We start from the raw sequence: 56,041 nt of genomic DNA, 5'->3' as shown, positions 1-56,041 counted from the left end.
GCCATTCCGGTCGGCGCCTACTTCAAGGGCGGCCTGACCCCGCACAACTTCCTGATCTCCACCTACGATCGCGCGGCGCCACAAGGCACCGGCGCGGCCAAGGTCGGTGGCAACTACGCCGCCAGCCTGATGCCAGGTTCGGAAGCCAAGAAGAAGCACTTCGCCGACTGCATCTACCTGGACCCTTTGACCCACTCGAAGATCGAGGAAGTCGGTTCGGCCAACTTCTTCGGCATCACCTTTGATAACAAATTCGTCACGCCGAAGTCGCCGTCGGTACTGCCGGGCATCACCCGCCTGTCGCTGATCGAACTGGCCAAGACCCGCCTGGGCCTGGAAGTGATCGAAGGCGACGTGCTGATCGACAAGCTGTCGGACTTCAAGGAAGCCGGCGCCTGCGGTACCGCCGCGGTGATCACGCCGATCGGCGGCATCGAGTACCAGGACAAGCTGCACGTGTTCTACAGCGAAAAAGAAGTCGGCCCGATCACCCAGAAGCTCTACAAAGAGCTGACCGGGGTACAGACCGGCGACGTCGAAGCGCCAGCCGGCTGGATCGTCAAGGTCTGACCTGACGCCCCCCGGCAGCAAAAAGCCCGCCTTTCACTTGCGTGATCGGCGGGCTTTTTCATGGTGGCCACACGGCTCTGAAAACCTGTGCCCCTAGCCGAGAGCCGCCACTTCCGGCGGCAGCAGAATGGCGCTCGCCTTGTCCTTGCCGTGATATTTGTCGATCAGGGAAAACAGGATGGCCGCTGTGCGGATATCCACGATCCCGCTGACATTCTCCTGGTTGAAGCGCATCTGGAAGGCTTCCACCACCCTTTCCGGTTGTTGGTCCAGATAGCCATAACCATAGGTTTGCAGCGCCTTCGTGACCTGGACCATGCTCGGCGGCGACACGCTGAAGCGAGTCAGGTAGTCGTCGAGGGTGCGCTCGTCGGGCCAGGCGCCAATGCCGGCTTCGGCAAGCCGTTTCCAGGGAAAGAACGGCCCCGGATCGATCTTGCGCCCGGGGGCGATATCCGAGTGCCCGACGATGTCCGTCGGCTGTATGTCGTACTTCCTGACCAGGTCCCGGGTCAGGCTGATCAGCAGTTCTATCTGGCGCTCGTTGTAGGGCTCGCCCAGCAACTGACCGGTGTCCTTGTCCCAGCCCGCGTTGACGATCTCGATCCCGAGCGAGGTGTCATTCAGGTTGCTGCGGTTCTTCCACTGGCTCACTCCCGCATGCCAGGACCGGTCGTGGTCATCGACCAACTGGTCGGCCACCGGCAGGCCCTTGTAGGTCTTCGGCCGGTCGGGAATCAGGTAGTTGGCGCTGACGTGTTCCGATCGCGTCAGCGTTTCGAAGGACTGCGCCTGATCGAGCGCGGTGTAGTGCAGGACCAGGAAACGGATCCGATGGTTCTTCGCCACCGCCCTTTCGCCTTTCGAAAGGACGTAACCGTCTTTCTCCGTAAGCCTTGCCTCGGAGGTGTCTTGGTGGCTGCTGGTACAACCGGTCATCGCCAGCAAGAGGCTTAAGACCGTGGTGTATTTCTTCATGACTTGCCCTTGAACGTTGCTTTCCTTTCCCCGCCTGGCTTGCTGCGTTGCAGGCCTGTGGAGCGGCGCATGCTAGGGACCGGGAGGAAAGACTGTCTTTAGGAAAAGTCCGAAAGTCGCTGAGAAAGTCCGACGACAGAGAGCACAGATGATGGGCCACGCAGGGCTACTGCGCCCCAAGGGGTGGGCATGCCGGGGCCGGCATGCCCGATAGTGCGGGAAAGGTCGCGGCTACTGGTGCTGGACCTGGAACATCGAGTTCACCTGGACCCGCGCCAGCATGTGTTCGGCGCCACCGCCGCGACGCATGCCGCGCACCGGGCAGGCGTCGAGGTAGTCGAGGCCGACCGCCAGCTTCAGGTGCCGTTCGGGCCGCGCCAGGCGGTTGGTCACGTCGAAGCTGTACCAGCCACCGTCGATCCAGGCCTCCGCCCAGGCATGGCTGGCCAGGTGGTTTTCGTCTTCGGTGCACAGGTAGCCGGAGACATAACGCGCGGGAATCCCCAGGCCGCGGGCGCAGGCCAGGAACGCATGGGTGTGGTCCTGGCAGACCCCGACCCGGCCGGCGAAAGCCTCGGCCGCGGTGGTGTCCACCGTGGTCGCGCCCGGGCTGTAGACCATGTGCGCAGCCAGGGCATGCATCAGCTCGATCAGCGCCGCGCGGTCGCGCCGGGTGCCGCAGTGCTGCGCGGCAAAGGCGCCGAGGGCCGCGTCGGCCTTGGTCAACGGGCTGCTGCGCAGGAACGGCAGCGGCGACTGGCTGTCGTGTTCCACCTCCCGGGCCTGGTCGATTTCCACCTGGCCATAGGCGCTCAGGACCAGGGCGCCATGGGGTTCGTCCATGGTCAGCACATGCAGGATATTGCCGTAGGGATCGAGCTGGCTGCGCACCAGGCGCGGCAGTTCCAGGTGCCACTCGAGGATGTGCTGGCGCTCGCTGTTCTGCGGGGTCAGGCGCAGGAACTGGATGCTGGTGCAGACTTCGTCGGCGTAGCTGTAGGTGGTGTCGTGGCGTATGGAAAGTTTCATACAACCTCCAGATAGGATTCGTGGACGGTCTGCCCCAGGTGACGGATCTGCGCGATGAAATCGCTCAGCCACAGGTGCAGGCCCGACGCGAGGATCTCGTCGATCCCGGTGTAGCGCAGGCGTGCATTCAGCTCGGCGGCCAGGCGCTGGGCCGGACGGCCGTTGTTGCCCGGCAGGCTGGCGAGGATCTGGTCCAGCTCCTCGACGCAGGCGTGCAGCGAGCGTGGTACGTCGGCGCGCAACAGCAGCATCTCGGACACCTGCTCGGCCCCCGGCGCGTTGCGGTAGATCTCGTTGAACGCCTCGAACGAGGACAGGGCGCGGAGCAAGGCGCTCCACTGGTAGTAGCCGCGGGCCGAGTTGTCGCTGACCTCCTCCGACTCCTCGCCGAACATTTCGTAGCGCGCGTCCAGCAGGCGCAGGGTGTTGTCGGCCCGCTCGATAAAGGTGCCCAGGCGAATGAAGCAATAGGCGTCGTTGCGCATGATGGTGCCCGAGGTCGCGCCACGGAACAGGTGCGAACGCTCCTTGACCCACTCGCAGAAATGGCTGATGCCGTAGCGTCCCAGGCCGCTCTTGGCGATGTTGCGCATCTCCAGCCAGGTGGCGTTGATGTTTTCCCACATGTCGGCGGTGATGCGCCCGCGCACCGCGTGGGCGTTGGTCCGCGCCGCCCGCAGGCAGCAATAGATGCTGCCGGGGTTGGTCTCGTCGAGAGCGAAGAAATGCAGCATGCGTTCGGTATTCAGCTCGCCATAACGCTGGTTGTAGTCGTCCAGGGTACCGGCGGCCAGCAGCGACATCGCCAGCTCGGCATGGCCGTCGCTACGCCCCGCCTGGGGCATCAGCGACAGCGAGTAACTGACTTCGAGCATGCGCGCCAGGTTCTCGGCGCGCTCCAGGTAACGGGACATCCAGTAGAGGTCTGCAGCGGTTCTTGAAAGCATCGGTCAATCCTCCACGACCCAGGTGTCTTTGGTGCCGCCGCCCTGCGACGAGTTCACCACCAGCGAGCCTTCGCGCAAGGCCACGCGCGTCAGACCGCCCGGCACCAGGCGGGTTTCGCTGCCCGACAGGACGAACGGACGCAGGTCGATATGCCGCGGGGCGATGCCGTTCTCGACAAAGGTCGGGCACGTCGACAGGCACAGGGTGGGTTGGGCGATATAGGCCTCGGGGCGGGCCTTGAGCCGGGCGCGGAAGTCTTCGATCTCCGCCGCGGTGGCCGCCGGCCCCACCAGCATGCCGTAGCCGCCGGAGCCCTGGGTTTCCTTGACCACCAGGTCCGGCAGGTTGGCCAGTACGTGGGACAGTTCCTCGGGTTTGCGACATTGCCAGGTCGGCACGTTCTTCAGGATCGGTTCCTCGCTCAGGTAGAAGCGGATCATCTCGTCGACATAGGGGTAGATCGACTTGTCGTCCGCCACCCCGGTGCCCACCGCGTTGGCCAGCACCACGTTGCCGGAACGGTAGGCGGCGATCAGCCCGGGCACGCCGAGCATGGAATCGGGGTTGAACGACAAGGGGTCGAGGAAGGCGTCGTCGAGGCGCCGGTAGATCACGTCCACCGCCTGGGCACCGGAGGTGGTGCGCATGAATACGCGGTCGTCGCGCACGAACAGGTCGGCGCCTTCCACCAGTTCCACGCCCATCTCCCGGGCCAGGAACGCATGCTCGAAATAGGCGCTGTTGAAGCGCCCCGGGGTCAGTACCACCACCGTCGGGTTGTCCAGCGGGCTGGAGCTTTTCAGGGTATCGAGCAACAGGTTCGGGTAGTGGTCGATGGGCGCCACGCGCTGCGCGGCGAAGAGTTCGGGGAACAGGCGCATCATCATCTTGCGGTCTTCGAGCATGTAGCTCACGCCGCTGGGGGTGCGCAGGTTGTCTTCCAGCACGTAGTAGCTGCCGTCGCCGTCGCGCACCAGATCGACGCCGGAGATGTGCGAATAGATATTGCGGTGCAAATCCAGGCCGCGCATCGCCACCTGGTAACCCTCGTTGGCCAGCACCTGCTCGGCCGGGATGATGCCCTCCTTGAGAATGCGTTGCCCGTGGTAGATATCGGCCAGGAACAGGTTCAGGGCCTGGACCCGCTGGATGCAGCCGCGCTCGACGTTCCGCCATTCGCTGGCCTTGATGCTGCGCGGGATGATGTCGAAGGGAATCAGCCGTTCAGTGCCTTGCTCGTCACCGTACAACGTGAAGGTGATGCCAGCGCGGTGGAACAGCAGGTCGGCTTCGCGCCGACGCTGGTCCAGCAGCTCCACGGGGGTGTCCGCCAGCCAGCGGGCGAACTCCTGGTAATGTGGGCGGCAGCCACCACTCGCATCATACATTTCGTTAAAAAAAGCACGGGACATACCCCAACTCCTCGCCGTGGTTTAAACGGCTTTTTTATTTAAACTCTCTGTTTCAATAAATCGGGCCTTACGCTGTGCGATAGAAACTGTTCTGTTGAGCACCTCATTGTGCGGCTTGAATATTCCGCTCGATGCTGGCGGAAATACCCCAACTTATTGACGCCAGTTGTCTGGCGAAACTTCCCGTATGGATTTTCGGCAATGGAGCGCCCGCGATGACGTCCATTGGTTGTGGAACTCGTCACCTCCTTTTTCGTTTTAATGTGAACTTTCAATCTGAAAGTTTTCCGAAACTTCGACAGCACCCTTCACTGGAATCCGAAGGCTGTTTATCTGCTGTAGCAATCGCTGTGCCCAAACCCCGCCTCCTTGCGAATAAAGTCCCCAAGGGTGAAAAAACACCCGCTTGACGGCATTTTTCACTCAACCACGGGGCCCCACCCCCGGTTGACGCTGAAACGTTTTATCCGGAAAGCCGCCTGAACGGCTTTGCACAACACTGGCGCGAACGAAAAAAGTGCAGAAACTGTCGAGGAAGGTTTTTTTGCCCTGACACGGGGATTTTTGGCAAAGCAGCTGTTATCGCTTTGCACAAAGCAAGAGTTGACGCGGCCTGCCGAGAGAAAGAACAGCGCACCATTAGCGGTCCGGAAAACGCACCAACGGCGAACGAAACACCCAATAGCGCCAACTATTGGCGCAATTTCAGCTTTTCGCCAGCGCTAGTTTGTAAAAGTGTCGGACAGGATTGAACCGGGCATTTCCGACTGTGCACGGTTCGCGCCCGAAGGAATAACGTTCGCCGACGTTATCCGCCAAAGTCTTCATTCCACTTTTTATTGATTCAGTGCAATCAGCCAGGATTTATCGCCACCCTACCCCCACCACCGAACCTGTAGGAGCGCAGCTTGCTCGCGATGCAGGCACCACGGTGAATCAGGCACGCCGCCATCGCGAGCAAGCTCGCTCCTACAGGGGTTCGCGGATAAATAGCTACTCGCACACAGCGTAAAATGTGTAGGAGCCAGCTTGCTGGCGATCCAGGCGCCGCGGTGGGTCAGGTACTACAAGGTTTCCAGGTGTCCGACGATGATCCGCACCGCCTCCGCCGGCGACAACAGCGAACTGTCCAGCGTCAAGCGCTCGCCGCTCCAGGCCTGGTAATCGTGATCGAGCACCGACTGCCAGCTGGGTGAGCGCAACCCGGGCACATCCGCCTCACGGTTTTCCACCCGGCGCCGGTGCTCGGCGAGGTCCGTGCAGACCACCTCGATGTTGAGCAACGGGCTCTGCTCGGCCTTGGCGATGCCCTGCCAGGCCTGGCGGCTCTCGGCGACCGGATTGACGCAATCGGCCACCACCCGGTTGCCCAGGGCCAGGTTGCTGCGGGCCAGGGCATTGGCGATGTCGTACCCGGCCTTGCCGACTTCCGCCAGCCCGCCGTTGCGCAGTGCCTGCTCGATGTTGTCGATGCGCAGGTAGGTGGCCCGCAGATGGCTGGCCAGGGCCCGGGCGATGGTGGTCTTGCCGCTGCCGGGCAGGCCACTGAAGACGATGAGCATAGGCAGAACTCCAGGCAAAGCGATGCATTCGGAGGCTGACGACAACGCCAGCCATGGGTTTGTGGACCGGCCTATGAAGCCTGGGTAACGGCCGGCCGCCCCGGTTTGGCAGTGTTCCCGACACGCCGGGCCGGGCTGTCCGGTTCTTCGAGCTGGACGTCGAACCGACTGGCGATCTCCTTGCGCCCCAGGGCGGTCAAGCCCAGCGCCCGGCTGTCCAGGTCCTGGGTCAGCCATTTGCGCCGGATCGCCTCCTGCAACAACGCCGCCCCCAGCGCCCCGCCCAGGTGCGGGCGGCGCATGCTCCAGTCCAGGCACGGGCAGGCAAAGCGCCGGCGCAGGCTGGCCAGAGCTTGCACATCGATGCCCAGCCCAACAAAAAACCCTTCGCCGGCCGGGCTCAGAACGTACTCCTGGGCGCCCTCCTGCGGCGCCTGCAACCAGCCGGCCTCGAGCAGGCGGTCATGCAGCTGCACCGCCAGGGTGCCGGCCATATGGTCGTAGCAGGTGCGGGCGAACTGCAGGCGGTCCGGAGTGCGTGGGCTGAACGCGGGTGTGGCGTTGCGGCCGATCACCATCAGCGCTTCCAGGGCCTGGGCCACGCGCTTGTCGGCGAGGCTGTAGTAACGATGGCGGCCCTGCACATGCAGGCGCACCAGGGCCAGTTCCTTGAGCTTGCCCAGGTGCGCGCTGGCGGTGGAGGCGCTGACATCGGCGATCGCCGCCAGCTCGGTGCTGGTGCGCGCGTGGCCGTCCATCAGCGCGCAGAGCATTTTCGTCCGCGCCGGCTCGGCAATGGCCGCGGCGACCTGGGATACGGCGTTGTCGTGCTGCTGTGCATTCATATTTCGCTCCCGAACGAATCGTGCCCCTCGCAGGTTGCCGATAGTAGCAACACTTCTCCCCCGCGAATAAGGCCGCCCATCATGGACCCGATCACCGCCGTCACCCACGTCGATCCCTACCCTTACTACGCCAGCCTGCGGGCCCGGGGCGGGCTGGCCTTCGACCCCGGACTGGGGATGTGGCTGGCCAGCAGCGCCGCAGCGGTGGCCGCGGTGCTGGCCCATCCCGAGTGTCGGGTACGTCCTGCGCACGAGCCAGTGCCGCGGGCGATAGTCGACGGCGCCGCCGGTCAAGTATTCGGCCACCTGATGCGGATGAACGACGGTGAGCGCCAGCGTTGCCCCCGGGCCGCCATCGAGCCGGGCCTGCAACAGGTGCATGCCGAGGAAGTCAGCCAGCGGGTCGCCGCCCTGCTGCTGGGCCTGCCAAGCGATACCGCGGCCAGGCTGCATGACTGCCAGTTCCACCTGCCGGTGGCGGTGGTCGCCGGGCTGCTGGGCTTTGCCGCGCATCAGTTGCCTGCAATTGCCGGGCTGACCCGGGACTTTGTCGCCTGCCTGTCGCCAGCCAGCGACCGGGCACAACGGGATACCGCCCACCGGGCAGCCGGACAGCTGACTCGACGCTTTGAGGTTCTGCTCGATCAGCCGCCCGTCAGCCCGCTATTGCAACGGATCGTCGCAGGCTTCGACGCTCAAGATCGCGACAGCCTGATCGCCAACCTGATCGGCCTGTTGTCCCAGACCTTCGAAGCCAGCGCCGGGCTGATCGGCAATACCCTCTGCGCCCTGCTGGGCGATCGCCGGTTGCTCGCGGACCTGCGGGCGGCCCCTGAGCGGGTCGCCGACCTGTTGGCCGAAGTGCAGCGCCACGATCCGCCGGTGCAGAACACCCGGCGCTTCGTCGCCGCCCCTTGCAGCGTCGCCGGGGTGACGCTGGAGCCCGGCGCAGTGGTGCTGTTGCTGCTGGCCTCGGCCAATCGCGACCCGCAGTTGAACCCGCAGCCGGATCGCCTGCTGCTCGAACGCGAGGCGCGGCGCAGTTTCAGCTTTGGCAGCGGTCGCCACCAATGCCCCGGCCAAGAGTTGGCCCTGGCCATCGCCAGCGCGGTGGTCGGTGCGCTGCTGCGGCAATCGACCCTCGACCAGCCCATAACCTGGACTTACAAACCCTCGCTCAACGGGCGCATCCCCTTGTTCACTAGCCTGCCGGAGTCGCACTGATGATCGCCGTGATATTCGAAGCCCTGCCCCGCCCGGAACATCGCCAGCGTTACCTGGACATCGCCGCCGCGCTAAAACCGCTGCTGCTGGAGATCGACGGCTTCATTTCCATCGAACGTTTCCAGAGCCTGAGCGAGCCGGACAAGCTGCTGTCCCTGTCGTTCTGGCGCGACGAGCAAGCGGTGGAAGCCTGGCGCACCCTGGAACGCCATCGCACGGCCCAGGCCCTGGGGCGGACCGAGGTGTTCGCCGACTACCGGCTGCGGGTCGCCGAGGTGGCGCGCGACTACGGGCTGACCCGGCGCGAGCAGGCGCCGGCGGACAACCGCCGGGCCCATGCCGGGTAACACTGCTGGGCGCCTATTCGAACAATGAATGGTGCTCAGAGGGTCATCGGGCTTCTGCTAGGGTCTGTACGAAAAGTCGGCGAGCGAAGGTCAGGCAAGGCAAAAACAGGCGAGGAAGCGGAGTGTAGGGGCCTACATGAGCATTCCGAGCCTGTTTTTAACGCAGCATGGCCGAGCGCAGCCACTTTTCGTACAGAGCCCAGGGTCAGGCCTGGACCTCGGAGGACAAGCTCATGAGCCAGATCACCCAACATGCCCTGAAGCTCAATGGCATCGAATTGCACCTGCATGCCGCCGGCCCGCTGGACGGCCCGCCGGTGTGGCTGCTGCATGGGTTTCCCGAGTGCTGGTATTCGTGGCGCCGGCAGGTCGCGCCGCTGACGGCCGCCGGCTACCGGGTGCTGATCCCGCAGATGCGCGGCTACGGCGACAGCAGCGCCCCCGAGGAGGTGGCGGCCTATGACGTGCTGACCCTGTGCGCCGATATCCAGCAGGCGATGGATGCCCTGGGCCAGGAGCAGGCCTGCATCGTCGGTCACGACTGGGGCGCGGTGGTGGCCTGGCACCTGGCGCTGCTGGAGCCGCAGCGGGTCAAGGCCCTGGTGACCCTGTCGGTGCCGTTCGCCGGCCGCCCGAAACGCCCGGCCGTGGAGATCATGCGCGAGCTGTTCGCCGAGCGTTTCAACTACATCCTGTACTTCCAGGAACCCGGCATCGCCGAGCGGGAACTGGACGCCGACATCGACCGCAGCCTGCTGCATTTCATGCACGACTGCGAACACCTGCTGGATGAAAAAAGCCCGTCGGCCCAGCTGTTCGAGGGCATGCCTGCGCGTCACGCACCGCCCGCCTGGTGCACGCCGGAGGATTTTGCGGTGTACCGGCGCACCTTTGCAGGGCGAGGTTTTCGCGGCGCCTTGAACTGGTACCGCAACTTCGAGCGCAACTGGCAACGGACCGAACACCTGGGCGAATGCCAGGTGAGCCAACCCACCCTGTTCATGATCGGCGACCGCGACCCGGTGGGCCAGCTGGAAGCCCGCACGATGGAGCGCATGCCCGGCAAGGTGCCGCGCCTGGAACAGCATCGACTGGCGGATTGCGGGCACTGGATCCAGAGTGAAAAGGCCGCAGAGGTCAATCTGCGGCTGCTGGACTTTCTTGGGAGAAACTACCCCTGCCCGCCTACGGTGCAGACAGGGGCCTAGCGTTACAGGCTGCGATATTCGAGGGTGAGGTGCGACAGTTCGTGGACCGGCGCCAGGCGCTGGCGGATGGTTTCGGCGCTGACACCAGCGGCCGCCACCACACTGACAATCGCCGCCCGCGCCTGCGGGCCGACCTGCCACACATGCAGGTCGGTGATACGCGCATCGCCGGCGGCTTCCACCGACTGGCGAATCTCGCCGGCCAGTTGTTCGTCCGTGGTGTCGAGCAGCACCGCCGCGCTGGACTTCATCAGGCTATACGCCCAACGGGCGATCACCACCGCGCCAACGATGCCCATCACCGGGTCGAGCCAGACCCACCCCAGGTAACGCCCCGCCAGCAACGCGGCGATGGCCAGGACCGAGGTCAGGGCATCGGCCAGCACATGGACGTAGGCCGAGCGCAGGTTGTTGTCGTGGTGATGGCCGTGCCCGTGTGAATGCTCGTGCGGATGCTCATGAGCCTGCTGATGAACGTGGCCGTGATGGGCGTGACCGCCGGAAAGCAGCAAGGCACTGACGATGTTCACCAGCAGCCCGGCCACGGCGATCACGGTCGCCTCGGTGAAGGCCACCTGGGTCGGCTGCAACAGCCGCAGCAACGACTCGCCGGCAATGCCGATGGCCACCAGGCCGAGGATCAGCGCCGAGGCGAACCCCGCCAGGTCGCCGACCTTGCCGGTGCCGAAACTGAAGCGTGCATTGTCGGCATTGCGCCGGGCGAAACCGTAGGCCGCCGCCGCGATGCCCAGGGCCCCGGCGTGGGTCGCCATATGGAAACCATCGGCGAGCAAGGCCATGGAACCGGTGAGATAACCGGCGGCGATTTCACCAATCATCATGACGAAGGTCAGCACCACCACCCACAGCGTGCGACGGGCGTTTTCATCGTGGGCGGCACCGAGGAAGTGGTGGTCGTGGGTCAAGCCTGCCGCGGGCAAGGTCGGGCGCATGGTGTGGCCTCCGGTCAGGAATAACGGCGAATGGCTGCGAGCAGTTCGTTCACGCCCTTGGCCCGTTCGGCATCGCTGAGTTCAGGATGGGCCACATGCTCCAGGGCATGGGCCTCGATGATTTCCCCCATCAGGCCGTTGATCGCGCCCCGGGTGGCCGCCACCAGGTGCAGGGTCTTGGCGCACTCCGCGCCGGACTCCAGGGCCCGCTCCACGGCCTGCATCTGGCCCTGGATGCGCCGGACCCGTTTGAGCAGATCGTCTTTCTGTGCGTGCGTGTGCGACATACCCATACCCCCTATACCTATATGACGCTTATCCTGGCCAATGCCACGGGCCCACGCAAGGGCTTGATGACACCGGTCGTCCGCCACTGCATGTCGATCACCCACGGCCCAGCCCCGCCAGGCGAAGCACGGAGACACGATTTCAAGGAGGGATTTACCGAAGAGGACCGTGAAGGCAGCCAGATCAGACAGCGCCTCGACCTGGCCAGTACGCGGGATCAATCGTCGCGGGTCAGGACTTCCAGCAGCTCGATCTCGAACACCAGATTGGCGTTCGGCGGGATCTTGCCCATCGACCGCTCGCCATAACCCAGGTGCGCCGGCACCAGCAGCTTGCGCTTGCCGCCGACCTGCATGCCCATCAGGCCCTGGTCCCAGCCACCATTTTTCAGATTGTCCCTACAGACCTCCATAACCGAATCCACTAGCGTCCCTAAGCCAACTGCAAATGCTCTTCGCTCCCCTCTGACGGGGGCTTTCTTTATGGACAATGTGGACGCGAACACGGATGAGTGGCTACGTACCGAACGCCCCGAAGGGCTATCGCAACAAGGGTGTGGAACCCGTCGATCTTGGCGCCCAACGCTGGGCGCAATACCCGGACCTGCCACCGAAGACACAAGACAAGCCTGCCACCATGGGTTGTGTCTTTGCCAAAAGTTGCAACCTGCCTGACGGTGTGATCGATCACAAGAACCCGGCCGGATTTGTGCCTGTTGAGAAGCTGGCTGATTACGGGCTATGGGCTGTATTAGCTACCGGGACTGCAATCACAGCGCAAGGCGCCTCTCTTCAATTGGTGGGCGGGTCTGCCGCTGGCAGCGCCATTGCCAAACGTCTTGGCGGATCACTTTTACTCACACTGCTAGAAAGTGCCGGAACCGTCGCGGCTGGCGCTGTTGGGGGCACAATTGCCCTGTTGATACCAAACACCAACATTTCACCTGACAGTGCTTTCTATAAGAAGGAGCAATACGCCACGCTTGATGCTGGCCGCACTCGTGTGCGAGTCAATGTAAAGACCTTGCCGGACGGCTCCGTTAGCGCTTATGGGTTCTACACAGGCGGTAAAACGGACTGGGAAAATGTTCCAGTCATCGAAGCTAAGAAGGACGGCGAAAACTACGTCGCAGACATCGGTAACGGGATTGGACTCACTTGGACGCCAGCGGCGAGCCCTGACAGTGCCCTAGGTATTCCTGCTCTGGAAGGTGCCCCGCAACTACCACCTGTGTGGGTTTACCCTCCCACTGAGCAGGCCGATAAGATACTGCTCAACCCAGTGCATCCGCCCGACTACCAAGACGCGATTATCTGGTTTCCCAGCACCGATGTTCAGCCGATTTATATTTCGCTGAGCGTTCCGGGAGACCATAGCTATTATCCACCACCTAAAAACCTGACAGCTTTTCCTGACGCGGTAAGAGCGGATTCTAAAACCAGGGTTCAGGGCGGGGGGGCAATGCGTAAACGCTGGAAGGATCGTAAAGGCCGTATTTATGAGTGGGACAGCCAGCATGGCGCGGTCGAAATATACGATAAACAAGGGAAGCATCTTGGCGAATTCGCCCCTGAAACGGGTGAGCAGACCAAGCCTGCCAAACCCGGTCGAACAGTAGAAAGATAGAGGTACTTATGTACTTGTGTATTACCGGCTTTTTGCTCAACAGCACAGAAGATGACTCGCTCAAATATGAGCTTGATGTAGACAGCATCTATAACAAGCAAATTGTAGAAACTCTCGGCCATACCAGCCTTAACGCCATGGCGGAAGGCGAATGGCTGCTAACCAATGAGCAAATAACAGCACTATCAGAAATCATAGGGCAAACACTCCCAACTGATTTGAAACTGTACATTGGCGTTGAAACATAGGGACATATTTTCTAGCCCCACCCGCGCGCCAGAGAATCGATACACGTTTACAAGAGCGTGAGTTTTCAGACCAGAAAGCGTAACGCGCCCAGGTCAGGCAGAGCCCCGGCCTGGGCGATGGGCGAAATCAATCGTCGCGGGTCAGGACTTCCAGCAGCTCGATCTCGAACACCAGATTGGAGCTCGGCGGGATCTTGCCCATCGACCGCTCGCCATAACCCAGGTGCGCCGGCACCAAGAGCTTGCGCTTACCGCCGACCTGCATGCCCATCAGGCCCTGGTCCCAGCCTTTAATTACCCGTCCGGTGCCAATCACGCACTGGAACGGCTTGCCGCGCTCCCAGGACGAATCGAAGGGCGTGCCGTCTTCCAGGAAACCGCGGTACTGGGTGGTGATCAAAGCGCCCTTGACCACCGCCTTGCCCTCGCCCACTTCGATATCGATCACCTGCAACGAATCGCTCATCCACTCACTCTCTATTGACGGCAGCCGGCAGTGGCTACCGAAGGTGCGGAAAATAGCAAATTTTCGCCCTCGCGACCTGTAAGGCATGCTCCTGGAGGGGGCTGAGGCAGAGCACATTATCGATGCCTCCTGGCCCAGCCACCATCTTTCAGATTGTCCCTACAGACCCTCCATAGCCAAATCCGATAGCGTCCCTAAGCCAACTGCGAATGCTCTTCGCTCCCCCTCCGACGGGGGCTTCTTTATGGACAATGTGGACGCAAACGCGGATGGGTGGCTACGCACCGAACGCCCCGAAGGGCTATCGCAACAAGGGGGTAGAGCCCGTCGATCTGGGCGCCCAACGCTGGGCGCAATACCCGGACCTGCCACCGAAGGCAGAAGCCAAGCCCCAGACAGCTGGGTGCACTTTTACCAAACCCTGCAAGCTCCCTGATGGGGTCATCAACTACGCCAGCTCCGCCATTCCCACCGATGCCATCAGCGAATACGGGCAGCTCGTTTTGCTGGGCGGACGCGAAGCGGATGCAACAGGGAAAATCCCTCTCCAGCAAATCAGTGGTCACGCGTTACCTGCTGCACTTGGAACACTTCTATTAGGTGGAGTGGCTGCTACTGCTGGTACTGCTACAGGGGTTGGCACTGGAGCCGGTGCTGGAATCAGCACGGGTACTGCGGCAACAGGCGCGAGTGCGGGTACCACGTTTTTTACCACGGGTGTTATTGCAGGTGGATTGGCGGGCATAGCCGCATTGCTCTGGCCATCGAGCTTGGGCGACAGCAGCCTGTACACACCCGAACAGCTCAAAGCGCTCAAGGAAGGCCGCACACGTGTCCGGTTGCACATAGAACAGCAGGCTGACGGCACGCTGAAAGGCTATGGATACAACACTGAGAAGCGCAGCGACTGGGAAATGATCCCTGTTACCCGGTTCGAGGCTGGCGAAATCTCATGTGTTGAATGCAAATCTTCTGAAATCGCACCATTGACCAAAAACCAGAAAAAGGCTTTCCCGGAAATTGAGAAAACCGGTGCGACCGTTGTAGGCAAAGGTAAACCCGGCTTCCCCGGAGGCACCACTATTCCACCCACCAGAGTCGAAATCATCCGACCTGACCCGGCCCTCTGAGGGAACAGACATGTCCATCGTAGACACGAAAGTCGTAGATATTATTGCAGTGCCAGAGTGGGAACCCGATAACGTGATTCTGGTTATCACGGACCACCTTGAATGGGGTGATAAAACCCAACAAGGTGAACACCTATTATTGCTGCAAGAGAAGATCAACACTTACATCGCGTTCATCGAAAGCGGTGAAATCCTAGAGAGCTATCCACCATCCAAAGACAAAGCCCCCATCATTCGTATCAACGGTCTGTACGAACTACCAGAACAAGGCGAACTCTTCATTGACCGCGTTACCGAGGTGCTGAAAGACGTTGGTATCGGGCTAGAGTTCATCCTTAAAGCGGATGAAAAAATACGCAACATGTGAACAAGGGCCACGCCCAAATGAAAGACAGCGGCACCAATGTCGATCGGTTGAAAGAGTGCCAATGGGATCTGGCAAAGCCCTGATCCCCCACTCCCCCCTCAAGACCGCTTGAACAAACTCCAGACAAACGCCACCACCCCACCCACAGTCGCCACTACCGCCAGCCAGCCCACCACCGACAACCCCTGCCAGGCCGGGCCGGCCGCGGCGATCTGCGGGCCGAAGGCGATCAGCAGCGCGCTGATCAGCAGGGCCAGGGACAAACGGGTGGAGGCCAGGCGCAGGGATTTTTCCAGGCGCTCGATGCCCGGCATGTCGAGGCGCAGGTCGACCACGCCATGTTTCAGGCGGTTGATCAGCAGGCGGGTCAGTTGCGGCAGTTCGACGGCGACGCCGCGGCCCAGTTCCAGGCCGTCGAGGCCCAGGCGGCGGGCGAGTTTCCAGCTGAACTGCTGCTTGAGCATCTTGCTGATGGCCGGGCGCGCGGTGGCTATCAGGTCCAGTTGCGGGTCGAGCCGGGTGAGTACGCCATCGGCAGTGATCAGCGCCTTGAACAGCACCAGCAGGTCGGCCGGCAACAACAGTTGGTATTCGCGCATCAGGCCGAGGAAGTCCTCGATCATCGCACTCATGTTCAGCGCCTTGCCGCCGTGTCGGCCCATGAACTCCCGGGCGGCCTGTTCGATGGCGGACAGGTCGCGCACCTGCTCGCCGCTCCAGTCGATCAGCACCGCCACCAGCGCTTCGGTACTGCCTTCGGTCATGGCCCGCATGAAGCTCATGACCTCCAGGCGCCGGCGTTCGTCGAGGCGCCCGACCATGCCGAAGTCGATGAAGCCGACCCGATTGTCGTCCATGGCCCGCAGGTTGCCGGGGTGCGGGTCGCCGTGGAACAGGCCGTCCTCCAGCAGCATCTTGATGAACGCCTGGGCCCCGCGCTGCGCCAGCAGGCTCGGGTCCAGGCCCTGCTCGATCAGGGCCTGGCGTTCCAGCGGCGTGTGACTGGGCAGAAATTCCTGGACCAGCAGGCGCTCGCTGCTGTGCAGCCAGTGGATACGCGCAATGGCGATCTGCGGATGCTCGGCGAAATTCGCCGCCACTGCGTCGCAGTGCTGCCCCTCCTGGGTGAAGTCCAGTTCTTCGAGCATCGCCCGGGCCAGTTGCCGGACCATCTGCCGTGGCTGGTAATGGGCCAGGGTGGCGTTCTCTTCCACCAGCATCGCCACGCCTTCCAGCAATTGCAGGTCGGCGCTCATCTTGCGCCGCAGGCCGGGGCGCTGGACCTTGACCACCACCGCCTCGCCACTGAGCAGGCGCGCGCGATAAACCTGGGCGATGGAGGCCGCGGCCAGGGGCTCGCTGTCGAACTCGGCGAACACCTGGTCCAGCTCGCAGCCCAGGTCGTCGCGCACCTGATCTTCCAGCTCGCTCCAGGGCAAGGTCGCGGCACTGCTGTGCAACGCCTCCAGCTCGCTGATCCAGTGCGGCGGCAGGATGTCGCTGCGGCTGGCGAGGATCTGCCCGAGCTTGATAAAGGTCGGCCCGAGCTTTTCCAGGGCCAGGCGCACCCGCTGCGGCGTCGAGTCCTGCGGCAGCGCTTCACCAGCGGCTGGCGACTCGCCCAGCAGGCGCCCCAGGCCCAGGCGCAGCAAAACGTCCTGGGCACCGAAGGCCGCCAGCACGGCGACAATCTGGTGCACCCGCTTATGGTGTTTGAGTGCCGTCCAGGTGGGTTCGAGCATGGTCGGGATGATCCTTCACAAGGTGACGCCCGCGGCGTGGCTGGCGGGCCCAGGGTTGGGTGGCGCGCCTGCCGCGGACTCCGGGATCGACGACACGCCATGCAAGGTCCGACCACAGCAGCCGGCAATCATTCACAACGCGCTGGCGCCGATTGCGCCTGCGCGTGCGAGGCGCTGCCGAAGAGCGCAGGCCGACGGTTACCCATGGCTGCGCCCGCCATGAATTCGGTTACCATGGCGCCCCCCCTGAAATCCGCACGCCGATAAGGACATCCGTATGGCTGTTTCAACTATTGTGATTCTGCTCGTTCTGGCCCTGCTGGTGATCTACGTCATCACCGTCTACAACGGCCTGGTGGCCCGCTGGAACCGCTTCAAGAACGCCTTCGCGCAGATCGAAGTCCAGCTCAAGCGCCGTTACGACCTGATCCCCAACCTGGTGGAAACCGCCAAGGCCTACCTCAAGCACGAGCGCGACACCCTCGAAGCCGTGACCGCGGCGCGCAATGCCGCGCTGGCGGGTCTCAAGGCCGTCGCGGCCGAGCCCGGCAACCCGCAGCACATGGCGCAACTGGGCCAGGCCGAAGGCGTACTGTCCAGCGCCATGGGCCGGCTGAACCTGAGCATGGAGGCCTACCCGGACCTCAAGGCGTCGCAGAACATGCAACAGCTGAGCGAAGAGCTGACCAGTACCGAAAACAAAGTGTCCTTTGCCCGCCAGGCCTTCAACGACACGGTGATGGATTACAACAGCTACAAACAGAGTTTCCCGCCGGTGATCCTGGCCGGCCTGTTCGGCCATGGCGCCGATGCCAGCCTGCTGCAATTCGCCGACAGCGCCCTGATCCAGGAAGCCCCCAAGGTCGCGTTCTAACCTTCTGTCACCCTGGATGGTCCGATGAACTTTTTTGAACACCAGGCCCGGGCCAAACGGCGTACCGGCACCCTGGTGCTGCTGATGATCCTGGCCGTGCTGTGTCTGGTGGCCGTCACCAGCCTGGCGCTGAATCTGCTCTGGCTGCAATTTCTCAAGGAGATGAAGCAGTCGCCGAGCTTCGACTGGCACCTGACGGCGATGATCGCCGCGGTGGTGTTCCTGGTGGTGATCGGCAGCAGCATGGGCAAGCACGCCGAACTCAAGGCCGGCGGCAAGGTGGTCGCCAAGCGCCTGGGCGGCCGGCTGATCAACCTGCACCCGGACGGCCTGGAAGAACAACGGCTGCTCAATGTGGTCGAGGAAATGGCCCTGGCCTCGGGCACGCCGGTGCCACAGGTGTACGTGCTGCCCGATGCCGGGATCAATGCGTTCGCCGCCGGCTTCACGCCACAGGAGGCGGTGATCGGGGTCACCCGCGGCGCCATGATGGTGCTCAACCGCGAGGAACTGCAGGCGGTGATCGCCCACGAGTTCAGCCACATCTACAACGGCGACATGCGCCTCAACACCCGGCTGGTGGCGATTGTCCACGGTATCCTGGTCATCGGCCTGACCGGCGAGGCGATGGCCGAAGGGGTCAACCAGTCTGGCCGGCTGGCGCAAAACCGGGTCGGCGGGCTGGCGATGTGGAGTGGCCTGGCGCTGATTCTGCTGGGCTCGGTCGGGACTTTTTTCGGCAACCTGATCAAGGGCGCCATCAGCCGCGAGCGCGAGTTTCTCGCCGATGCCTCGGCGGTGCAGTTCACCCGTAATCCGGCCGGCCTGGTCGGCGCGCTGAAAAAAATCGGCGGTTACGCCGCCAGTTCGAAACTCGACAGCGCCTTCAGCGCTGAATACAGCCACCTGTATTTCAGTGAAGGGGCCACCCTCTCCGTCTATGGCCAGTCCGCGACCCATCCGCCCCTCTCGGCGCGGATCCGGCGCCTGGAACCCGGCTGGGACGGCCGCTTGCCCACCATTGAAGCCATCGAACTGCCGGCCGAACCCGCCCGCTCCGGCCTGGACAGCTCCGGGGTGTTCAGCCGCCAGTCGCAAGCGACCAGCGCCCTGGTGTTCGACCTGAATGCGATCAAGCAGTCGATTGCCAGCATCGGCAGCCCGAACGCGCAACATCTGCAGGCCGCCCAGGCAACGCTGGTCAGCCTCGACCCGGCGCTCCAGCGCAGCGCTCACAGCACCACCGGCGCCCAGGCGCTGGTCTATGGCCTGCTGCTGTCCGCCAACGACTCGATGCGCCACCGGCAACTCGCGCAGCTGGACGCCAACAGCCCCACCGAGGTCTTCGGTTGCCTGCAAGCCCTGCAACAACAACTGGCGGCCCTCGACCCGAACCTGCGCCTGCCGCTGCTGGACCTGTCGATACCGGCCCTGCAGCAGCTGGACAAGAAAGCCTGCAAGCTGTTCATGGACAACCTGCGGCAACTGATCGACTCCGACGATCAGGTCGAGCTGCTGGAGTGGACGCTGCTGCGCATCGTGCAACGCAATGTCGAAGGCCTGCCGGCGCCCGAGTACAAATGGGGGCTGTTCCAGCGCAGCGAAGAACTGGCGGTCCTGCTCGGCGCCCTGGCCAGTGCCGGGCAAAAGACCGCGCAGCAGGCCCAGCTGGCCCTGGCCCATGCCTGGAGCGGCCTGCCCTTCGCCCAGCCGCAACCGGCGGAGGTCGACCTCGAACACCTGGATGCCGCCCTGGTGCGCCTGCGCCAGTTGATGCCCGAGGAACGGCCGACGCTGCTGCAGGCCATGGCCCGCTGCGTCTGCTACGACGGCCTGGTCACCGTGGCCGAAGCCGAGCTGATGCGCGCCGTGGCCGATGTGCTGGATTGCCCGATGCCGCCGCTGCTGCCCCCGGCAGTCACCGAGCCCGCGCCTTCCCAGGCATCGGCCAGCGCCCCCCAGGCCGCCACGCTCTGAGCCACGACCCCTGCCCAGCGGCTGACGCCAGCCCGGGCAGGTGTCGCCATCCTTACCAGAGCGCGACCTCGTAGGTGAAATAGAGGCGATTGCTGTCGCGCCCCCGGGCGAAGTCGGAGCGGTACACATAGTTGCGCAGCTTCACCCCCAGCCCCTTGAAGTGGCCTTGCTGCACCACATAGGCCAGTTCGGCATCGCGTTCCCATTCCTTGATCGCCGAGTTTGACCGGCCATCGCTGCCGCTCAGGTAGCGGGTGGAAAACGCCAGCCCCGGCACCCCGAGGGCGGCGAAGTTATAGCCGTAGCCGAGCATCCAGGTTTTCTCGTCCTCCTCGATGAACTTGCCAATGCCCACGTTGCTGAACGAGTACACCGTGGCGCCGCTGATATAAGGCAAGCCGGCATCACCGCTGAGCACCTGATAGCCGCCACTCAGGGTATGGCCGGCCACGGCATAGGACAGCAGGCCGCTGAGCATATCGTTGTCGATGTTGCCGCCGTAGGCCGAACCGCTGTCGCTGCTGTGGAAGTAACGCAGGTCACTGGTCAGCACACCGGCGCCCAGCTTCAGGTCGTGCTGGAGACCGGCAAAGTGCTGCCGGTAGAAGTGCTCGAGCTCGCCGTAGAAGTAACTCAGGCGCAGGTTCTTGCCGAGCTTGTAGTCGGCCCCGGCATAGGTGAAGTCCCCGGATTTGTCGCCGGCATAACCGTCCGCAACGATCGGCATGCTGTCGCTGGAATCGCGCAGTTTGAAGCGATCCAGCCGGCCGGCGGTGAGCGTCAGGTTGTCGATGTCGCTGCTGGTGATCTGTGTGCCCTGGTAGGTCTGCGGCAACAGTCGCGCGTCGTTGTAGATCAGCACCGGGTTCCTCGGTAGCAAGGTGCCGTGCTTGAGCGTGGTCCCAGCCAGCCTGGCCTTGACCGTGACACCGGCACTGGCGAACGCGTCGGCGGCGCGACCGTCGTCATGCACCGGCAGCAAGCCGGTACCGCTGCGGCCCCGCCCCGAGTCGAGTTTGACCCCGACCAGGGCCAGCCCGTCGATACCCAGGCCGAGGGTGCCGGGGGTGAAACCCGACTGGAAATCCAGCAGCAGGCCCTGGGCCCACTCCGTGCGCTCGCTCTTGGCCGTGCGTGCCGCCCGGGCGCTCAGGCCATGCTCGTCACGGAAGTTCTCATTGAAGTAGACATTGCGCAGTTGCAGCTTGAGCGTGCTGTCGTCGCTGAAGCCTGCCGCGCCGACAGTCGTCAGCGGCAACAGGGCGACCAGAGGAAACCACGCCCCAGGGATGATCGAACGGGTCATATCGGACTACTCATTGTTGTTATTCGAGTTGTTGTTTTTTTAAGGTGCCGTTATTCAAGGTGCAGGTGTCGCGCGCCATGGACCCGGCGCGCCAGGGAACACCCGATGGTTCAGGGGGATGACTCAGGAGAACAGGCTCAGGAAAACAGGGTCAGCGCGCCGGTCAGCAGGGCCAGGGCGGTAATCACCAGGGAGGTCAGGACCGCCCATTTGACGGTGGCTTTCTGGAAGTCGCCGATGTCGCGGTCGACCATCCCCACCAGCAGCAGGGTCGAGGCCACCAGCGGGCTCATCAGGTGCACCGGCTGGCCGAGGATCGAGGCCCGGGCGATCTCCAGCGGATCGATGCCATAGGCTGCCGCGGCATTGGCGAGGATCGGCACCACGCCGAAGTAGTAGGCATCGTTGGACAGCACGAAGGTCAGCGGCATGCTGGTGATGGCCACCACCAGCGGGAACAAATGCCCCCACGACGGCGGAATCCAGTCCACCAGGGTCTGCGCCAGGGCATCGACCATCTTGGTACCGGAGAAGATCCCGGCAAAAATGCCGGCGGCGAACACCAGCAGCACCACCGTCATGGCATTGCCCGAATGGGCGAGGATCCGCTCTTTCTGCATCTCCAGTTGCGGGTAGTTGATCATCAGCGCCAGCACGAAGCCGATCAGGAACAGGATCGCCGAATGCATCAGGCCCATCACCAGCGCCACCATCACCGCCACCACCAGCAACAGGTTGACGTAGGCCAGCTTCGGTCGCTTGCAGGGCGTGTCTTCGACAATGGCCTTGATGTAGCAGTTGCCGCCGCCGCTCTGCAGCTGGGTGTTACCGATGCGCTTGCGCTCGGCGCGGCCCAGCAGGAAAGCGCTGAACACCACCCAGGCCGCACCGCCGATCATGGTCGGCAGCAACGGCACGAAGTACTCGCCGGCATCCAGCCCCAGGGCGGCGATGGCCCGGGTGGCCGGACCGCCCCAGGGGGTCATGCCGCTCATGATGCTCAGGGACAGCATGGCGATGGTGGCGAGGATCATCGGGTTCATGCCGATGCGCTTGTACAGCGGCAGCATCGCCGCACAGGTGATCATGTAGGTGGTGGTGCCGTCGCCGTCCAGGGCCACCAGCAGCGACAGCAACGCGGTGCCGACGGCGATCTTCACCGGGTCGCCGTTGACCCGCTTGAGGATCTTGCGGATCAACGGGTCGAACAGGCCCGCGTCGATCATCAGGCCGAAGAACAGAATCGCGAACAGCAGCAGCGCCGCGGAGGGGGCGACCATTTTCAGGCCGTCGAGCATCATTTTTCCGGTGCTGCCGGCAAACCCGCCGATCACCGCGAAGACAATCGGCACCAGGGTCAGGGCAACGATCGGGGACAAGCGTTTGGTCATGATCAGGAAGGTGAACACGACCACCATGGCCAGGCCGAGTAATGCAAGCATGAGGGATTCTCTTGTTGTTATGGACAAGCATGGCCGACGCCCAGGCGCACGGCCCCCTACCCGCCAGGCGGGGCCTGGCGAGGGTTGCAACCGGGGTCAGAAACGGAAGGTGGAGGGAGCCGCAAGCGGCTAGAGGTGTTTGCCGGCCTGCACCGGCTCCCAGGCTGGGTCACTGGCCTGGGCGTTGGGCGTCGCCTTGCCATCCAGGGTCTGTAGCAGCACCTGGCGATCGCAGGCGTTTTCCGACAGCGAGATCACCACCGTGGCCACGGCATTGCTGGCCAGGCTGGTGAGCGCCCGGGCCTCGGACATGAAGCGGTCGATGCCGATCAACAGCGCCAGGCCCGCCAAGGGGATGTCGTGGATCACCGTCAGGGTCGAGGCCAGGGCGACGAAGCCGCTGCCAGTCACCCCCGCCGCGCCCTTGGACGACAGCAGCATGATCGCCAGCATCGTCATCACCTGCCCCAGGCTCAAGTCGATGTTGCAGGCCTGGGCAATGAAAATCGCCGCCAGCGACAGGTAGATGGCCGTGCCATCGAGGTTGAACGAATAGCCGGTGGGCAGCACCAGGCCCACCACGCCTTTCTTGCAACCCAGGGCCTGGAGCTTTTCCAGCATGCGCGGCATCACCGGCTCGGTGGATGAGGTGCCCAGCACCACCAGGAACTCTTCACGCAGGTAGCGCAACAGCTTCCACAGGCTGAACCCATGGGCACGACAAATACCCCCCAGCACCACGAAGACGAAGAATCCGCAGGCGATGTAGAGGGTCATGATCAGCTTGGCCAGGGCGCCCAGGGAGGTGATGCCGTACTGGCCGACCGTGAAGGCCAGCGCGCCGAACGCCCCGATCGGGGCAAAGCGCATCAGGTAGGAAAAGATCTTGAACACCATGTGCGAGGCGGCTTCCAGCACATCCAGCACGGGCTTGCCGCGCTCGCCCAGGGACGACAGGGCAAAACCGCAGAGCACCGCGATGAACAGCACCGGCAGCACTTCGCCCTTGTTGAAGGCGCCGATAAAGGTCTCGGGAATGATGTGCATGAAGAACTCCACCACCCCCAGCTTCGCCGCCGATTCGGTGTACTGCGACAAGCCCTGGGTACTCAGGTGAGTGGGGTCGATGTTCATGCCCGCGCCGGGCTTGAACAGGTAGACCGCCACCAGGCCGATGATCAGGCTGACCACCGTCAGCGCCAGGAACAACAGCAGGGTCTTGCTCAGGAGGCGACCCAGGGAACGCTTGTCGTTCATCCCGGCGATCCCGGTGACGATGGTGCAGAACACCACCGGCGCGATCATCATCTTGACCAGCTTGATGAAGGCATCGCCCAGGGGCTTGAGGGCAATGGCCTGCTGGGCCCAGAAGTGCCCGACCACCACGCCCAGCAGCACGGCACAGATGATCTGGAAGTAGAGCGATTTAACGACTTTCATGGCATCACCCATTTTTAGAATTGTTCTGATGCGAACGACTGTCACTGCAGTGCAGGACTATCCGGCCAGGCGTTGTGACGCCGGGGCGTAGACGAAACCGGAGAACAGCCTTCGCGCGGTGCGTACCACCGAGGCGCGAATGGTCTCTCCCTGGTTGCCGGTGTAGGACAATACGACATCGATCGCGCCACTGGGATGTTCCAGGCGCACTTGCTGCAAACGCGCGGGCCCCATGTCGCCCAGCAGTTGCGCGGCGACACTGCCCGCGCTGACACAGGCGGTGGCCAGGCCGATGGACCCGGTGATAGCCAGCGCGCGATGGCAGCTGTGGGGCATGAAATAGCGCACCTGCAAGGTTCCGCCCGCCTTGGCCGGGGAAATTAACACCGGCTTGGGAATCACCTTGTCGCTGACATCGCCCAGTCCCATGGCCAGGCCGGCCTGCAAGCGCAAGGCCTCCAGCCGCCGCAGGAAGTCCTTGTCGGCGTCCAGCTCGGCCGGGGTTTCATCCCCGCGCTTGCCCAATTGACCGGCCTCGACGATCAGCAGCGGCATGGCCATGTCGATGCAGGTCACCGGTACGCCATCGATCAGGTCCCGGGGGTTCCCGGTGGGGAAGAGTTTGCCGGTCTTGCTGCCGGCGGCGTCGAGGAACGTCAGTTGCACGGGGGCGGCGGTGCCGGGCACGCCATCGATGGCGGTATCGCCTTCGTAGCTGACCTTGCCCGCCGGCGTCTGCACCAGGGAATGGATGAAGGTGCCGGTATTGAGATTGCGGATCCGCACCCGGGTCTGCTCGCCCGTGGCCTTGACCAGGCCTTGCTCGACGGCGAAGGGGCCGACCGCGCACAGCATGTTGCCGCAGTTGGGCGCCGTATCGACCCGGCGCTGGGACACCATCACCTGCACGAACAGGTAGTCGACATCGGCCTCGGGATGCAGCGACGGGCTGACGATCGCGACCTTGCTGGTCTGCGGGCTGCCACCGCCAATGCCGTCGATCTCCAGTTCATGTCCCGAGCCCATCAAGTCGAGCAGCAGCTCATCGCGCTGTTCGATGGACACCGGCAGATCCCAGGCGAGAAACACCGGCCCCTTGGAGGTACCGCCGCGCATGAGCACACAAGGAATTCGTTGCATGGACACAGACTCTTGTTAATCAATCGGGTTAATTGATGTTCTGGGCACAAGAGTGTCAGGGAATAAATCATGTTTCCAATGCAAAGATCGTAGCGATTATTGCGTTTCGCACATGAAAAATTTAAGGTGGACAGCGCCTGCCTTCCCGCCCTCGCCTGAGACGAAAAACATGGAATATGAGCTCCAGGACATAAGATCCTTCGTGAAAATCGCCGAACTCGGGAGTTTCCACGAGGCGGCCGATGCCCTGCACTTGTCCCAGCCGGCCCTGAGCCGCCGGATCAAGAAGCTGGAGGAAGGCCTGGGCACCGCCCTGCTCGACCGCACCACGCGCAAGGTCAGCCTGACCAGCGTCGGCCGGGACTTCCTGCCCAAGGCCCGGCGCCTGCTGGATGACTTCGACGACTCGATCCTCAATATCCGCGAACTGGCGGAACGGCAGATCGGCCAGGTGACCCTGGCCTGCATTCCCACCGCGGCCTTCTACTTCCTGCCGTCGGTGATCCGTCTCTACAACGAGCGCTATCCGAAAATCCGCATCCGCCTGCTCGACCTCAGCGCCAATGAAGGGCTGGAAGCCGTGCTGCGCGGCGAAGCGGACTTCGGCATCAACATGATGAGCGGGCAGCACCCGGACATCGAGTTCGTGCCCCTGGTCAACGAACCTTTCGTACTGGCGTGCCGGCGTGACCATGAACTGGCGAAAAAGGCCTCGGTCACCTGGTCGGAACTCAGCGATTACCGACTGATCGGCGTCGGCCGCCTGAGCGGCAACCGGATGCTGCTGGACCACGCCCTGTCCGGCCTGAGCTGGCGTCCCCAGTGGTTCTACGAGGTGCAGCACCTGTCCACCTCACTGGGCATGGTCGAGGCCGGGCTCGGGGTGTCGGCCATGCCCAGCCTGGCCATGCCCGCGGCCGACCATCCGACCCTGGTGAGCATTCCGCTGAGCGAACCGGTGGTCAACCGCACCCTGGGCCTGGTCTACCGCCGCGGCGCGTCGCTGTCGCCGGCGGCGGAAAAGTTCGTGTCGATCCTGCTCGAGCAATGGCCGCATTGACGGTCGATGGTGCAGGCACGCCAGTCTCGAAGAGCACGAATGCCTGCAACCTGCGCCTGACAACCTGCGGCGTATCGGCCATTAACGGCTGACTGCGCCGGCCCCAGACTTTATGCTGCACAGCCATCCCCCCATGGAACCTGCGGGCCAAACGGTTGCCTGAGGCGCAGCCGTTGTTTTCCGCGCACCACCCAATACCCGTTTTCCCAGGAGTAAGCCCATGCCCCATGAAGGCAACCTGTTGCAAGCCGCTGTCGTGTTCCTGTTCGCGGCGGTGCTGACCGTTCCCCTGGCCAAGCGCCTGCAACTGGGGGCCGTGCTTGGCTACCTGCTGGCCGGGGTGATCATCGGCCCAGCGGTGCTGGGGCTGGTGGGCAACCCGCAGAGCATCAGCCATGTGTCGGAGCTGGGCGTGGTGTTGCTGCTGTTCATCATCGGCCTGGAGCTATCGCCCCGGCGCTTGTGGGTGATGCGCAAAGCGGTGTTCGGCGTCGGTTTGGCCCAGGTGCTGCTGACCGGGGTGGTAATCGGCTGCGTCGCCCTGTTCCTGTTTGGCCAGCCGCTCAACAGCGCGATCGTGCTGGGCCTGGGCCTGGCGTTGTCGTCCACCGCCTTCGGCCTGCAAAGCCTGGCCGAACGCAAGGAGCTGACCAGCCCCCACGGGCGCCTGGCCTTCGCCATCCTGCTGTTCCAGGACATCGCGGCGATTCCGTTGATCGCCATGGTTCCGGTATTGGCCGGGGTCGACCACAACACCAGCAGCGCCGAAGACCTGCGCCATGGCCTGCAAGTGCTGGGCAGCATCGCCGTGGTGGTGATCGGCGGCCGCTACCTGTTGCGTCCGGTGTTCCGGGTGGTGGCGCGCACCGGCCTGCCGGAAGTGTCCACCGCCACCGCCTTGCTGGTGGTGATCGGCACCGCCTGGCTGATGGACATGGTTGGCGTGTCCATGGCCCTCGGCGCCTTTCTCGCCGGCCTGCTGCTGGCGGACTCGGAATATCGCCACGAACTGGAAGCGCAGATCGAACCCTTCAAGGGCCTGCTGCTGGGGCTGTTTTTCATCAGCGTCGGCATGGGCGCCAATATCGGCCTGCTGTTCAGCGCGCCGATCGCGGTGCTGGGCCTGACCCTGTTGCTGATCGCCATCAAGCTGCCGCTGCTGTTCGTGGTCGGGCGCCTGGCCGGTGGCCTGGGGCGCTTGAGCGCGGTGCGCCTGGGCGTGGTGCTGGCGGCCGGCGGCGAATTCGCTTTCGTGGTGTTCAAGATCGGCCGCGACCAGGGCCTGTTCGAGGCGCGCCTGTATGACCTGCTGGTGCTGACCATCACCCTGTCCATGGCCGTGACCCCGCTGCTGCTCCTGGCCTGCGCGCGCTTCTTGCAGCCCAAGGCCAAGCCCGTGGAGATGCCCGCCGAATACCGTGAGATCGAAACCGACGCGCCACGGGTGGTGATTGCCGGCATGGGCCGGATGGGCCAGATCGTCGCGCGGATCCTGCGGGCGCAGAACATCCCCTTCGTGGCCCTCGACACCTCGGTCGACACCATCGAGCTGACCCGCAGCTTCGGCGGCATGCCGGTGTTCTACGGCGACCCGATGCGCGCGGAGATCCTCAAGGCGGCCAAGGTCGGCGAGGCGGAGTACTTCGTGATCGCCACCGACGACCCGCAGACCAACATCAACACCGCGGCGGTGGTGCGCAAGCTCTACCCGCACATCAAGATCATCGCCCGCGCCCGTAACCGCCAGCACGTGCACAAGCTGGTGGACCTGGGGGCCGAGGCGGTGCGGGAAACCTACTATTCCAGCCTGGAAATGAGCCGCAAGGCGCTGATCGGCCTGGGCCTGACCCACGCCCAGGCCGACTCGCGGATCAAGCGCTTCACCGCCCACGACGAACAGGTGCTCGAAGCCCAGCACGCGATCTACGACGACCACGCGAAGATCCTGCAATCGGCCCAGGAAGCCCGGGCCGAGCTGGCGCGGCTGTTCGAGGCGGACGCCGAGGACGAGCAGGCCGAAGGCGTGTTGCCGGCGCCGCGCTGAACCTCGGGCCGCGCGCTGCGGCCTTTCGCGGGCAAGCCTCGCTCCTACAGAAGCGGGGCTTGCCGGGGCGCTCCTGACACAATCTGTCAGCTCGCTGCGCTACAGTGCCCGGCGCCCCGTCCCGAATGGATACGCCGATGACCGCCACCAGCAACACCCCTGCCCTCAAGGAAATCTTCAACGCCGAACGCCTGGAACACATCGCCGAAGAAATGCTCGCGGTGTACCCGGCGTTCGACCACCGCGGCTTTCTCGCCCACGCGAACAAGGGCCTCGCCGAGTTGTCGGTGATGCAGCGCCTGGCGCGGGTCAGCGAGAGCCTGCACGCGGTGCTGCCGGCGGACTACGACGCCAACCTCGCACGGCTGTACGATCTCGCGCCGCGCCTGGACAGCCGCTTCGTCTGCATGTTCCTGCCGCACTATGTGGCCAGTTACGGCGGCCATGCCTTCGAGCGCTCGATGGCGGCGCTCAAGTATTTCACCGCCTTCGGCTCCTCGGAATTCGCCATCCGCCCGTTCCTCGCCAGCGACCTGTCGCGCACCCTGGCGGTGCTGCAGGACTGGGCCCGGGACGACAACGCGCATGTGCGCCGCCTGGCCAGCGAAGGCAGCCGCCCGCGCCTGCCCTGGTCGTTCCGCCTGGAACGGATCCAGGCCGACCCGACCCTGGCTGTGCCTATCCTCGAATGCCTCAAGGCCGACCCCAGCCTGTACGTGCGCAAGTCGGTGGCCAACCACCTCAACGACATCAGCAAGGACCACCCCGACTGGCTGCTGGGGTTGCTCGAAGGCTGGCCGCTGGACCACCCGCACACCGCCTGGATCGCCCGCCACGCCCTGCGCAGCCTGATCAAGCAGGGCCATCGCCGGGCGCTGGCGATTGTCGGCGCCGGGCATGCGCCGCAGGTGACGCTGCATGGCCTGCGGGTCGAGCCGGCGGTGATTCGCCTGGGCGAACGGATCAACCTGTCCTTTGCCCTGGAGTCCACCGCCGACGCCAGCCAGCGCCTGGTGGTGGATTACGCCATCGACTACGTCAAGGCCTCGGGCGGCACCCGCGCCAAGGTGTTCAAGCTCAAGGCTTTCACCCTGCCGGCCAAGGCCCGGGAGCAACTTGGCCGCGCCCAGCACATCCGCGAACTGAGCACCCGCCGTCACTATCCCGGGCGCCATGAGCTGCATATCCTGGTCAACGGCGAACGCCTGGGCAGCACGGCGTTCGATATCCACAACTGAAACCGCAAGGAGCGAACATGCCGGCCCATCCGCTGAAAACCCTGATAGAAGCCGCCGACCGTGCCATCACCGCCGAAGACTTCGACAGCCTGATGGATTTCTACGCCGAGGACGCCACGCTGGTGGTCAAGCCGGGCCTGGAAGCCCGGGGCAAGGAACAGATCCGCCGGGCCTTCGTGGCCATCGCCGAGCACTTCAACCACAGCATGGTGGTCCGGCAGGGCGAGATGCAGGTCATCGAAGGCGCCGGCACCGCGCTGGTGATCATGCACACCCTGCTCGACACCCTGGATCGGGACGGCATCGCCAGCACCCTCGAGCGACGCGCCACTTATGTTTTTCGCCATGAGCCGGCGGATGGCTGGCGCTGTGTGATCGACAATTCCTACGGCACCGACCTGCTCGACGGCTGAGCCAGCGGGCGGCGATCTCGTAACAAATTGTTTCGCAAAGTCAGCCAAGCCACTTCTTGCAGAAACAACGGAAAACCGCCTGGAACTGTTCAGCCCGCAGATATGGCTTTGCGCCATATCTGCGGGGGCAAAAACGGTATTTCGAGGAAAAATTCCAGCATTGCAGACACCCTTCCCAGCCGCCCAACAATCTCGACCGGCTCAAAGAAACCGCTCTATCTCGGGCCTTTCAGCCAAGACAAATTGTCAGACAATGCTGTAAATCCGTATTGCGATAAATTATCATTTGGCGCCTCCCCCGCCAGCCACGCCTCTGGCACAGGTGATTCGACCGGTGCGACGTGGCTGATTTCAATGATTCACCCGAGGCGCTCATGTACCGTTTTCCGCTTTACCGTCCCCTGATCTGCGCCGGTCTCGGACTGCTCTCCTGGCAAGCCTTTGCTGCCTATCAACCGCAATCGGAAGCCGCCCTGGCCGCCGACTCCGAAATGGAATGCCAGTTCAACGCCGACCACAGCAGCGACTGCACCACCACCCAGCACTACACCATCCTCACCCCGGCGGGCCGGGACATGCTTTCGCGCATCGACTTCAGCTATGCCGAAACCGATGGTTTCGAACTGCGCAAGGCCGAATTCACCCAGCCGGGCGGCAAGCCCGTGGCGCTGGCGCCGGCGCAGATCGATACGCGCACCGCACCGAATCCGGAACAGGGTTTCCTGCGCGAGAAACAGACGTCCCTGGCCTTCCCCAACCTGCGGGTCGGCACCCGGCTCAGCTACACCGTGCAGCAGCACTACGCGGCCAAACCGCTGCTGGGGCAGTTCCACTCGGTGCTGCAGTTCGGTCCCAAGCCGGTGCGCCAGGACAGCTTCAAGATCACCTACCGCGCCACGCGCCCGATCGTCTGGCGCAGCGAGCAGATGGACGACTACCGTTTTACCGCCACCAGCGACCGCAAAAAGCTGACCATCGAGCAGAAGGCGCCGGTCTTCCTCAACTACATCAATGAACCCTCGATCGGCTTTATCCAGCGGGTGCCGCGGGTCGAACTGGGCAGCAGCACCGAGGTGCAGGACTATTTCGGCCCCCTGGCCCAGCGCTACCAGCAGATCCTCGCCGCGCCCCTGCCGCCAGCCAGCGCCAAGGCCGTGGCCGGCCTGCGCGACCTGCCGCCAGCCCGGAAAGTGGCCGGGCTGATGCAGCACATCAACGACAACTACCGCTACCTGGGCGACTGGCGCGCCACCGAGCGCGGTTACCTGCCCTTCGAGCTGAAGCAGATCGAGCAGCGCGGCTATGGCGACTGCAAGGACCTGGCAGTGCTCCTGGCCGCCATGCTCAAGGCCAGCGGAATCAAGGCCGAGACGGCCTGGGTCAGCCGCGAGAACGTCGTCGCGCCGCTGTTGATCCCCGGCCCCCATGCGCCGAACCACGCCATCGTGCGGGCCGAAGTCGATGGCAAAGTGTGGTGGCTGGACCCGACCAACCCGGTGTTCGACCCGGGCCGCAGCATGCCCGACATCCAGGAGCGCTGGGCCTTTGTCAGCGACGCCAAGGGCCAGGTGCGCGAGGACTACATCCCCCTGGGAACCCCGGACACCAGCCTCGTGCTGGACAAGCAGGAGCACTTCGACAGCAACGGCCAGGCCCGGGTCAACGCGCGTATCGAGTTCAGCCATATGGAGCTGATGCGGCTGATGGTCTCCGACAACCAGAACGGTATCGCCAGCAACGACCAGAGCCTGTGCGAGCGTTTCACCCGGGAACTGCGCGACTGCCAGATCAGCCGCGAGCCGACCGCCTTCGTCGCACCCGCGACCTACCGGATCAAGGCCTCCCTGACCGACCTCAAGCCCCTGGAAAACATCTCCGGCAACTACTTCTACAAGGCTCCGGCCCTGGAGGGCGACTGGGACTTCCTGGTCAACTACCGCCGCAACGGCCAGTTGGCGGACCTGTACATCGGCGACGCCAACACCCTGCGCTACACCTTCACCCTCTCCGGTGCCCGGCTGGACAAGGACATCAAGGCCTGCAACGTGCGCTCGCCCTGGTTCGACATGGACCTGAGCAGCGAACGGGTCAAGGGCGAGTACCGCTATCACTACCGCCTGAGCCAGAAAAAACGCTGGCTGAGCCATGACGAAATCGTCAGCGCGCCGTTCGACGCCATGGTCAGCCAGGCCAAGGCGTGCGCCGAGCAAACGCGGCAACTGGTCCAGCTCAAGGGCACAGCGAAAAAAACCTGAATCAGGCCAGGGAGTTCGGTTCGGCGAGCAGCAAGCCCTGCTCGGCCGCGCACAGCTCGACCACGTAATCCCACACCACCCGCAGGCGCACGGACTTGTGCAGCTCGCGGCGGGTGCTGATCCAATAGGCGCGCTGGATGCTCTCGCTGGGCAGCAAGGGCACCAGCTGCGGATCGCCGGCGGCCATGTAGCACGGCAGCACGGCGATCCCCAGGCCGGAGCGCGCGGCCTGTTGCTGGGCGATCACGCTGGTGCTGTGGAACACCACCTGAGGGTTGCGGCAGAAGCTGGTGAGGAAGATCAGCTCCTGGCTGAACAGCAGGTCGTCGACATAGCCGATCCAGGCATGCCGCCCCAGGTCCTCGCGGCTGCGCAAGGGCGGTGCGCGGTCCAGGTAATCCTGGCTGGCGTACAGGGCCAGGCGGTAGTCGGTGAGCTTGCGGGTCACCAGCATGTCGGCGTTGGGCCGCTCCAGGTGGATGCTGATTTCCGCCTCGCGGTTGAGGATGCTGACAAAACGCGGCACCGCCACCAGCTCCACCTCCAGCCCCGGATAACGCTCGAACAGGCCACGCATGCGGCTGGCGAGAAACATGATGCCCAGGCCCTCGGTGACGCCCACGCGGATCTTGCCCAGGGGCGCCGTGGACTGGGTGATTTCCTCCTGGGCCAGCAAGGCCACGTTCTCCATGGCTTCGGCGTGCTTGAGCAAGGCCTCCCCGGCCGGCGTCAGTTCATAGCCCTGGGCATGCTGGACGAACAGCGCGGTGCCCAGGCTTTTCTCGATCGCCTCGATATGCCGGGCCACCGTGGCATGGGTGGTCTTCAGCCGCTGGGCCGCGGTCAGCAGGCGGCCGCTGCGTTGCAGCTCGAGAAAAAACCGCAGGTCGTTCCAGTCGAACATGACTCTTCCTTGCAGATGCCGGGGGGAAGCCGCTGTTTAAAAACGCACAGCGGCTGAGCAAAAACTAACATTCTTTTAACGAAAGCTAACAACTAGGATGAGCCGCAACAAGAACGATAAAACGAGGTCATGGATGCTGCCTGCCTTTGATCCCTACGACTACATAGTGGTCGGCGCCGGCCCCGCCGGTTGCCTGTTGGCCAATCGGCTGTCCGCCAACCCGGCCCACCGCGTCCTGCTGCTGGAAGCCGGTGGCCGCGACAACTATCCCTGGATCCACATCCCCGTCGGCTACCTGTTCTGCATCGGCAACCCGCGCACCGACTGGTGCTTCAAGACCGAAGCCGAACCCGGCCTGCAAGGCCGCAGCCTGAGCTACCCGCGCGGCAAGGTGCTGGGCGGCTGCTCGTCGATCAACGGCATGATCTACATGCGCGGCCAGGCCGGCGACTATCAGCGCTGGGCCGCCGACGGCAACCCCGGCTGGAACTGGCAGGACGTGCTGCCGCTGTTTCGCAAAAGCGAAAACCACTTTGCCGGCGACTCGCAATTCCATGGCGCCGCCGGCGAATGGCGGGTCGAACGCCAGCGCCTGTCGTGGCCGATCCTCGATGCCTTCCGCAGCGCCGCCGAACAGAGCGGCATCGCCAGCGTCGACGACTTCAACGGCGGCGACAACGAAGGCTGCGGCTACTTCCAGGTCAACCAGAAAGCCGGGGTGCGCTGGAACGCCGCCAAGGCCTTCCTCAAGCCGATCCGCCAGCGGCCCAACCTCACCGTGCTGACCGGGGTCGAGGTCGATCGCGTGCTCCTGGAAAACGGCCGCGCGACGGCGCTCAGCGCCCGCTACCAGGGCCAGCCGCAGACCTTCAAGGCGCGTCGCGAAATCATCCTCAGCGCCGGCTCCATCGGCTCGCCGAGCATCCTGCAGCGTTCGGGAATCGGCCCCGCCGCCCTGCTGCAACGCTTGGGCATCGGCGTCGCCCACGAACTGCCGGGGGTCGGTGGCAACCTGCAGGACCACCTGCAGCTGCGGCTGATCTACAAACTGGAAAACGCCCGCACCCTGAACCAGATCGCCGGCAGCCTGTGGGGCAAGCTGGGCATGGGCCTGCGCTACCTGTACGACCGCAGCGGCCCGCTGTCCATGGCGCCGAGCCAACTGGGGGCGTTTGCCCGCTCCGGGCCGGAGCAGACTTCGGCCAACCTCGAATACCACGTGCAGCCGCTGTCGCTGGAGCGTTTCGGCGAACCGCTGCATGCGTTCCCGGCCTTTACCGCGTCGGTCTGCGACCTGCGCCCGCAAAGCCGCGGCCGGGTGCAAATCCGCTCCGCCGACCCGCAGGCGGCGCCGCTGATCCAGCCCAACTACCTGAGCCACCCGGAGGACCTGCGGGTCGCCGCCGACGCCATTCGTCTGACCCGGCGCATCGTCGCCGCCCCAGCCCTGCAAGCCTTCAAGCCGATCGAATACCTGCCGGGGGCCGAGTTGCGCAGCGAAGAACAACTGCACGAAGCCGCCGCGCGCATCGGCACCACCATCTTCCACCCGGTGGGCACCTGCCGCATGGGCCACGGGCCGGAGGCGGTGGTCGATGCCGAGCTGCGGGTGCATGGCATCCCCGGCCTGCGCATCGCCGATGCCTCGATCATGCCGTACATCACCTCCGGCAATACCTGTTCGCCGACGCTGATGATCGCCGAGAAGGCCGCCGAGCTGATTCTCGCCACCTCGACCAGGAGCCCTGCCGCCGAAAAACCAAGCGTTACCCCGGCCTGAATGAGGTAGGAGCAAGGGGGACGCCCAGTTCTTGCTCGCGAGAGCCCCTTGAGCCTTGCAGCGCTCTATAGGCCGCCATCGCGAGCAAGCTTCGCTCCTACGACACAAAGGCGCGGTGCAGAAGACAGCGACAAGATGCAGATAGCGACGCCACGTTGGCGCCGACAGTGGAACAACAAAAACAATCACTGTGAGGGATATCGATATGTCGGAACATGCTCAATCGATGGACGCGGCGGTCGCCGCACCCACCAGCCAGGAAAGCCAGAAAGTCATCTTCGCCTCGTCCCTGGGGACGGTGTTCGAGTGGTACGACTTTTTCCTCTACGGCGCCCTCGCGGCGGTCATCAGCAAGCAGTTCTTCGCCGGGGTCAACGACACCACCGCCTTTATCTTCGCCCTGATGGCATTCGCCGCCGGCTTCGTGGTGCGGCCGTTCGGCGCGCTGGTGTTCGGGCGCCTGGGGGACATGATCGGGCGCAAGTACACCTTCCTCGCCACCATCATTCTCATGGGCCTGGCGACCTTCGCCGTGGGCCTGCTGCCGACCTATTCGAGCATCGGCATCGCCGCGCCGATCATCCTGGTCGCCCTGCGCATGCTCCAGGGCCTGGCCCTGGGCGGTGAATACGGCGGCGCCGCGACCTACGTCGCCGAGCACGCGCCCCAGGGCAAGCGCGGCTTCCATACCAGCTGGATCCAGTCCACCGCGACCCTCGGCCTGCTGCTGTCGCTACTGGTGGTGCTGGGTTGCCGCTACTTCACCGGCGATCAGTTCGAAGTCTGGGGCTGGCGCCTGCCGTTCCTGCTGTCGATCGTGCTGCTGGGCATTTCCACCTGGATTCGCCTGAGCCTGCATGAGTCGCCGGCCTTCCTGAAGATGAAAGAAGAAGGCCGCGCCAGCAAGGCGCCGATCCGCGAGTCCTTCGGCAAATGGGAAAACCTCAAGGTGGTGCTGATCGCCCTGTTCAGCATCAACGCCGGGCAGGCGGTGACCTTCTACGCCGCGCAGTTCTACGTGCTGTTCTTCCTCACCCAGTTCCTCAAGATGGACCCGGCCCTGGCCAATATGCTGCTGATCATCAGCGTGGTAATCGGCGCGCCATTCTTCATCTTCTTCGGCTGGCTGTCGGACAAGATCGGCCGCAAGCCGGTGCTGATGGTCGGCCTGCTGCTGGCCACCGCGCTGTACTTCCCGATCTTCAAGTCCCTGGCCCACTACGCCAACCCGGCCATCGACCAGGCCAGCCGCCAGGCGCCGATCAGCGTGCTGGCCGACCCCGCCACCTGCACCTTCCAGTTCGACCCGGTGGGCAAGGCGCGTTTCGACAGCCCGTGCGACAAGGTCAAGACCTTCCTGGTCAAGCAGGGCCTGCCCTACACCAGCGTCGCCGCGCCCGCCGGCAGCCCGGTGCAGGTCAGCGTCGGTGACGTGCAGCTCGACGGTTTCGACGAAGCGGCCCTGCGCGGCGCCGTGACCCTGGCCGGCTACCCGCAACAGGCCGACACCCAGAACGTCAACAAAACCATGGTGGTGGTGCTGATCGTCGCGCTGATCCTGATCGCCGCCATGTGCTACGGCCCGCTGGCGGCGCTGATGGTCGAGCTGTTCCCGACCCGTATCCGCTACACCTCCATGTCCCTGCCCTACCACATCGGCAACGGCTGGTTCGGCGGCTTCCTGCCCACCGTGTCCTTCGCCCTGGTGGTGTACACCGGCGATATCTTCTACGGCCTGTGGTACCCGGTGGTGATCACCGGGGTCAGCCTGCTCGTCGGCCTGATCTGCCTGCGCGAGACCCGCAACGTCGATATCGACAAGAACTGAAAAGCCCGGCTGACGGTAGCGCCCCAAGCAGGGTTGCAGGCCTTGGGGCGCTCAGCGTCAGCCAAGGGCATCTGGCAAAAAAAACGGCGCGCCATGGCGCGCCGCTTCCGTTGCTGTCGATCAGGCCACGATATCGGTGGTCGCCGCCTGGCCAACGGTGCCCACGGCGAAGTCCACCGCGCCCAGACCGGTGAGGTCGACCAGCAGGCTGGTCTGGTCGGTCTCGGCGTAGTAGGTCAGGATCGCGTCGCCGGCATGGCCGGTGAAGCCGCTGACGAAGTTCAGGGTCGCCTGCCCCGAGGCGAACGGCGCCAGGCCGCTGAGGTCGATCTTGTCCTGGCCGCTGGTGAAATCCATGATCCAGTCGGGCTCGTCGAAGGTCGAATCGGATGCCGCGCCGAACACGAAAGTGTCCGCTCCCTCCCCGCCCCACAGCGTGTCGCGACCGCCGCCACCGTAGAGGATGTCGTTGCCGGCGCCGCCTTCGAGAATGTTGGCCGCGGCGTTGCCGATCAGCAGGTCGTTGCCCGAGCCGCCGATGGCATTTTCCAGGGTCACGCCATGGGCCACGGACACGTTGCCCACCAGGCCGCCGACGTCGGAGAACGAGCCCTCGTTGAGGTTGATCTTCTGGTTCTGGGTGAAGCCGGAGAAGTCCAGGGTGTCGTTGCCACCGCCGTCCCACACCGAGAACACCAGCTTGGAGGCAGATGAGCTGGCGCTGTAGAAATCGCGCCCGGTGTTGGAGTTGAAGCCGTACACGGTGTCGTCGGCGCGGGTCTCGTGGTTGGCGCCGTAGAGTTTCTGCACCGCGACGATATCGTCCATCAGCGGCGCCGAGGCGTAGGCGCCACCGCCGTCCTTGCTGAAGTCCTGCCCGGTGTTGCTCTCGCTCCAGTAGCTCATCAGGCTGTAGCCGCGCGTGTCCTGGGCGTAGGTGGCATCGTTGTAGGTCGGGTTGCCGTTGCCGGCGTTGTAGGTGCCCGGATGGGACAGGCCCAGGCTGTGGCCGATTTCGTGGGTCAGGGTCTGGCGACCGTAGTTGCCGTTGCCCGGGGTTTCGTTGACCCGGTACTGATCGTTGATCAGGTACCAGGACTGGCCGTCATAGCTGCCGCCCGAAGGCAGGTAGGCGAAGGCCGCGCCACCGGTGCTGACGCTGTAGTTGCCGAAACTCAGGTGCCCGTCGCCGCCGCTCGCAGCTTCGTTGAAGCGCACATTGGCCACGTCCGACCAGGATTGCAGGGCCAGGAACGCCTGGGCTTTCTGCAAGGCGCTGAACTCGCTGAAGCTGCCCAGGTTCGGGTTGTAGTTGGCTGGCTTGCTGGTGAGGAAGCTGTAGCTGAGCTCGACCTTGCCGTCGCCGTTCTGGTCGTGCCAGGACAGGCCCTTGCGCAGGATCTGCTCGGCGGCCTGGTCCGCGGTGTACGACGGCTTGCCATTCACCAGCTCCGCGCCGCCACGGTCATAGGCATGGCTGAAGGCAGTGATCAGTTGGTAGGCATCGCTGCCCGGAGCTGCCGAAAAACCGGCATTTTCTTTGGCTTTTGACATCATTTACATCCTTGTTCAACGCTGAAAATTTCCGATAGACCACGGCGACCTGTTAGCGAGATCGTCCTATCACTCGCCCTATTCAAGGCGGGGAAAAACTGACACAGACCCTGGCGTGGCGTCCACGATTTTTATTGTCGGACAATATGCCCGGGCGACTTTGCGCCTCATTAAAATCGCTACCCACCCCTGCCCCGGCGTGCCATACGCTAAGCTTCAGCGCTAATGGAACCACTGCCACACTCGTGCTTCTGCCTGTTTCCCGAAGGAGTCCACAATGAAAAAAATCCTCCTGAGCTGCGCCCTGTCGATCATTGCCAGTGCCGCCCACGCCGAAGGCATCCCGCTGTTCAACGTCGACTGTCCGGGCAATATTCCGGTCAGCGCGGAGGAAGGGGGACCGGTGTTCATCAACGGCAAAGAGGCCCAGACCAAGACCGTCAACGAGCGTTATTTCGAGGCCAAGGGCTCGGGCATCACGGTGGACATCAGCGTGGAGGACGACGACTCGGTGGTCGTGACCTACAGCGGCAAACAGGGTGCCAGCGGCATTTGCACCTCGGTCGACGACTGAGCCAACTCACTCACGTGTAGCCGCTGCCGAGGCTGCGATCGGCAGCGCAGCGGCCGCAGCAGGGGCATCGCGGTTACCCTGACTCAATGCATTCTCAGGTTTTGCGCCTGCTGCGTCGGAATGCCGCCCAAGTCGTTCGCAGCCTCGCAGACTCGGCAGCGGCTACGACGAGACGCCTCCTAGAACAACCCCATCTGCCCACCCACCAGGGTGCTGAAGTCGTCCTGCACGAACGGCAGGATGGCGTCCGCCACCGGCTGCAATTGGCGGGTCACGTAGTGATCGTAATCGATGGCCGCAGTGCGGTTTTCCAGGGGTTCGGGACCGGCCAGGGTGATCACGTAGCTGATCCAGCCACCGTTCTGATAACGCTGGGGCCGGCCCTGCCGCTGGTTGTATTCGTCGGCCAGGCGCGCGGCGCGCACATGGGGCGGCACGTTGCGTTCGTAATCGTCCAGTTGGCGACGCAGGCGCTTGCGGTACACCAGTTGCTCGTCCAGTTCGCCGGCCAGGGTGCGCCGCACGTAGTCGCGCACATAGTCCTGGTACGGCTGGCGGTGGAAGATCCGCTGGTACAGCTCCTGCTGGAACTGCTGGGCCAGCGGCGACCAGTCGGTGCGCACCGCTTCCAGGCCCTTGTAGACCATCTCCTGGGTGCCGTCGGCGCGGGTCACCAGGCCGGCGTAGCGCTTCTTGCTGCCCTCCTCCGCGCCACGAATGGTCGGCATCAGGAAGCGGCAGAAGTGGGTTTCGAATTGCAGCTCCAGGGCGCTTTCCAGGCCGTACTCATCGCGCAGGTGATCGCGCCACCACTGGTTGACGTGCGCCACCAGCGCGCGGCCGATGCGCGTGGCATCCGCCTCGGCGTGGGCGCTGCCGAGCCAGACGAAGGTCGAGTCGGTGTCGCCGTAGATCACCTTGTGGCCCTGCGCCTCGATCAGTTGGCGGGTGCGGCGCATGACTTCATGGCCACGCATAGTGATCGACGACGCCAGGCGCGGATCGAAGAAGCGGCAGCCGCTGGAACCGAGCACACCGTAGAAGGCGTTCATGATGATCTTCAGCGCCTGGGACAGCGGCGCGTTGTGTTCGCGTTTCGCCACTTCGCGGCTCTCGGCGACCCGGGCGACGATCGAGGGCAGGCAATGCCGGGTGCGGGAAAACCGCGCGCCGCGAAAGCCCGGCACCGATTGCTCGTCCGTTGGGTGGCGCAAGCCTTCCACCAGCCCCACCGGATCGATCAGGAAGCTGCGGATGATCGACGGGTACAGGCTCTTGTAGTCCAGCACCAGCACCGACTCGTAGAGACCGGGCCGCGAGTCCATGACAAAGCCGCCGGGGCTGGCTTGCGGCGGCTTCTCGCCCAGGTTCGGCGCGACGAAACCCTGGCGGTGCATCAGCGGCATGTACAGGTGGGTGAAGGCCGCCACCGAGCCGCCGTTGCGGTCGGCCGGCAGGCCGGTGACGGTGGCCCGTTCGAGGAGAAAGGTGAGCAGCTCGGTCTTGGCGAAAATCCGCGTCACCAGCTCGCAATCCTTGAGGTTGTAGCGCGCCAGGGCGGGCTTGTCCTCGGCGAACATGCGGTTGATTTCGTCCATGCGCTGGTAAGGGTTGTCGATCGACTTGCCTTCGCCGAGCAGGGTCTGGGCGACGTTTTCCAGGCTGAACGACGGGAAGCTCCAGGTCGCCGAGCGCAGGGCTTCGATGCCGTCGATGATCAGGCGCCCGGCGGCCGCAGCGAAATAATGGGTACGGCTGCCGTGTTCGCGCCACTGCATCTCTTCGCCGCCGCGCCCCAGGCGCAAGGGCACCGCCAGGCGACGTGCGTGTTCGTGCAGCACCCGCAGATCGAACTGCACCAGGTTCCAGCCGATGATCGCATCCGGATCGTGCCGCGCCAGCCACTGGTTGAGCCGTTCGAGCAACTGCTCGCGGCTGGCGCAGAACTCCAGGTCGAAATCCACCGCGCTGTCGTCCTCGCGAGCGCGGCCGAGCATGTACACCTGGCGCTGGCCGCAGCCTTCCAGGGCGATGGAATACAGCTCGCCGGTCTCGCTGGTCTCGATATCCAGCGACACCAGCTTCAACGCCGGCCGGTAGTCCGGCGCCGGTTTCATCTGCGCCTCCAGCAGTATCCCGCCCTCGCCCGGGGTGCCGCCGAACCACACCGGCGCGGTGATGAAACGCTCCATCAGGTAGCGCTCGGGCGGTCGCACATCGGCCTCGAGCACCTCGACCCCGGCGCGACGCAGGGTCTTGTCGAGGCGGATCAATTGATTGTGCTGCGGGCAGTACAGGCCGAGCACCGGGCGGTGCTGGAAGTCGCACAGGCCCAGGGGGCGCAATTGCACATCGCGATCGTCGGCCAGCAGGCGCCGGGCCTGTTCCTGCTGTTCGGCGGGAATGAAGGCCACGGAGGTCTGCACCGGCAAGCGGATCTGGCGCGGCCCGGCATCGGTCGCCAACCAGAACTCGACTTCCGTGCCTGCCGGCGTGTCACGCCAATGCCGGGTCAGGACGAAGCCCTGCTGTAAATCCACCACTGCAACCTCAAGCACCTGTTTCAAGGCCTCGATTCTACCTGTCCTCGGTCGCGATAGCCCGTTCCGCTCATGCGCCGAAAGGTTTTGTCGGACAATATGTAGTGCTTGAAAATTTTCACTACAAAACCGTTGACGAGGCGAATTTGCCCTTGCATGATGCAGGCGTCTCCCCGATCGGGAGACTTGGCAAAGGTGTTATGAGCAAGCTCGTCTGACCGCCGAGCTGTTAACCCGGATGTGTACTGCCCACAAGGCAGATTGATGAAACTGACCTGGCATGAACGTCCAGTACAAAGGGCGGGAAGCTGGCGAAAACTCCTCAAGATGCTTGTGGCCGAAACTGAAAACTTCGGCAGCTTGATCCAGGTTTACGCTGCTTCTCTTCGTTGTGACGCTATTGCGTAGCAGTTAATTAAGACGACTACACGCATCAGGCTCTGGGCCTTATCTGTATCCGACAGACACCCTCTGTCGCCCTGTTTCCGGTATCAGGGTTCAACTTACCGATGTAGCGATATCAATTAGCGACTCAACTAGATAGATCGAAATGGTCAAGGGGCTTACAAATGAATCTGAACAATCAACCTACTATTGATGAACTGTCTCATCTGTTCGCGGCACAGAAAGACAGCCATGACAGCCATATCCTGTGGATTGCCAAGTCTGGCCAGGTCCATATCGACTGCCTGTCGCCCCACGCCCATGAAGAAGAGTTCGACAAGAACAACCAGGACCTGCTGGCCCGCCTGAAAATGTACCGCCGTGGCCAGGGCTACGTCGGCAAGAAGGCCGCCGCCGACAGGGACTTCATCGGACGGGTATTCGATACCCTGAAGAATGAATGGCAATCGCTGCAGAACAAGTCGGAAGTTCGGGTGATTGACCGGTTCTGCTAAGTGCAACTTGTCGTTGTCGCTGATCAACCGTTGATCCATTAAATAAAAAGGGACGCTCCAATAAGAGCGTCCCTTTTTTATTGCAACTTGCCAGTTAGTTGGATGACGCGGTGTTTCTGCTAAACCGCGTTACCCTTGGCGGCAGACTTACTTGACCTGCCGCTGCGGCGCCTTGTGCACCATGGTGTAGGCGTAATCCACACCCATGCCGTAGGCGCCGCTGTGCTCGCGCACCAGGTCCATCACCGCGTCGTAGGTGTCCTTGTGCGCCCAGTCGCGCTGGAACTCGAGCAGCACTTGCTGCCAGGTCACCGGCACCGCGCCGGCCTGGATCATGCGCTGTACCGACATGTCGTGGGCTTCCTGGCTGGTGCCGCCGGAAGCGTCGGTGACGATGTACACCTCATAGCCTTCGGCCAGGGCTTCCAGAGCCGGGAAGTTCAGGCAGACCTCGGTCCACAGCGCGGCCATGATCAGTTTCTTGCGCCCGGTGGCCTTCACCGCGTCCACCAGTTTCTTGTCTTCCCAGGAGTTCATCGAGGTGCGCTCGATCGGCTGATGGTCGGGGAACACGCTGAGCAGTTCCGGCCAGATGTAGCCGCTGAAGCTCTCGGTTTCCACCGAAGTGAAAATGGTCGGCACATTGAAGATCTTCGCCGCCTTGGCCAGGCCCACGGTGTTGTTCTTCAGGGTCTGGCGGTCGATCGACTGCACGCCGAAGGACATCTGCGGCTGGTGGTCGATCAGGATCAGGGCGGAGTTGTTTGGGTTGAGCAGTTCACGGATAGACATGGCGCGTTCCTTTTGCTGTCGAGTCGGTTCAAACGTTGAGTTGCACAATTCGGGAGCTCGGCGCGGGTTCCGCTGGGGAGGCTTTGCTGCCGGCTTGGTGGCTAATTTAGGGGTTGATATAAAAAGCAACAATTCCCTAAAATCGAGAATCATTGATTCCAAAACAGGGACAATTATGGATCGCATCGAATGCATGCGCGCGTTTGTCGTCACGGTCGATGCCAACGGCTTCGCCGCCGCGGCCCGGGCCATGGACGTGCCGCGCTCGAAAGTCAGCAAACAGATCCAGGCGCTGGAGGAAGCCATCGGCGTGCAGTTGCTGCACCGCACCACCCGCAGCCTGCATCTGACCGAAGCCGGCGCCGAGTACTACGAGTCGGCGCGGGAAGTCCTGGCCGCCGTGGACGAGGCCGAACAACGGGCGCGGGACGGCATCGGCGAATTGCGCGGGGTGCTGCGGGTCAACGCGCCGATGTCCTTCGGCCTGCGTCGTCTCGGACCGCTGGTGCCGCTGTTTCATGAGCAGCACCCGAACATCGAATTGCAGCTGGTGCTCAGCGACCAGCAAGTGGACCCGGTGCGCGGCGGTTTCGATGTGACCATTCGCATCGCCAGCCTGGCCGACTCGTCGATGGTCGCCAAGCTGCTGGCCCCGGCCCCGCGGATCATGGTGGCCTCGCCGGATTACCTGAAGCGCGCCGGCACCCCGCAGACGCCCCGCGACCTGACCGCCCACCAGTGCCTGAACTACGGCTACCTGCAAAGCGGGGTCAGCCTGCAGTTGAGCAACGGCAAGGACACCCAGCGCGTCCATGTCACCGGCCCGCTGCACGCCAACAACGGCGACCTGCTGGCCCAGGCCGCCGAGGCCGGCATGGGCATCGCCCTGCTGCCCGACTTCATCGTCGCCGACGCCCTGGCCGCCGGCCGCCTGGTGCCGGTGCTGTGCGAGTGGCAGGCGCCGCCGATCAGCATCCACGCGGTGTACCCGTCCGCCCGGCGCGTGCCGCAGAAGACCCGGGCCTTTATCGAGTTCCTGGTCGCCCAACTGGCCGACAAAGCGCCCGTGCTGCCGTAGGCACACGATGCAAACGACGCAGTGCATCAGCCACAGTGCCTCGCGGGCAAGCCTCGCTCCTACAGAGGCCGGGTGTCGCGGGATGTGGCGGCGATGGACCTACACTGAAGGCATACACCTCGGCATTCGTGAGGGGCCATCATGCGTAACTCTCCCCAACTCGCGGCGCTCAGCCTGATCGCTACCCTCGCCTACCTCGGCCTGGCCATCCTCGGCATGGGCGGACCGGTGGCGTTTTTCTCCCACCCGGCGCTGTGGGTCATCACCCTGTCCCTGCTGGCCATGGCCGGTGTGGCCCAGTTCAGCGAAGGCAACCTGAGCCCCGGCAAACAGGAAGACCGGGAAAACCGCTGGGTCCTCGTCGCCTTCGGCATCCTCGGGCTGTTGCTGGCCTTTCTTCCCGCCTATACCGACCGCCTGGACTTCTGGACCTTTGGTAGCACCGACGTGCGCTGGTTCGGCGTGGTGTTCTTTATCGGCGGCGGCATATTGCGACTGTGGCCGGTGTTCGTGCTGGGCAAGCGCTTCAGTGGCCTGGTGGCGATCCAGCCCGGCCATCAGCTGGTGACCACCGGCATCTACGGCACCCTGCGCAATCCGAGTTACCTGGGGTTGCTGATCAATTGCGTGGGCTGGGCCCTGGCCTTCCGCTCCGGGGTCGGCCTGCTGCTGACCGCCTTGATGCTGATCCCGCTGATTGCCCGCATCCACGCCGAAGAAGCCTTGCTGCACAAAGAATTCGGCAAGCAATACGACACCTACTGCGCCTACACCTGGCGCCTGGTGCCGTGGGTTTACTGAGGACTTTTTCCGCCGTGCTGCCGGGGGCGGTGTTAAATATTTTGTGACGCGCCCCTTGGCAGCGAGGAGCAGTCCCGGTAAAACGGTGAACCTCACTTGCACGAAATGTCCGTGAATTCTTGACGAGATCCGCCGGCCGATGAACGCCTTGTGTTGCCGCCCGCCCTGCCAGCCCCGCGCTGCTGCCCCGTGCAGCCGCCTCGGCATCGGCATTGGAACGGCAACAACGCAACGCCCCCACGGCGATCTCCACGGCAACCCCGGGGCCCGGCGATGAAACTGCTGGTCAACCTGCCCATGGCCCTGTGCCGCTCCCGCCTGCGTCATTCCTCGCGCCCTCCGGACCTCTCGCTTTCGCTCTGAACGCGCCCCTCTGCGCGTCGAGCCTTGCCGCCTTGCTATCTGCCATTGCAACCGGGCCCTGCCGGCGCCGCTGCATGAACCGAACCTGCGCGCCGCCATGGCGCAAGCGAGAGAACCATGAAATTTGCAGCCCTTGACGAGGCCCGTAGCTTCCTGGCCGCCAACCCCGATATCGACATGATCGAGCTGTTCATCCTCGACGCCAACGGCGTGCCGCGCGGCAAGCTGTTGCACCGCGAGGAACTGCTGGCGGTCTATGAAAGCGGCCGGCCGCTGCCCAGCACCATCCTCGGCCTGACGCTGCAGGGCGACGACGTGGAAAACTCCGGGCTGGTCTGGGACGTCGGCGATATCGACTGCCGCGCCTATCCCCTGGCCGGCAGCCTGGTGCGCCTGCCGTGGCGGCAGATCCCCACCGCCGCGGTGCAGGTCAGCATGCACCCGCAGGAAGGCCTGCCGGCCAGCATCGCCGACCCGCGCCACCTGCTGATCAAGGTCGTCGACCAACTCAAGGCCGAGGGTTATCACCCGGTGATGGCCTGCGAGCTGGAGTTCTACCTGCTGGACGCCAAGCGCGACGGCAACGGCCGCCCACAACCGGCGCTGGACGCCGACGGCGGCCGGCCACGGCACACCCAGGTCTATGGCCTGCGCGAGCTGGAGCAGATCGAACCCTTCCTCGCCGACCTCTACGCCGCCTGCAAACTGCAAGGCATCCCGGCGCGCACGGCGATCTCCGAATACGCACCGGGCCAGGTGGAAATCACCCTGGAACACGGCGACGCCCTGGAGGCCATGGACCAGGCCGTACGCTACAAGCGCCTGGTCAAGGCGGTGGCCCACCGGCACGGAATGCAGGCGACCTTCATGGCCAAGCCCTTCGATGACCTGGCGGGCACCGGTATGCACATGCACGTGAGCATCGCCGACGCCGAGGGCCACAACCTGTTCGCCGCCGAAGACCCCGCCGGCACCCCGCTGCTGCGCCAGGCGGTGGGCGGCATGCTCGCGTCGCTGCTCGACTCGCTGCTGCTGTTCTGCCCCAACGCCAACTCCTACCGCCGCTTCCAGGCCAACAGCTACGCGCCGCTGGCGCCGACCTGGGGCGTCGACAACCGCACCGTGAGCCTGCGGGTACCGGGCGGTCCGGCCAACAGCCGGCATATCGAGCACCGCATCTGCGGTGCCGACGCCAACCCCTACCTGGCAGCGGCGGCGATTCTCGCCGGGGTCCATCGCGGCCTGCGCGAACAGCTCGATCCGGGCGATCCGGTGCAAGGCAACGGCTATGCCCAGGCCAGCGAACTGCTGCCCACCGACTGGCTGACCTCGCTGACCGCCCTGGAGAATTCCACCTGGGCCCGCGACGCCCTGGGCAGCGAATTCCTCGGGGTCTACCTGGCGGTCAAGCGCGCCGAATACCGCCAGTTCATGGCCGAAGTCGGCGAGCAGGACTGGCGCTGGTACCTGACCCAGGCGTGACGCGCTGGCCGGCGTCACGGCGCCGGCCCGGCCCCAACAAAAATTCGAGAACAGCCCATGACAGTCGCATTCAACCCGGTCACACCGGCAGCCGAACGCTGCCCTTCGTATTACAGCGCCACCCTCAACAGCGAAACCGCCTACCCGCCCCTGCAAGGCCAAGTGAGCGTCGACGTGGTGATCATCGGCGGCGGTTTCACCGGCGTCGCCAGCGCCGTGGAACTGGCGGAAAAAGGCCTGAAAGTGGCCATCGTCGAGAGCCACAAGATCGGCTGGGGCGCCACCGGGCGCAACGGCGGCCAGGTCACCGGCAGCCTGTCCGGCGACGAGACCATGCGCAAGCAGATGCGCCGCACCCTGGGCGACGAAGTCGACGATTTCATCTGGCAACTGCGCTGGCGCGGGCACCGGATCATCCGCCAGCGCGTGGACAAATACGCCATCGCCTGCGACCTCAAGCACGGCCACCTGCACGCCGCCTACAAGCCCAGCCACCTCGCCGGCCTGCGCGCCGACTACGAAGAAGCGGTGCGCCGCGGCATGGGCGACGAGGTCAGCCTGCTGGACCGGCAACAGGTGCGCGAGGTGCTGGAAAGCCAGCTGTACCACGGCGCGATCAAGAACACCCGCAACCTGCACCTGCATCCGCTGAACCTGTGCATCGGCGAAGCCCGCGCCGCCGAGAGCCTCGGCGCGCTGATCTTCGAACACAGCGAAGTGCTGCGGATCGTCCACGGCGAGCGCCCGGCGGTGATCACTGCACACGGCCGCATCGACGCCAAGCAGGTGCTGCTGGCCGGCGACGTGTACCACAAGCTGGAGCCCAAACAGCTCAAGGGCAAGATCTTCCCGGCCATGGGCGGCATCGTCACCACCGCGCCCCTGGGCGACCTGGCCAAGCGCCTCAACCCCCAGGACCTGGCGGTCTACGACTGCCGCTTCGTGCTCGACTATTACCGCATGACCGCCGACGGCCGCCTGCTGTTCGGCGGCGGCGCCAACTACAGCGGCAAGGATTCGCGGGATATCGCCGGCGAACTGCGCCCCTGCATCGAACGCACCTTCCCGGCGCTCAGGGGCGTGGCCATCGACTTCCAGTGGAGCTGCGCCATGGGCATCGTGATCAACCGCATCCCGCAGCTGGGCAAGATCTCGGACAACGTCTGGTACTGCCAGGGCTACTCCGGACACGGCATCGCCACCAGCCACATCATGGGCGAGATCATGGCCCAGGCCATCACCGGGCACCTCGAGCACTACGACACCTTCGCCGACTGCCGGCACATCCGCGTGCCCTTCGGCGACCAGCTGGGCAACCCGATGCTGGCGGCGGGCATGTGGTACTACCAGATGCTCGAACGGTTGCGCTGAGGCCCCAGCCTTCCTCGTATCCGTAGGAGCGAAGCTTGCTCGCGATAGCGCCCTTGAGACCGCCATCGCCGGCAAGCCTGGCTCCTACAGAAGCAATCCACGATCCTCCCGCAGGAACGAAGCGTGCTCGCGATGGCATCCTTGAGATCGCCATCGCCGGCAAGCCATAGAGGGTCAGGCAGGGGTGCGCGGCAAGGCGCGTTTGTGGGCGGTGCGGTGGTAGGCGGTTTCGATCAGCTGGCGCACGGCATCGGACACCGGTTCGCCCATCAGGTAGGCGTCGATCTCGGCGTAGCTGCAGCCATAAGCCGTTTCGTCCAGTTTGCCCGGCGCCAGTTCTTCAAGGTCCGCCGTGGGGGCCTTGTGCACCAGGTGCCCGGGAGCGCCAAGCGCCTCGGCCAGCGCGCGCACCTGGGTCTTGGTCAGGCCCGACAGCGGAGCCAGGTCGCAGGCACCGTCGCCGTACTTGGTGAAAAACCCCATCAGGGCCTCGGCACCGTGGTCGGTCCCCACCACCAGGCCGTTGCTGAAGTTGGCGACCGCATACTGCGCCAGCATCCGCGCCCGCGCCTTGACGTTGCTCTTGGCGAAATCGGTCAGTTCGGCCGACGGCTGCAAGCCTTCGATTCGCACCTGGCTCATCAGACCGTCGACACTCTCGGCAATGTTGCAGGTGCTGACCGAGTCCGGGCGGATAAAGTCCAGGGAGGCCTGGGCATCGCTTTCGTCAGCCTGGCTTTTATAGGGCAGGCGCATGGCGATAAACCGGGTGTCGTGCCCTGCCCCACGCATCTGCTCCACCGCCAGCTGGCACAGGCGCCCGGCAGTCAGGGAATCGACGCCACCGCTGATGCCCAGCACCAGGGCCTGGCCGCCGGACTCGCGCAACACCTGCTGGATGAAATCCACGCGCCGGACGATTTCCGCGGCTTCGTCTCCGCGCGCCAGTTGCCGATCGATGCCCAGCTCCCGGGCAATTCGTTCTTGGGTTTGGCTGCTCATATCAGGCCTCCAGGGGCGAGTTACTGAGGTTGACGTTGAACACCTGCGCCGCGTACCTGAGGAACGACGGGTCTTCGCAGACGTTCTTGATCGGGTCATCGGAGAACTTCACCACCGGTTCGCCATGCACTCGCACCAGCTTCATAACGATGCTCAGCGGCTCGACGCCTTCGACATCGCAGGCCAGGCTGGTGCCCATGCCGAAACCGAACCGGGCCTGGCCACGCACGTGACGCAGGATCGGCAGGCATTTCTCGAAGTTCAGACCGTCGGAGAACATCAGGTCCTTGGTCCGTGGATCGATGCCCAGTTCCCGGTAGCGGGCCAGGACCTTGTCGGCCCAGGCAATCGGGTCCCCGGAATCCTGGCGCAGGCCGTCGTAGAGCTTGGCGAAGTACAGGTCGAAGTCCTTGAGGAAGAAGTCCGTGCTGATGCAGTCGGTCAGGGCAATGCCCAGGCGGCCGCGGTATTCGCGCACCCAGTTTTCCAGGGCCGTGTTCTGGCTCTCCCGCAGCCGTCCCAGTTGCTGGTGCACCATCAGCCACTGGTGGGCCATGGTGCCGATCAGCGGCAGGTCGAACTCGTAGGCCAGGTGGGCGTTGCTGGTGCCGACGAAGACCCCGGGGAAGTCGCTGCGCATGATCTTCACCACCTCGCGCTGGGCCTTGAACGACAGGCGCCGACGCGTAGAGAAGTCCGAGACCCGCAGCTCGGCGAGTTCTTCGCGGCTGGCGTTGTTCTCCAGCCATTCGAATTTCCGATAGAGCCGGCGGGTGACGTCAGCAAGCTCCACCTCCGGATACCTGTCGCGGTTGCGCAACTCACTGACCATGGCCAGCACCGGCTGTTCGAACATGATGCAGTGCAACATCGGGCCGCGGACGCGAATGCTCAGTTGGCCATCGACCGCCGCCACGTGGATGTAGCGCAGGTTGAAACGGAACAGGCCGAGAAACTGCTCGAAGTCCGGGGTCAGGTACTCGCGAAAACGCTTGTTGAACAGAAAGCGCTGTTCGCCTTCGCGCATCTGCAGGCTGGCGAGCTTTTCCAGTTCCTGGCGGATCTCCGGGATCAGATGCACCAGGGACTCTCTGGAGCGGACGATGAACTGGTATTCCACATCGACATTGGGGTGCTGGTGCAGCACCGCCTGCATCATGGTGAAGGTGTAGTAGTCGGTGTCCAGCAGGCCCTGGATCACGCCATTGTTACGGTCAAATGCACTTTCCATGGTGACTCCTCAGGCACTGGCCAATCTGGCGGTTTCTTCGCGGGTCGCGGCCACCGCGATACCCGCTTGTTGCATCTCGTCGATCGCCTGGGTGGCGCCCTCTGCGCTGATGGCGCGGCATGCCGGCAGATGGATGATCACCTTGAAGCCGGCGGCGGCCAGTTGCAGGGCGGTGGTCTTGACACAGAAATCCAGGGCCAGGCCGCCGACGATGACCCGTTGCACACCCTGGCTGTCGAGGTACTCGATGACCCCGGTGGACAGCTTGCCGTGCAGGTCGTGGTAGCAGGCGCCATAGGGGTGCAGGTCCGGCTCCACGCCCTTCCACACGAAGTAGTCGTAGTCATAGGGCGTCGGCAATTCGTCCAGCAGGGTGAACCCTTCGGTGCCCGGTACGCAGTGGCTGACCCAGGTCAGGTCGGCATGCTCCAGGCCGGTGGGCTGGAGCATCTGCCCGGGCTCGTTCACCACCCAGGGGGCCTGGGGGCTGTGGGCGTCCTTGCTGCCGATGCGCAGGCTGGCCAGGGTCGCCATGAAGTTCAGCTCGCCACCGATGCGGTCGCCCTCGGCCACGGGCAGTTCGTCCGGGCACAGCGGGGTAAAGCTCTTTTGTGCATCGACATCGAAGGAAGCGGTCTTCATCGTTTGGCTGTTCATGCTGGTTCTCTCCTTTGCATGGAACATAAAGTACACGTCATGTACTTTCATAGCAACCCCCTTTGACTCCGCTTTTTATTTCATCGATCCAGATCAAACAATATAAATAGTGCATGACATGCCAATTCCCTGCACGCACAAGCAATGATAAGGTACACGTCATGTACCAATGCAGGAGATGCAGATGTTTGAACTGGCCCTCTATGGCGGCGCCTTCAACCCGCCCCACGCCGGTCACGTCCGGGTCATGCTTGAAGCCGCCCGCCACGCCCGGCGCGTGCTGGTAGTCCCCAGCTTTCGCCATCCGGACGGCAAGCGCATGGCCGACTTCGAGCAACGGGTGAACTGGTTGCAGGCCATCACCCGGCACCTGCAACCCGAGTGCCCCGCCGAACTGGCAGTGAGCCGCCTGGAGCAGCAACTGGGCCTGGCCGATCCCGCCCCGGTCTACAGCTACACCCTGCTGCAACGGCTGGCGGACGACCTGGCTCTGGATGGCAAGCGCATTGCCTTGGTGGTGGGTGAAGACGTGGCGCGCCAGTTGCCCGGGTTCCATCGCGGCGAGGAGTTGCTGCAGCGCTTTTCCATCCTGCGGATCGAAGAACAACCGGGGGTGCGCAGCAGCGTGTTGCGTCAATGCCTGGCCCGCGGCGAAACACCGCCAAGCCAATGGCTGGCACCGGGCATGAATCCGCTAAACTACGGCCTCTACGCCGTCCACGGAAGTTGATATGCCCGACCGCCCCCTCTCCCCCAGCGCCTACCTGCACACCATCGACCTGTGCCTGCTGCGCTATAACCGCGAACGCTCCGAGCTGGAAATCCTCCTCCATCAACGCGACAGCGAGCCCTTCGCCGGGCACTGGGCCCTGCCGGGCATCGTGGTCAACGGCGATGTCGAGGACCGCAGCCTGAATGATGCGGTGCAGCGGCTGCGGCGCTCCAGCAAGGTGGACATGCCCCTGGCCTGGCTGGAGCAGGTGGGCACGGTCGGCGACGCCTTTCGCGACCCGCGCTGCTGGTCGTCCTCGACCTTCTACCTGGGGATCGTCAGCGAGCCGGTGGAGCCCGGTCCGCAGCAGGGTTTCTTTACCCTCGGCGACGTGGCCAGCGGCAGCTTCAAGCTGCCCTTCGACCACAACAGCCTGGTGGCCCAGGTGCACGAGCGGCTGTTTTCCAAATCCCTGTACAGCAGCCTGCCGTTGATGTTTCTCGGCAGCGAGTTCAGCGCCCCCGAAGCGGTGATCATCTTCTCCCTGGTGCTGCAACGGCCAGTGCTCAAGACCAGCATCCGCCAGCGCCTGTTGAAGATGAGCGAAGCCGGTTACCTGCGCGAAACCGGACGCAAGAAAAGCGGCGACGGCGGCCGGCCGCAAGCCACAGTGGAAAATCTCAAGCCCGCCGAGCTGTACCTGTTCGATCGCTGTTTTCTGGAGTGATACCCCCATGAGTTCCATCGCCGACAACCAGTGCCTGCTGGAAACCCCGTATTTCAAGGTGGTCCGTGAGCAGGGCTACTTCATCATCAAGGAACCCCGGGCGGTGAACGGCGTGGTGGCCGTGCCGACCCTGGCCGATGGCCGGCTGATGCTGGTCAACCTCAAGCGGCGGGCCATCGGCGGCCAGTCCATCGAGTTTCCCCGCGGCGCCATCGATGCCGGGGAAAGTGCCGTTGACGCCGCGGCCCGCGAATTGCTGGAGGAAACCGGCTGGCAGGCGTCGCACGTTCGCGAACTGGGCCTGCTGCACAGCAACACGTCGCTGATCGCCAGCGCGGTGGCGGTGTGTCAGGTGCAGATTGCCGAACAACAGGCCGCCGCCACCGATGGTGAAGTGGACCATCTGCTGTGGGTCAGTCGCCAGGAATTGATGACGATGATCGCCACCGGCCGGATCACCGACGGCCACACCCTGTCGGCGGCGATGATACTGCTGGCCAGCGAGTCGGCCTGACGCCAGCCAGCCCTGCTGCCGGTCCTCCGGCACCAGGGCATCGGGCATCAAATCCTCCTCTCTCACGCTCTTGCACTACTGTCCCGCGCGGGCACAAACCCCGCCCGCCCCTATGCACCCCGAAATCTGTTCTAGGCTTGGACCTCTGGCGACTATTGATTTAGAGCCATCGAGCAAGTGAAAACACATGGAAATGACTTTCAAGGAGAAACCCCATGTCTGCGATTCCTTCCAGAACCAACCGCTCTCCCCTGCGCATGAACAAGGACGTCACCGCGCTGATTCCGGACTTCCCCTTTCACTACGCCGACTTCCTACAGAAAGCACAGGGCAGCCCCCTGGGCCATGTCGCCCCGGAGAACTACGGGAAACAGGTGCTGATCGTCGGTGCCGGCGTCGCCGGCCTGGTCGCCGCCTATGAGGCCATGCGCATGGGCCTGCACCCGGTGGTGGTCGAAGCCTCCGAGCGCATCGGCGGGCGGCTCTACTCCAAGGTCCAGGGCGACCCCGAAAACCCAGGCAACCAGGTGCTCTGTGAACTGGGCGCGATGCGCTTTCCGGTGTCCGGCAAGGCGCTGTTCCACTACTTCCGAAAGGTCGGCATGACCGACAACTCGGCGGACTTTCCCAACCCGGGCACCGCCGCGGCGATCAGCACCGTGGTCGATTACCGCGGGGAAAAAGTCTATTACGAAGTGGACGGCCGCCCGGGTTTTAAAAAACCAGAGAAATACACCAAACTGGAAAACCAGTTCTTCGATAACTTCCTGGAAACCTACGATTTCACCGCCATGGAAAAGGCCATGACCGAAGACCACATCGATCAACAGACGATCAAGAAGCTGTGGAACGCCATCGTCAACCCCGCGACCGGCACCAGCGGCGACGATGTCAGTTTCTACGCCGCGCTCCTGGAAAACTCCGGCTGGGACAAGGCCGATATCGACCTGTTCGGCCAGATCGGCTTCGGCACCGGCGGCTGGAACACCGACTACCCCAACAGCATCCTCGAACTGCTGCGCGTGCTGTACACCGGCCTGGACGCCGACCACCAACTGATGTTCGACGGTTCCTCCAGCCTGCCGCAACGGCTCTGGTCGAAGACCCCGAAAGAGCTGGGCGACATGATGAAGCATTGGTCCGCGGAAACCACGGTCGAAGCCCTGTCGCGCGAGGTATTCCCGGACCCGTTCCACCAGGAAGTGCGACACATCGAACGCCAGCCGGACGGCTCCTTCCGCGTCTCCATCACCGATACCCGCACCCAACTGACCCGGCAACACAACTTCCCCAGCGTCATCTATACCCCGCATGTGCGGATCCTCGACAAACTGCGCTACTCGGGGAACCCACAAAGCCTTCCCGCCATGGACAGCCTGCTGCCCATCGATACCTGGGAAGCCATCATGTACACCCACTACATGCAGTCGGCGAAGATTTTCGCCGCCACCCAGCGCCCGTTCTGGAACGACCCGGTGGCAGAGGGCGAGCAACGCAAGATGAGCATCACCCTTTCCGACCGGCTGACCCGCGGCACTTACCTGGTGGACTACTCGGCCAGCAAGGGCGACTACAAAGGCAGCGGGATCTTCCTGTCCTACACCTGGAACGACGATGCCCTGAAGTTCCTCGGCGACCGCCCCGCGCCGCTGCCGCAGCATGTCGACCTGTGCACCAACCTGCTGGACAACCTCTACCCGGATATCAAGCTCAACGAGCAATACAGCACGGTCGATGCGTTCGTGGAGCACAACTGGGAGGACCAGCCGCTGTACCTGGGCGCCTTCAAGATGAACTTGCCGGGGCAGTACGAGTATCAGCGGCGGATCTTTTCCCAGTTCATGAGCGGCATCGATACGGAGCAACCCTATCGCTTCATCCTGGCGGGCGATGACGTGTCCTGGACCGCTGGCTGGGCCGAAGGTGCGGTCACCACCGCGATCAACGCGGTGAACAAGCTGGCGGTGTGTTTTGGCAGCGGCAGCCTGCCGGGCAACCCGGGGCCGGTGGAATCCTGGGACAAACTGAAGCCTGTCGAACGGGCTTGACCGAACCTGCGTGAACCCGACCCCGTCGCTGCCAGACCGGCACGACGGGGTCTTTGCTTGATGGCCCGACATCGATCAGCGTCCCCACTTCTCCAAGGCAAATTCGACGAAGCTGCGCAGCTTGGGCAGGCGGTAACGGTCCTGGGCGTACAGCAGGTGCATCGCTCGCAAGGGCAATTGATAGTCCTGCAACACAGGCACCAGCCGCCCCTGTTGCAGGTCCTCCTCCACCAGGGCATCGGGCATCATCACCACCCCCAGGCCACCCCGCGCCGCGCGGTGCAGGCCGGACGAAGTGTTGGTCAGCAGCGAACCGGACACCGGAATCAGCACGTCCCCCTCGGGCCCGCGCAACGGCCACTGGGTGGCGGTGGAGCTCCACTCGTCACCGGCCGGATAAGCGAACGCCAGGCAGTTGTGGTGCTGCAGGTCCTCCGGGACTTGCGGCGTGCCGCAGCGTTCCAGGTAGTCCGGCGCGGCGCAGATGGTCAGGGTGTAGTCCTCCAGGGGCCGGGCGATCAGCGACGTGGTGTCCAGGTTGCCCAGGCGAAAAGCCACGTCGAAGGCGCCGTCGATCAAATCGAAGCGCTGGTTGGCCAGGGTCAGTTCCACCTTGACCTGCGGGCAGCGCTGCTGGAATTCGCTCAGCGCCGGTGCCAGGCGCTCGGTGCCGAAGGTCAGCGGCGCGGTGATGCGCAGGGTGCCGGACGGCTCGCCCTGGACCTGTTCCGCCATGCGCTCGGAGTCCGCCACCAGCCCCAGCACCGCCAGGCAACGCTGGTAATACTCGGCGCCGAACTCGGTCAGGCGCTGGCGCCTTGTGGTGCGGCTGAGCAGGCTGACCCCGAGGCGCTGCTCCAGGGCCCGCAGGTGATTGCCGACCATGGTGGTGGACAGGCCGCACTCACGGGCGGCGGCGGTCATGTTCCCCACCTCCACCACCTTCACATACACCGTCATCGCCTGGAACAGATCCATTATCAACCCTGACTTGAAGATGATTAAAGAATTTACGAGTTTATCTAGCCAGGGTGGCTAACGATACTGCCAGC

The 56,041-nt window shown here is 64.0% G+C and carries 49 protein-coding genes and 1 pseudogene (1 of these 50 cut by a window edge); 27 read left to right on the top strand and 23 right to left on the bottom strand.

Translation table 11 applies throughout. The features are described from left to right. Positions 1-570 carry the 3' portion of a branched-chain amino acid aminotransferase gene (locus AC3RCP_RS12805; RefSeq protein WP_062825447.1) on the top strand. Its footprint begins 450 nt before the window's first position, so only the last 570 of its 1,020 coding nucleotides appear in the window; the start codon falls outside the window, past its left edge; its stop codon occupies positions 568-570. Between the two features lie 93 nt (positions 571-663). On the opposite strand, the gene AC3RCP_RS12800 is transcribed toward AC3RCP_RS12805, so the two are convergent. The 6 genes from AC3RCP_RS12800 to AC3RCP_RS12775 form a co-directional block, all read right to left on the bottom strand. Continuing rightward, complete coding sequence (locus AC3RCP_RS12800) at positions 664-1,548, bottom strand: N-acetylmuramoyl-L-alanine amidase (protein ID WP_492569809.1); 885 nt, start codon at positions 1,546-1,548, stop codon at positions 664-666. 231 nt (positions 1,549-1,779) lie between these two features. Then, the gene (locus AC3RCP_RS12795) at positions 1,780-2,577 is read right to left on the bottom strand and encodes a transglutaminase family protein (RefSeq protein ID WP_007925070.1); all 798 of its coding nucleotides are present in this window, start codon (positions 2,575-2,577) and stop codon (positions 1,780-1,782) included. Continuing rightward, positions 2,574-3,524 (bottom strand): alpha-E domain-containing protein, encoded by a 951-nt coding sequence (locus AC3RCP_RS12790; RefSeq protein ID WP_007925069.1) that lies wholly within the window; start codon positions 3,522-3,524, stop codon positions 2,574-2,576. The genes AC3RCP_RS12795 and AC3RCP_RS12790 overlap by 4 nt, the downstream gene beginning before the upstream one ends. 3 nt (positions 3,525-3,527) lie before the next feature. Continuing rightward, entirely contained in the window at positions 3,528-4,937 is a 1,410-nt protein-coding gene (locus AC3RCP_RS12785; protein WP_007925060.1) for a circularly permuted type 2 ATP-grasp protein, read from the bottom strand. Positions 4,938-6,001: 1,064 nt separating this feature from the next. After that, positions 6,002-6,499 carry a P-loop nucleotide/nucleoside kinase family protein gene (locus tag AC3RCP_RS12780; RefSeq protein WP_492569807.1) on the bottom strand — a complete coding sequence of 166 codons (498 nt, stop codon included), beginning with the start codon at positions 6,497-6,499 and terminating at the stop codon, positions 6,002-6,004. A 71-nt stretch (positions 6,500-6,570) separates the two neighbouring features. Then, positions 6,571-7,344, bottom strand: coding sequence for an ArsR/SmtB family transcription factor (locus AC3RCP_RS12775; RefSeq protein ID WP_101337546.1), 774 nt, complete (start codon positions 7,342-7,344; stop codon positions 6,571-6,573). A gap of 81 nt (positions 7,345-7,425) precedes the next feature. Between AC3RCP_RS12775 and AC3RCP_RS12770 the strand changes: the two genes are divergently transcribed. The 3 genes from AC3RCP_RS12770 to AC3RCP_RS12760 all read left to right on the top strand — a co-directional run bounded on the left by AC3RCP_RS12770 (position 7,426) and on the right by AC3RCP_RS12760 (position 10,123). Next, the gene (locus AC3RCP_RS12770) at positions 7,426-8,568 is read left to right on the top strand and encodes a cytochrome P450 (RefSeq protein WP_101337545.1); all 1,143 of its coding nucleotides are present in this window, start codon (positions 7,426-7,428) and stop codon (positions 8,566-8,568) included. Further along, entirely contained in the window at positions 8,568-8,915 is a 348-nt protein-coding gene (locus tag AC3RCP_RS12765; protein WP_492569805.1) for an antibiotic biosynthesis monooxygenase family protein, read from the top strand. The genes AC3RCP_RS12770 and AC3RCP_RS12765 overlap by 1 nt, the downstream gene beginning before the upstream one ends. Before the next feature lie 233 nt (positions 8,916-9,148). Further along, a complete protein-coding gene (locus AC3RCP_RS12760) occupies positions 9,149-10,123 on the top strand; it encodes an alpha/beta fold hydrolase (RefSeq protein WP_101339414.1) in 975 nt (324 codons plus the stop codon). 2 nt (positions 10,124-10,125) lie between these two features. Here AC3RCP_RS12760 and dmeF read toward each other — a convergent pair whose 3' ends face one another. The 3 genes from dmeF to AC3RCP_RS12745 all read right to left on the bottom strand — a co-directional run bounded on the left by dmeF (position 10,126) and on the right by AC3RCP_RS12745 (position 11,869). Continuing rightward, positions 10,126-11,076: a CDF family Co(II)/Ni(II) efflux transporter DmeF gene (dmeF, locus tag AC3RCP_RS12755; RefSeq protein ID WP_007925048.1), complete on the bottom strand. Its 951-nt coding sequence runs from the start codon at positions 11,074-11,076 to the stop codon at positions 10,126-10,128. Between the two features lie 14 nt (positions 11,077-11,090). Further along, positions 11,091-11,363, bottom strand: coding sequence for a metal/formaldehyde-sensitive transcriptional repressor (locus AC3RCP_RS12750; RefSeq protein ID WP_037034484.1), 273 nt, complete (start codon positions 11,361-11,363; stop codon positions 11,091-11,093). Between the two features lie 218 nt (positions 11,364-11,581). Further along, positions 11,582-11,869: an FKBP-type peptidyl-prolyl cis-trans isomerase gene (locus tag AC3RCP_RS12745; RefSeq protein WP_101337543.1), complete on the bottom strand. Its 288-nt coding sequence runs from the start codon at positions 11,867-11,869 to the stop codon at positions 11,582-11,584. Between the two features lie 2 nt (positions 11,870-11,871). Here AC3RCP_RS12745 and AC3RCP_RS12740 point away from each other — a divergent pair, with 2 nt between their 5' ends. Together AC3RCP_RS12740 and AC3RCP_RS12735 are read left to right on the top strand one after the other, a co-directional pair. Further along, complete coding sequence (locus tag AC3RCP_RS12740; protein WP_492569802.1) at positions 11,872-12,990, top strand: colicin E3/pyocin S6 family cytotoxin; 1,119 nt, start codon at positions 11,872-11,874, stop codon at positions 12,988-12,990. Positions 12,991-12,998: 8 nt separating this feature from the next. Continuing rightward, on the top strand, positions 12,999-13,238 hold the full coding sequence (locus AC3RCP_RS12735; RefSeq protein ID WP_053260664.1) for a pyocin S6 family toxin immunity protein: 240 nt from the start codon (positions 12,999-13,001) through the stop codon (positions 13,236-13,238). A 127-nt stretch (positions 13,239-13,365) separates the two neighbouring features. Here the strand turns inward: AC3RCP_RS12735 and AC3RCP_RS12730 are convergent, their stop codons facing one another. After that, positions 13,366-13,704 carry an FKBP-type peptidyl-prolyl cis-trans isomerase gene (locus tag AC3RCP_RS12730; protein ID WP_101337541.1) on the bottom strand — a complete coding sequence of 113 codons (339 nt, stop codon included), beginning with the start codon at positions 13,702-13,704 and terminating at the stop codon, positions 13,366-13,368. A gap of 269 nt (positions 13,705-13,973) precedes the next feature. Between AC3RCP_RS12730 and AC3RCP_RS12725 the strand changes: the two are divergent. Both AC3RCP_RS12725 and AC3RCP_RS12720 read left to right on the top strand, forming a co-directional pair. After that, positions 13,974-14,645, top strand: a pseudogene (locus AC3RCP_RS12725) (S-type pyocin domain-containing protein); the annotation flags it as partial. Positions 14,646-14,844: 199 nt separating this feature from the next. Beyond that, positions 14,845-15,201 (top strand): DUF6572 domain-containing protein, encoded by a 357-nt coding sequence (locus AC3RCP_RS12720; RefSeq protein WP_009043303.1) that lies wholly within the window; start codon positions 14,845-14,847, stop codon positions 15,199-15,201. Positions 15,202-15,299: 98 nt separating this feature from the next. Here the strand turns inward: AC3RCP_RS12720 and AC3RCP_RS12715 are convergent, their stop codons facing one another. Continuing rightward, the gene (locus AC3RCP_RS12715) at positions 15,300-16,943 is read right to left on the bottom strand and encodes an ABC1 kinase family protein (protein WP_007925038.1); all 1,644 of its coding nucleotides are present in this window, start codon (positions 16,941-16,943) and stop codon (positions 15,300-15,302) included. Positions 16,944-17,220: 277 nt separating this feature from the next. On the opposite strand from AC3RCP_RS12715, the gene AC3RCP_RS12710 reads away from it, so the two are divergent. Beyond that, the gene (locus AC3RCP_RS12710) at positions 17,221-17,817 is read left to right on the top strand and encodes a LemA family protein (RefSeq protein WP_492569799.1); all 597 of its coding nucleotides are present in this window, start codon (positions 17,221-17,223) and stop codon (positions 17,815-17,817) included. 24 nt (positions 17,818-17,841) lie between these two features. Next, a complete protein-coding gene (locus tag AC3RCP_RS12705; RefSeq protein ID WP_492569797.1) occupies positions 17,842-19,794 on the top strand; it encodes a M48 family metallopeptidase in 1,953 nt (650 codons plus the stop codon). A 52-nt stretch (positions 19,795-19,846) separates the two neighbouring features. Here the strand turns inward: AC3RCP_RS12705 and AC3RCP_RS12700 are convergent, their stop codons facing one another. The 4 genes from AC3RCP_RS12700 to AC3RCP_RS12685 form a co-directional block, all read right to left on the bottom strand. After that, positions 19,847-21,100: an OprD family porin gene (locus tag AC3RCP_RS12700; RefSeq protein ID WP_492569795.1), complete on the bottom strand. Its 1,254-nt coding sequence runs from the start codon at positions 21,098-21,100 to the stop codon at positions 19,847-19,849. 137 nt (positions 21,101-21,237) lie between these two features. Beyond that, a complete protein-coding gene (locus AC3RCP_RS12695; protein WP_053260658.1) occupies positions 21,238-22,542 on the bottom strand; it encodes a CitMHS family transporter in 1,305 nt (434 codons plus the stop codon). Positions 22,543-22,671: 129 nt separating this feature from the next. Further along, positions 22,672-23,994 (bottom strand): C4-dicarboxylate transporter DctA, encoded by a 1,323-nt coding sequence (dctA, locus tag AC3RCP_RS12690; RefSeq protein WP_492569793.1) that lies wholly within the window; start codon positions 23,992-23,994, stop codon positions 22,672-22,674. Between the two features lie 45 nt (positions 23,995-24,039). Further along, positions 24,040-25,122 (bottom strand): 4-oxalomesaconate tautomerase, encoded by a 1,083-nt coding sequence (locus AC3RCP_RS12685; RefSeq protein WP_492569791.1) that lies wholly within the window; start codon positions 25,120-25,122, stop codon positions 24,040-24,042. Positions 25,123-25,291: 169 nt separating this feature from the next. Between AC3RCP_RS12685 and AC3RCP_RS12680 the strand changes: the two genes are divergently transcribed. From AC3RCP_RS12680 to AC3RCP_RS12660, 5 genes are all read left to right on the top strand, one after another. Continuing rightward, positions 25,292-26,182: a LysR family transcriptional regulator gene (locus AC3RCP_RS12680; RefSeq protein ID WP_009043295.1), complete on the top strand. Its 891-nt coding sequence runs from the start codon at positions 25,292-25,294 to the stop codon at positions 26,180-26,182. 220 nt (positions 26,183-26,402) lie between these two features. Next, positions 26,403-28,226, top strand: a complete 1,824-nt coding sequence (locus AC3RCP_RS12675) for a monovalent cation:proton antiporter-2 (CPA2) family protein (RefSeq protein WP_101337534.1) — start codon at positions 26,403-26,405, stop codon at positions 28,224-28,226. 137 nt (positions 28,227-28,363) lie between these two features. Then, positions 28,364-29,464: a DNA alkylation repair protein gene (locus AC3RCP_RS12670; RefSeq protein ID WP_492569789.1), complete on the top strand. Its 1,101-nt coding sequence runs from the start codon at positions 28,364-28,366 to the stop codon at positions 29,462-29,464. Between the two features lie 17 nt (positions 29,465-29,481). Further along, the gene (locus AC3RCP_RS12665) at positions 29,482-29,877 is read left to right on the top strand and encodes a YybH family protein (protein ID WP_053260653.1); all 396 of its coding nucleotides are present in this window, start codon (positions 29,482-29,484) and stop codon (positions 29,875-29,877) included. 374 nt (positions 29,878-30,251) lie between these two features. Next, entirely contained in the window at positions 30,252-32,132 is a 1,881-nt protein-coding gene (locus AC3RCP_RS12660; protein WP_492569787.1) for a DUF3857 domain-containing transglutaminase family protein, read from the top strand. Between the two features lies 1 nt (position 32,133). Here the strand turns inward: AC3RCP_RS12660 and AC3RCP_RS12655 are convergent, their stop codons facing one another. Further along, on the bottom strand, positions 32,134-33,036 hold the full coding sequence (locus AC3RCP_RS12655) for a LysR family transcriptional regulator (protein WP_053260651.1): 903 nt from the start codon (positions 33,034-33,036) through the stop codon (positions 32,134-32,136). 133 nt (positions 33,037-33,169) lie between these two features. Between AC3RCP_RS12655 and AC3RCP_RS12650 the strand changes: the two genes are divergently transcribed. Beyond that, a complete protein-coding gene (locus AC3RCP_RS12650) occupies positions 33,170-34,816 on the top strand; it encodes a GMC family oxidoreductase (protein ID WP_492569785.1) in 1,647 nt (548 codons plus the stop codon). A 205-nt stretch (positions 34,817-35,021) separates the two neighbouring features. Continuing rightward, complete coding sequence (locus tag AC3RCP_RS12645; RefSeq protein WP_009043289.1) at positions 35,022-36,644, top strand: MFS transporter; 1,623 nt, start codon at positions 35,022-35,024, stop codon at positions 36,642-36,644. Positions 36,645-36,764: 120 nt separating this feature from the next. Here the strand turns inward: AC3RCP_RS12645 and AC3RCP_RS12640 are convergent, their stop codons facing one another. Continuing rightward, on the bottom strand, positions 36,765-38,198 hold the full coding sequence (locus AC3RCP_RS12640; protein ID WP_492569783.1) for a serralysin family metalloprotease: 1,434 nt from the start codon (positions 38,196-38,198) through the stop codon (positions 36,765-36,767). Between the two features lie 277 nt (positions 38,199-38,475). Between AC3RCP_RS12640 and AC3RCP_RS12635 the strand changes: the two genes are divergently transcribed. Then, positions 38,476-38,772, top strand: a complete 297-nt coding sequence (locus AC3RCP_RS12635; protein ID WP_102681065.1) for a hypothetical protein — start codon at positions 38,476-38,478, stop codon at positions 38,770-38,772. A gap of 179 nt (positions 38,773-38,951) precedes the next feature. On the opposite strand, the gene AC3RCP_RS12630 is transcribed toward AC3RCP_RS12635, so the two are convergent. Then, positions 38,952-41,312, bottom strand: a complete 2,361-nt coding sequence (locus AC3RCP_RS12630) for a DNA polymerase II (protein ID WP_492570469.1) — start codon at positions 41,310-41,312, stop codon at positions 38,952-38,954. A 569-nt stretch (positions 41,313-41,881) separates the two neighbouring features. On the opposite strand from AC3RCP_RS12630, the gene AC3RCP_RS12625 reads away from it, so the two are divergent. Next, positions 41,882-42,211 (top strand): hypothetical protein, encoded by a 330-nt coding sequence (locus AC3RCP_RS12625; RefSeq protein WP_009043285.1) that lies wholly within the window; start codon positions 41,882-41,884, stop codon positions 42,209-42,211. 147 nt (positions 42,212-42,358) lie between these two features. Here the strand turns inward: AC3RCP_RS12625 and AC3RCP_RS12620 are convergent, their stop codons facing one another. Continuing rightward, positions 42,359-43,003, bottom strand: coding sequence for a hydrolase (locus tag AC3RCP_RS12620; RefSeq protein ID WP_092421007.1), 645 nt, complete (start codon positions 43,001-43,003; stop codon positions 42,359-42,361). A 175-nt stretch (positions 43,004-43,178) separates the two neighbouring features. On the opposite strand from AC3RCP_RS12620, the gene AC3RCP_RS12615 reads away from it, so the two are divergent. The 4 genes from AC3RCP_RS12615 to AC3RCP_RS12600 all read left to right on the top strand — a co-directional run bounded on the left by AC3RCP_RS12615 (position 43,179) and on the right by AC3RCP_RS12600 (position 48,098). Then, the gene (locus AC3RCP_RS12615) at positions 43,179-44,081 is read left to right on the top strand and encodes a LysR family transcriptional regulator (protein WP_053260645.1); all 903 of its coding nucleotides are present in this window, start codon (positions 43,179-43,181) and stop codon (positions 44,079-44,081) included. Between the two features lie 141 nt (positions 44,082-44,222). Then, positions 44,223-44,882 carry a methyltransferase family protein gene (locus AC3RCP_RS12610; RefSeq protein ID WP_101337527.1) on the top strand — a complete coding sequence of 220 codons (660 nt, stop codon included), beginning with the start codon at positions 44,223-44,225 and terminating at the stop codon, positions 44,880-44,882. Between the two features lie 480 nt (positions 44,883-45,362). After that, entirely contained in the window at positions 45,363-46,727 is a 1,365-nt protein-coding gene (locus tag AC3RCP_RS12605; RefSeq protein WP_007925006.1) for a glutamine synthetase family protein, read from the top strand. A 57-nt stretch (positions 46,728-46,784) separates the two neighbouring features. Beyond that, entirely contained in the window at positions 46,785-48,098 is a 1,314-nt protein-coding gene (locus AC3RCP_RS12600) for an NAD(P)/FAD-dependent oxidoreductase (RefSeq protein WP_492571592.1), read from the top strand. Between the two features lie 174 nt (positions 48,099-48,272). Here the strand turns inward: AC3RCP_RS12600 and nadE are convergent, their stop codons facing one another. Genes nadE through AC3RCP_RS12585 form a run of 3 tightly spaced genes read right to left on the bottom strand, consistent with a single transcriptional unit; the run spans position 48,273 to position 50,988 of the window. Then, positions 48,273-49,100 (bottom strand): NAD(+) synthase, encoded by an 828-nt coding sequence (nadE, locus tag AC3RCP_RS12595; protein WP_101337525.1) that lies wholly within the window; start codon positions 49,098-49,100, stop codon positions 48,273-48,275. Between the two features lies 1 nt (position 49,101). Then, positions 49,102-50,331 carry a nicotinate phosphoribosyltransferase gene (pncB, locus tag AC3RCP_RS12590; RefSeq protein ID WP_101337524.1) on the bottom strand — a complete coding sequence of 410 codons (1,230 nt, stop codon included), beginning with the start codon at positions 50,329-50,331 and terminating at the stop codon, positions 49,102-49,104. Positions 50,332-50,340: 9 nt separating this feature from the next. Further along, positions 50,341-50,988, bottom strand: coding sequence for a nicotinamidase (locus AC3RCP_RS12585; protein WP_101337523.1), 648 nt, complete (start codon positions 50,986-50,988; stop codon positions 50,341-50,343). A 184-nt stretch (positions 50,989-51,172) separates the two neighbouring features. On the opposite strand from AC3RCP_RS12585, the gene AC3RCP_RS12580 reads away from it, so the two are divergent. From AC3RCP_RS12580 to AC3RCP_RS12565, 4 genes are all read left to right on the top strand, one after another. Beyond that, positions 51,173-51,718, top strand: coding sequence for an adenylyltransferase/cytidyltransferase family protein (locus tag AC3RCP_RS12580; protein ID WP_101339413.1), 546 nt, complete (start codon positions 51,173-51,175; stop codon positions 51,716-51,718). 1 nt (position 51,719) lies between these two features. Beyond that, the gene (locus AC3RCP_RS12575; RefSeq protein WP_101337522.1) at positions 51,720-52,427 is read left to right on the top strand and encodes an NUDIX hydrolase; all 708 of its coding nucleotides are present in this window, start codon (positions 51,720-51,722) and stop codon (positions 52,425-52,427) included. A 7-nt stretch (positions 52,428-52,434) separates the two neighbouring features. Beyond that, positions 52,435-52,941, top strand: coding sequence for an NUDIX hydrolase (locus AC3RCP_RS12570; RefSeq protein ID WP_492571591.1), 507 nt, complete (start codon positions 52,435-52,437; stop codon positions 52,939-52,941). A gap of 215 nt (positions 52,942-53,156) precedes the next feature. After that, positions 53,157-54,989 (top strand): flavin monoamine oxidase family protein, encoded by a 1,833-nt coding sequence (locus AC3RCP_RS12565; RefSeq protein WP_492571590.1) that lies wholly within the window; start codon positions 53,157-53,159, stop codon positions 54,987-54,989. A 75-nt stretch (positions 54,990-55,064) separates the two neighbouring features. On the opposite strand, the gene AC3RCP_RS12560 is transcribed toward AC3RCP_RS12565, so the two are convergent. Beyond that, positions 55,065-55,967 (bottom strand): LysR family transcriptional regulator, encoded by a 903-nt coding sequence (locus tag AC3RCP_RS12560; RefSeq protein WP_492571589.1) that lies wholly within the window; start codon positions 55,965-55,967, stop codon positions 55,065-55,067. Positions 55,968-56,041: the final 74 nt, after the last annotated feature.

The sequence above is a fragment of the Pseudomonas sp. GW822-FHT05A08 genome, from assembly GCF_058800485.1.
The sequence above is the reverse complement of the archived record's forward strand: the minus strand, read 5'-3'. Positions and strand labels throughout refer to the sequence as shown.

What these genes read in the sequence shown, in the direction of transcription:
- AC3RCP_RS12625 (WP_009043285.1), top strand. Translation starts at nt 41,882, where the DNA reads ATGAATCTGAACAATCAACCTACTATTGATGAACTGTCTCATCTGTTC.
- AC3RCP_RS12650 (WP_492569785.1), top strand. Translation starts at nt 33,170, where the DNA reads ATGCTGCCTGCCTTTGATCCCTACGACTACATAGTGGTCGGCGCCGGC.
- AC3RCP_RS12775 (WP_101337546.1), bottom strand. Translation starts at nt 7,344, where the DNA reads ATGAATGCACAGCAGCACGACAACGCCGTATCCCAGGTCGCCGCGGCC.
- AC3RCP_RS12635 (WP_102681065.1), top strand. Translation starts at nt 38,476, where the DNA reads ATGAAAAAAATCCTCCTGAGCTGCGCCCTGTCGATCATTGCCAGTGCC.
- AC3RCP_RS12675 (WP_101337534.1), top strand. Translation starts at nt 26,403, where the DNA reads ATGCCCCATGAAGGCAACCTGTTGCAAGCCGCTGTCGTGTTCCTGTTC.
- AC3RCP_RS12715 (WP_007925038.1), bottom strand. Translation starts at nt 16,943, where the DNA reads ATGCTCGAACCCACCTGGACGGCACTCAAACACCATAAGCGGGTGCAC.
- AC3RCP_RS12605 (WP_007925006.1), top strand. Translation starts at nt 45,363, where the DNA reads ATGAAATTTGCAGCCCTTGACGAGGCCCGTAGCTTCCTGGCCGCCAAC.
- AC3RCP_RS12790 (WP_007925069.1), bottom strand. Translation starts at nt 3,524, where the DNA reads ATGCTTTCAAGAACCGCTGCAGACCTCTACTGGATGTCCCGTTACCTG.
- AC3RCP_RS12565 (WP_492571590.1), top strand. Translation starts at nt 53,157, where the DNA reads ATGTCTGCGATTCCTTCCAGAACCAACCGCTCTCCCCTGCGCATGAAC.
- AC3RCP_RS12655 (WP_053260651.1), bottom strand. Translation starts at nt 33,036, where the DNA reads ATGTTCGACTGGAACGACCTGCGGTTTTTTCTCGAGCTGCAACGCAGC.
- AC3RCP_RS12685 (WP_492569791.1), bottom strand. Translation starts at nt 25,122, where the DNA reads ATGCAACGAATTCCTTGTGTGCTCATGCGCGGCGGTACCTCCAAGGGG.
- AC3RCP_RS12770 (WP_101337545.1), top strand. Translation starts at nt 7,426, where the DNA reads ATGGACCCGATCACCGCCGTCACCCACGTCGATCCCTACCCTTACTAC.
- AC3RCP_RS12660 (WP_492569787.1), top strand. Translation starts at nt 30,252, where the DNA reads ATGTACCGTTTTCCGCTTTACCGTCCCCTGATCTGCGCCGGTCTCGGA.
- AC3RCP_RS12560 (WP_492571589.1), bottom strand. Translation starts at nt 55,967, where the DNA reads ATGGATCTGTTCCAGGCGATGACGGTGTATGTGAAGGTGGTGGAGGTG.
- AC3RCP_RS12665 (WP_053260653.1), top strand. Translation starts at nt 29,482, where the DNA reads ATGCCGGCCCATCCGCTGAAAACCCTGATAGAAGCCGCCGACCGTGCC.
- AC3RCP_RS12620 (WP_092421007.1), bottom strand. Translation starts at nt 43,003, where the DNA reads ATGTCTATCCGTGAACTGCTCAACCCAAACAACTCCGCCCTGATCCTG.
- AC3RCP_RS12600 (WP_492571592.1), top strand. Translation starts at nt 46,785, where the DNA reads ATGACAGTCGCATTCAACCCGGTCACACCGGCAGCCGAACGCTGCCCT.
- AC3RCP_RS12700 (WP_492569795.1), bottom strand. Translation starts at nt 21,100, where the DNA reads ATGACCCGTTCGATCATCCCTGGGGCGTGGTTTCCTCTGGTCGCCCTG.
- AC3RCP_RS12670 (WP_492569789.1), top strand. Translation starts at nt 28,364, where the DNA reads ATGACCGCCACCAGCAACACCCCTGCCCTCAAGGAAATCTTCAACGCC.
- AC3RCP_RS12730 (WP_101337541.1), bottom strand. Translation starts at nt 13,704, where the DNA reads ATGAGCGATTCGTTGCAGGTGATCGATATCGAAGTGGGCGAGGGCAAG.
- AC3RCP_RS12695 (WP_053260658.1), bottom strand. Translation starts at nt 22,542, where the DNA reads ATGCTTGCATTACTCGGCCTGGCCATGGTGGTCGTGTTCACCTTCCTG.
- AC3RCP_RS12705 (WP_492569797.1), top strand. Translation starts at nt 17,842, where the DNA reads ATGAACTTTTTTGAACACCAGGCCCGGGCCAAACGGCGTACCGGCACC.
- dmeF (WP_007925048.1), bottom strand. Translation starts at nt 11,076, where the DNA reads ATGCGCCCGACCTTGCCCGCGGCAGGCTTGACCCACGACCACCACTTC.
- AC3RCP_RS12795 (WP_007925070.1), bottom strand. Translation starts at nt 2,577, where the DNA reads ATGAAACTTTCCATACGCCACGACACCACCTACAGCTACGCCGACGAA.
- AC3RCP_RS12680 (WP_009043295.1), top strand. Translation starts at nt 25,292, where the DNA reads ATGGAATATGAGCTCCAGGACATAAGATCCTTCGTGAAAATCGCCGAA.
- AC3RCP_RS12585 (WP_101337523.1), bottom strand. Translation starts at nt 50,988, where the DNA reads ATGAACAGCCAAACGATGAAGACCGCTTCCTTCGATGTCGATGCACAA.
- AC3RCP_RS12615 (WP_053260645.1), top strand. Translation starts at nt 43,179, where the DNA reads ATGGATCGCATCGAATGCATGCGCGCGTTTGTCGTCACGGTCGATGCC.
- AC3RCP_RS12710 (WP_492569799.1), top strand. Translation starts at nt 17,221, where the DNA reads ATGGCTGTTTCAACTATTGTGATTCTGCTCGTTCTGGCCCTGCTGGTG.
- pncB (WP_101337524.1), bottom strand. Translation starts at nt 50,331, where the DNA reads ATGGAAAGTGCATTTGACCGTAACAATGGCGTGATCCAGGGCCTGCTG.
- dctA (WP_492569793.1), bottom strand. Translation starts at nt 23,994, where the DNA reads ATGGGTGATGCCATGAAAGTCGTTAAATCGCTCTACTTCCAGATCATC.
- AC3RCP_RS12570 (WP_492571591.1), top strand. Translation starts at nt 52,435, where the DNA reads ATGAGTTCCATCGCCGACAACCAGTGCCTGCTGGAAACCCCGTATTTC.
- AC3RCP_RS12640 (WP_492569783.1), bottom strand. Translation starts at nt 38,198, where the DNA reads ATGTCAAAAGCCAAAGAAAATGCCGGTTTTTCGGCAGCTCCGGGCAGC.
- AC3RCP_RS12610 (WP_101337527.1), top strand. Translation starts at nt 44,223, where the DNA reads ATGCGTAACTCTCCCCAACTCGCGGCGCTCAGCCTGATCGCTACCCTC.
- AC3RCP_RS12740 (WP_492569802.1), top strand. Translation starts at nt 11,872, where the DNA reads ATGAGTGGCTACGTACCGAACGCCCCGAAGGGCTATCGCAACAAGGGT.
- AC3RCP_RS12760 (WP_101339414.1), top strand. Translation starts at nt 9,149, where the DNA reads ATGAGCCAGATCACCCAACATGCCCTGAAGCTCAATGGCATCGAATTG.
- AC3RCP_RS12735 (WP_053260664.1), top strand. Translation starts at nt 12,999, where the DNA reads ATGTACTTGTGTATTACCGGCTTTTTGCTCAACAGCACAGAAGATGAC.
- AC3RCP_RS12765 (WP_492569805.1), top strand. Translation starts at nt 8,568, where the DNA reads ATGATCGCCGTGATATTCGAAGCCCTGCCCCGCCCGGAACATCGCCAG.
- AC3RCP_RS12750 (WP_037034484.1), bottom strand. Translation starts at nt 11,363, where the DNA reads ATGTCGCACACGCACGCACAGAAAGACGATCTGCTCAAACGGGTCCGG.
- AC3RCP_RS12645 (WP_009043289.1), top strand. Translation starts at nt 35,022, where the DNA reads ATGTCGGAACATGCTCAATCGATGGACGCGGCGGTCGCCGCACCCACC.
- AC3RCP_RS12580 (WP_101339413.1), top strand. Translation starts at nt 51,173, where the DNA reads ATGTTTGAACTGGCCCTCTATGGCGGCGCCTTCAACCCGCCCCACGCC.
- AC3RCP_RS12800 (WP_492569809.1), bottom strand. Translation starts at nt 1,548, where the DNA reads ATGAAGAAATACACCACGGTCTTAAGCCTCTTGCTGGCGATGACCGGT.
- AC3RCP_RS12575 (WP_101337522.1), top strand. Translation starts at nt 51,720, where the DNA reads ATGCCCGACCGCCCCCTCTCCCCCAGCGCCTACCTGCACACCATCGAC.
- nadE (WP_101337525.1), bottom strand. Translation starts at nt 49,100, where the DNA reads ATGAGCAGCCAAACCCAAGAACGAATTGCCCGGGAGCTGGGCATCGAT.
- AC3RCP_RS12785 (WP_007925060.1), bottom strand. Translation starts at nt 4,937, where the DNA reads ATGTCCCGTGCTTTTTTTAACGAAATGTATGATGCGAGTGGTGGCTGC.
- AC3RCP_RS12780 (WP_492569807.1), bottom strand. Translation starts at nt 6,499, where the DNA reads ATGCTCATCGTCTTCAGTGGCCTGCCCGGCAGCGGCAAGACCACCATC.
- AC3RCP_RS12720 (WP_009043303.1), top strand. Translation starts at nt 14,845, where the DNA reads ATGTCCATCGTAGACACGAAAGTCGTAGATATTATTGCAGTGCCAGAG.